The following is a 49450-nucleotide window of genomic DNA, read 5'->3' as shown; positions in this document are numbered from 1 at the left end:
TGAGCTACGAGAAGATCGGCGGCGGCTACGTGACGGCGATCGTGCGCGGCGACGTGGCGGCGGTGCGCGCGGCGACCGAGGCGGGGGCGCGGGGGGCCGAGAAGGTGGGCGAGCTCGTCTCCGTGCATATCATCCCGCGGCCGCACGTGAACGTGGACGCGGTCCTGCCGCTCGGCCGTTCCGCGGCCAAGGACTGACCGGCGGGCCCGGGATCCCCGGGCGAGGGGCGCGGAACCCGCCCCGGAGGGGCGCATGCAGCTCGGCAGGGTGGTCGGCTCGGTCGTCTCGACGCGCAAGAGCGAAAAGATCCAGGGGCTCACGCTTCTGCTCGTCAGGCAGGTCTCGCACACCGGCGCCGACCTGGACAACTACACGGTCGCGGTCGACGTGGTGCAGGCGGGCACCGGCGACCTGGTGCTGTACGCGGAGGGGAGCTCCTGCCGGCAGACCGCCCCGACCGACAAGCGCCCCGTGGACGGCGTCGTGATGGCGGTCGTCGACTCGTGGGAGGTCGGCGGCAGGGAGATCTACCGCAAGGGCGCGTCGGCCGGGGCCGCATGAATCCGGCTCCGCCCGCGGCATGCCGCATATGAAGATCGGAACAGTCATCGGCACGGTGGTCGCGAGCAGGAAGGTCGACTCGCTCAAGGGCGTCAAGCTCCTCCTCGTGCAGCCGCTCGACGAGGAACGGAAGGCGTCGGGCGAGCCGGTGGTCGCCTGCGACACGCAGCAGGCGGGCCCCGGCGAGACCGTCTTCTTCATCGGCGGCCGCGAGGCGTCGCTGCCCCTTCCGGAGCCGTTCAACCCCTCCGACGCGACCGTCACCGGGATCGTCGACGCCGTGACGAGGGATGCCTGATGAAGATCGGCACGGTCATCGGCACGGTGGTGGCGACGCTCAAGCACGAGGGGTTCGACGGGCGGAAGCTCCTGCTCGTGCGCCCCGAGGACCCGCACGGAAAGCGGACCGAGACGCCGGTGGTGGCGGTGGACACGGTCCAGGCGGGGGCGGGCGACCGGGTGCTCTTCGTGGACGAGGGGAACTCCGCGCGACAGGTGCTCGACTGGAAAGACGGCTGCGTGCGCGCCGTCATCGTGGGCTACATCGACGAGATCCACCTCGCCCCGGACGTTTCGCCGAAGACGCCCCCCGCCCGCATGTCGCCGCGCAGGAAGCGGTAACCCCGCCCCGGAACACCCGTCTCAGTCGCCGGCTTCCATCCTCGCCAGAACGAGTTTCGCGATCTCGTCGGCGGCGCCTTCCGCATCGACGAGCCGCGCCTCCGTATCGCCCCTCCACTTCAGTTCGATCTTTCGCTGCGAGAGCCCCTTCGGACCCACGACGACCCGGAGCGGGATGCCGACGAGGTCGGCGTCCTTGAACTTCACCCCGGGCCGCTCATCGCGGTCGTCGAGCACCACCTCGACCCCTTTGGCGGCGAGGAGGTCGGCGAGTGTGCAGGCGGCGCGCATCACCGCCTCGTCGGACGGCTTCATGGCGATGATCTCGACCTGGTACGGCGCGAGCGCCATCGGCCAGACGATCCCGTCCTTGTCGTGGTGCTGCTCGATCGCCGCGGCGACGGTCCTCGTGATGCCGATGCCGTAGCAGCCCATCACGAACGGCTTGGCGGCGCCGTCCTCGTCGGTAAACGTCGCCCCCATCGTTTCGCTGTACTTTGTCCCCAGCTTGAAGATCTGCCCCACCTCGATGCCGCGGTAGGCGGTGAGCGCCGCGCCGCAGCGCGGGCAGCCGTCCCCCTCGCGACTCACGGCCAGGTCGAAAAACCCCTCGACGGAGAAGTCGCGCTTCTCGCTCACGCCCGCGAGGTGGCGGTCGTTCTTGTTCGCCCCCGTGACGGCGTCCCGCATCCCCTGCACCGTTCGATCGGCGAGGATCCGGACCCCGGCGAGACCGACCGGCCCAGCGAACCCCGTCTCCGCCCCCGTGATCCCGCGGACCGTCTCCTCGCCGGCGAGCTCCACCACGGCCCGCCCGAGCGCCCGCCGGAGCTTCGGTTCGCTCACGTCCCGGTCGCCGCGCACCAGGACCGCGACCGTCTCCCCGCCGGCCCGGTAGAGCAGCGTCTTGATGAGCCGGTCCGCCGCCACGCCGAGGAACGCGGCGACCTCCTCGACCGTCCGCTTCCCCGGGGTGTCCACCTCCCGCAGCGGCGTCTCCGCGGGCTGGGCGGCGGGCGGCGCGACGCCGGCGGCGGTGTCCGTGGTGGCGGCGTAGCCGCACGATTCCGCGGGGCAGGAGATCACCACCGACTCCCCCGTCTCGGCCAGCACCATGAACTCGTGCGTCTCCCTCCCCCCCATCAGGCCGGGGTCGGCGAGCACCGCCCTGAAGGTGAGCCCGCAGCGTTTGAAGATGCGCGCGTACGCCTCGTGCATCGCCCGGTAGTAGTCGTCGAGGGACGCGGCGTTTCGATGGAACGAGTAGGCGTCCTTCATCGTGAACTCCCGCCCCCGCATCACGCCGAAGCGCGGCCGCACCTCGTCGCGGAACTTCGTCTGGATCTGGTAGAGGCAGAGCGGCAGCTCGCGGTAGGAGCGCACCTCCCCGCGCACGGTGGCGGTGATCGCCTCCTCGTGCGTCGGGCCGAGGGCGAACTCGCGGTCGTGCCGATCCCGCAGCCGCATCAGCTCCTTGCCGTACTCGTCCCAGCGCCCGCTCTCGCGCCAGAGCTCGGCGGGGCTCAGGATGGGGAGGAGGAGCTCCTGGGCACCGGCGCGGTCCATCTCCTCCCGCACGATCCGTTCGACCTTTCTGACGGTCCGCCAGCCCAGCGGGAGGTAGGTGTAGATCCCCGCGCCGAGCTTCCGAATCATCCCCGCGCGCAGCATCAGCGTGTGGCTGACGATCTCGGCATCGGCCGGGCACTCCTTGAGCGTCGGTATGAACGCCTCTGTCCAGCGCATATCCTTGAATCCTTTCCCGTTTCCTGTTGTTCCCGGTCCGCCCCGGGCGCGCCTGCGCCGGGGTACCGCCTGGAATCGGCGGCCGTCCCCGGAGATCCGCCTCGAGAATCCGCCGGTCACTCGACCGTGACCTTCTCAATCGCCACGGCGAGCGCCGTCGAGAGGCGCGCGGCCGAGTCCGGCGGCACCAGGGCGGCCACGACGGTGTAGTCGCCCGGGCGCGTCGCGGGGTGGATCGAGGCGTCGAACACGGTCCGGCAGAAGGGGATTCTGATCCCCTTAGGATCGGAGATGAACGGGGCGACCCCGCGTGCGACCCTCCCCCCCTTCGCGAGCGAGTATCGTTTCCCGTCGGGGGCGACGAAGACGACGTACCCTTTCACCGCCTCCCTGAGCGGTTGGGCGATGACGTCGAGCGAGAATCTCTCCCCGGCCTTCACCGTTCTGGCGCCGGGCACCGCGTAGAGGCGGGTTAGCGGCTTGAGGCCGAGCATCTCCCGCGCCTCCGCGGGCGTGGCGACCGGGCGGCCCATCGCGCGCGCCATCGACACCGCCCGGCGCAGGTAGTCGAGGTTGCCGGGCCGCCTTCTGTAGGGCCATCCGCGGCTCTCTCGGAGGCCGATGCGCAGGTGCCCTCCCCCGGCGATGATCTTCCGCATCTTCTCGAGCGGGGCCTCCCCTCCGGCGGGCAGGAGCCGCGCACGCGCCCCCCCCTCGTCGAGGATCTCTATCCGCCCGTTGCAGCGGGCCCACCCGGCCGCGTCCGGCGGCGCCCCCTCGAGGTCGAGATCGATGACGACGTCGGGGGCGGCCAGAAGCACCCCCGCGACGATCCTCCGGTAGTTCGCGAGGCTCCGGTCGTACCGGGGGCGGCCGGCCCCGCTGTCCGAGGCGAGCGGCTGTACCCGGACCGCCGCCGCGCCGATCCGGACGCAGTCCCGCACCTCCTCGAGGTAGTCGGTCGGGGCGGCGGGCGCCTCGGGGCAGGGCGGGCTTCCCGGCTCCGGCACGAGCGCCACCTCGATGACGAGCGGCGGGGGCAGGCGGCGCGACTCCCGTGCCGAGGCGGGAATCGCCGTCTTCGGGGGCCGTGTGCGGACCTCGGGGGCGTACCGCATGCAGCCGCCAAACACGGCGGCGGCGAGGAGGACGGCGACGGCGCGCTTCAACGCATGCCCCTCCGCGCCTCGAGGACGAGCCGGCGCATGCGCCGGTCGAACCCCGAGCGGACCCGGGAGATGGCCTGCGTCCCGCGCGGATAGGAATGGAGGAGGCACATGATCCTCGACGGGGCGCGCGCGATGCCGGCCCCGAGCATCGAGAGGGCGAACCTATCCTCCCGATCGATGTCGCGCATCCGTTCGCATGCCATGCCGGCACGATACCAGTTTCCGGCCGCCCGTTCAACCGCAAAAGCCCGGCACGGGGCGGTCTGGGGGATGCGCGCCCTTCCGCAGAACAACCTTCCCCGATGCATGGAACACGACGCCCTCCATCGCCAGCAGGGCCCGTTTCATCCCCGCCCCGCCCCCGTAGCCGCCCGGGCTCCCGTCGGAGCGGATCACCCGGTGGCAGGGGATGACGAGGGGGAACGGATTGGTCGCCAGGGCCGTCCCCGTCGCCCGGGCGCCGCCCGGAACGTCCGCGCGCGCCGCGATGAGACGGTACGTGCCGACCCTGCCGCGGCGGATCGCGTGAACGGCGCGGAGCACCCTCCGCTGGAACGGGGGGCAGAGGTCCAGTCGGACCGTATCGAGGGAAAATCGGATATCCTCGCCGCAGAGGAACGCCTCGATCCGGTCGAGCACGAGGCCGATCTCCCGGCAGGAGGACGAGGCGGAACCGGAAAACTGCGTCGCGAGGGAGCGCGGCGCGGGCAGGCCCGGTTTGGAGAGGAGGATGCGCACGATCCCGGGCGCCCGAACCTCCGCGGACCAGAGCACGGCGACGGGGCCGAACGCGGTGTCGCGCAGGCAGTGCCGCACCGCCTCAGACGTGAAGCGCGGCGCGCCTCTTCTCCCCCGCGCGGGGAGGTTGCGGTCCTCCTTCGCGGAATGTGCCCGCATCTCTTGGCGCCCTCCCGGGCCGCGAAACGCGTCTACGTCGCCTTCTCAGCGATATCCGGCCTGCGGCGCACTCCGTCGCACGGCGCCCTCCCGGTTCGCCCCCGGCGTACCAGGTAGGCGCGGCGCGTTCGCTCGGGGAACTTCTCGATGGCGTATCGGAGCATCGTGCGCGGCATCGTTCCGCAGTGCCGTGCCAGGAACGCCTCCTCCGCGGCTTGGTCGCGCTTCCCCACCTCGCGCAGCATCCACCCCGCGGCCTTGTGGATCAGATCCTCGGGGTCGTCGAGCAGCAGTTCCGCGATCGCAAAGGTGTCCGTGAAATCGCCCCTCCGGATGAAGTGGAACGTGGCCATCACGGCGATCCTCCGCTCCCAGAGGCTCTTCGACCGGGCGAGCCGACGGAGCGGTCTCCTGTCCCTCTCGAACAGGTGGGCGCCCACGATCTTGTCCGCGGAGCAGTCGACCAGGTCCCAGTTGTTGACGAGGGCGGTGTGCCGCAGGTAGGCGCGGTAGACGGCCGCGCGCGTGCCTTCGTTCCGGGCCGAGGAGTAACGCGCGACGAGCAGCAGCAGGGCGAGCAGGCGGGCCTCGTGGAACGGCGACCGCAGGAGCTTCAGCGCTTCCTCGATCGAAAGCCCCCTGCATTCCCCCGCACATCTCCTCAGGGCCGGGACCCGGATGCCGAGGAACCTGTCCCCCTCCCCGTACTCTCCGACGCCGGTCTTGAAGAAGCGTCCCGAATGGGCCGCGACGCGGGGGTCGCCCATCTTCTTCAGTCTGCGTACGATCTGTCCGGCATTCACGTGCATCCCGCCTTACATGGTCCGCGCCCGCGATGCGACCGTCCCGTCAAAACCCTGCCGTCGCGATGCGGGGCCGGGGCCAGCCCCCTCACCCGATAAGCACCAGGGCGAGGTACGGGACAAGGTTGAACATCAGGAACAACACCTTCATGAACCCGACAAAACAGTAGCGCGCGACGCTGAACGCCTCCCGGCCGAGCGGGAACCACCTCCCGTGAAGCCGATAGACGAAATCCCCCGCGCAGAGGAGGACGAGGGAGGTGAGGAGCAGCAGCCCCCCGTTCAGGATGGTGCACCACATGAAGAACGATCGAACCGCATGCAGGTCCATACCGTCCTCCTTTCCTTGACGCCTCTCCCTTGGGCCGATGCTCCGCTCTACGCCGATTTCGGGCCTGAAAAACGCCTCTAAGGCCGTTTGTTAGGCGCATGTTAGACGCACCCTGTTCTCCCGCAACACGATTCCGTGGTCCGACCCCGAACGCCAACTAGACGGTCGCCCCCTCTTCCACGAGCAGCGCCTCGATCCCGTGCCTTTCCCGGATGCGCGCCGCCAGCGCCTCGCGCGCATGATCCTCCCCGTGCGTGAGGACGAGGCGGGGCCTCGCCGGAGCGAGGGCGTCGAACCAGGCGAGCAGGTCCTCCTGGCCCGCGTGCGAGCTGAAACCGCCGAGGGTGTGGATGCGCGCCTTGACCGCGATCGGTTCCCCGAAGATCGTGACCCTTTTCGATCCCTCCACGAGGAGGCGGCCGAGCGTGCCGCGCCCCTGGTAGCCGACGATCAGCACGTGCGTCTCCGGTTTCCAGAGATTGTGCCTCAGGTGGTGCAGGATGCGGCCCCCGGTGCACATCCCGGAACCCGCCAGAACCAGGCACGGACCGGGGCGGTCGTTGATCGCCATCGACTCCTCCGTGCGCACGGTCGCCCGCAGCGTCGCCAGGTCGTCGCGCGACAGCTGCTCCCGGAGCAACCCTTTCAGTTCCTCGTCGAACAGCTCCGGGTGGCGGCGGTAGATCCGTGTCGCCTCGACGGCCATGGGACTGTCCAGGAAGACCGGGAACGGCTCCACGCGTCCGCTGCGGAAGATCCAGGCCAGGACCGCCAGCAGCGTCTGCGCGCGGCCGACGGCGAATGTCGGGACGAGAATCTTCCCCTTCCCCGCAACGGCCTCCTCCATGATCGCGATGAGCTGCTCGACCGTTTCCTCGAACGGGCGGTGATTTCGATCGCCGTAGGTGGATTCCATGACAACGAGGTCGGCATCGTGAAACGATTCGAAATCGCGCATGATCGGGGCCCCCCTGGGCCCCAGGTCCCCCGAGAAGACGATTCGCTTCTCGCGGCCGTCCTCGTCCGCGAGCAACTGGATGCTCGAGGAACCGAGGATGTGCCCGGCCTCGATGAAGCGGGCGCGGATCCCCGGCGCCACCCCGAGCGGCTCGCGGTACGGCACCGGAGCGAGATTCTCGATGATCCGTTCGGCGTCCCGGAGGGTGTAGAGAGGCGCGATCGGCGGATCGCCAACCCGCGCGCGCCGGCGGCTGAGCCGCTCGGCGTCGTGCTCCTGGAGGTGGGCCGAATCGCGCAGGATGAGGCCGGTGATCTCCCCGGTGGCGGGGGTCGCGTAGATGGGGCCGCGGAACCCCTCCCTCGCGAGCAGCGGGAGGCGGCCCGTGTGGTCAAGGTGCCCGTGCGTCAGGAGGACCGCGGCGAGGGAGGAGGCGGGGATGGAGCGCGGGAGGGAGCGATTCCTCTCGCCGAGGCCGTTCTTCCCCTGGAACATCCCGCACTCCACGAGGATTGCCGCGTGGGCCGTCTCGACGAGGTACGCCGAGCCGGTGACCTCCCCGCCTGCGGCGCCGAACACGGTGACCCTCATCGCATCCCCCCGAACAACGATCCGCGGCTGCGGCGAGGCCGGCCGCGCGGGGTCCTGGTTCCGACGGCCCGCACCCCCCCCTCACTATAGCAGATATCGCCCCGTCGCGGGGGAGGACGCCCGCCGGCCCCGCGCGGGGTAACGGCGAAGCGGGATGATCGGAGGCCCGGTATGGTACACTGGAGGCAGGCAGGAGGGCACGATTTCGATGGAGATGCGACGATTCGTACGAGACGAGCTCCCGCGCCTCTTCCCGCCCCCGGCGAACCCGGTGAGCGTATGGCTCCTGAAGACCGGCCGGCGGCTCGCGGAGGGGCGCGGCATCCGGGCGCGGGACGCGATGCAGGCGGCGAGACTGATGGTGGAGGGGGCGTGCGCGCCGTATGAGGCGGCGCTGTTCCTCTCGGCGTTCCAGGCGTCCGACTGCACCCCCCGGGCGCTCGCCGCGATGGCGTCGGTGATGCGGGAGAAGATGGTGCGCGTCCCGGTGAGCGGTTGCGGGGCGCCGCTCGGCGACGTCTGCGGCACCGGGGGCGACTCGCTGGATCTGTTCAACGTCTCCACCGCCGCGATGTTCGTCCTCGCCGCCGCGGGCGCCCGCATCGCCAAGCACGGCAACCGGGCGAGCACCTCGCGCTGCGGGAGCGCGGACGTCCTCGAGGCGCTCGGCGCGCGGATCGACCTCGGGCCGGCGGAGGTCGCGCGCTGCATCCGCGAGACGGGGATCGGCTTCATCTTCGCCCCGCGATACCACCCCGCGATGCGGCATGTGGCCGAGGTCCGGCGGGCGCTCCCGTTCCGCACCGTCTTCAATCTCCTCGGGCCGCTCTGCAATCCCGCCCCGGTCGCCTTCCAGCTGCTCGGCGTCTTCCACCATGAGATGCTCGCCCTCGCCGCGGGCGCCGCCCGGATCCTCGGGATCCCTCGCGCCCTCGTCCTCTGCGGGACCGCGGGGAGACGCGGAAGGTGGATGGACGAGGTCTCGATCTCCGGCCCCACCCGGGCGTTCCTGCTCGCCGGGGGAAGACTCCGCCCGATGGAGATCACGCCGCGCCAGCTCGGGGTCCCGCGCGTTTCCCTCGCCGCGCTCCACGGCGGGACGCCGCGCGGGAACGCGGCGACGCTGGAGAGGATACTCGGCGAACGGAACTCGGGACCCCGACGGGACGTCTGCCTGGCCAACGCCGCCGCCGGGCTCCTCGCCGCCGGCCTCGTCGGGGACCTCCGCGAGGGGATGGGGCGCGCGCGCGAGGCGATCGAGAGCGGGGGGGCGCTCGAGAGGCTCCGGCACTTCATCGCCGCGACGAGGAAGGGCGCCGGAGAGCGCTGATCTTCCGATTCCCCGCGCCCCGGTCCGGCGGCTGCTCCGTGCAGCCGCGCATCCTCCACGTCCCGCCCCGCGGGAGAGGAACGCCCGCACGATCATACGCGCGGCCGGTGTCCGCCGATGCTCTGAAACGCCGCGGATGCGGCGATAGACCCTTTGCGCGTTGTTGCCCGCCCTCGCGTTAGAGACGGTAGGCGGGATTCCGGCGGTCGAAGTCGAGGTCGGTGAAGCCGGGCTGCAGGTCGAGGTTCTCGTACAGATACTCCTCGGTGAGATCGTCGGCCCAGTCGTAGATCATGATCTTCACCGGCAGGCCGTGTCCCTCGTCGAACCATACGACGCAGCGGCGACAGTAGTATCCCCGTGACGGGTCGTCCGGCAGCACCGATTCGAGGACGCCTGCGGGCCGTCCCGAGATCTGTTCCGCGCCCCTGTCGATCAGCATGCTCGCCTTCTCCTCCCGTGCGCGCCGCGCGTTGCGCATGAACAGATCGAGGAAGTACCCTATCCCCACGCGGTCGAGCGGATGGAGGTTGTCGCGCATCACCCAGTACCCGTCGACGTCGATGGGGATCGGCGGGGTCACCGCCCCCTTCCAGCCGCCCGCCCGGGCGATCGCCCTCGTCCCGTAGCGCGCGGGCGCGTAGAGGATCTCCTGTCCCTCGTGCTGCCTGGAGAGCCACCGCATATAGACGTCCATCGGTTTCCTGAACTTCAACAGTATCCGCTGGGGCTCCTGGAGAACGCCGCGGATCCGCTGGCGCTTCTGGAACACGCACCGGTACTCGCGGACCTTCCCGTACTCCTCGACGGCGCGGTCGATGACGCCGTGGAGCCGCTCGAGCTCCTCCCCCGCCGCGGCGGATGCGGCCGCATCGGGCCGGACAACGGGTGTCCCCGGCGGGGCCGCACAGCCGCACAGCACCCCCAACGCCGCGCACGCCGCCGCCCCCGACCGCTTCCGCAAGAACGCCATCCCCCTCCTCGGCCGCTCCATCGCCCCCCTCCGCGGCGGGTCCGACCCGCCTCCGCCGGCATATCCGTTCCCCGCGTGCACGGCCCGCGGCAGGCGGTGTCCGCGCCCTCCGGGCCGCGCACAGGCACCCGGAGGCCCCGCACGAACCCCATTATACCCGGAGCCGATCTGAAGACGTACAACGCAGAATTGAACGGCGCCGAGGCGGTGTGCTATAGTGGGCCTCCATGCCGCGGGCCGCGGGTCCGCGGCGCAACAAGGAGCGCCTGCCGATGAATCGAATCGCCCGTACCCTGGCCGTTGCCGCCTTCCCGATCCTCATCGTTGCCTCCGCCGCATCCGCCGCGGGGCGCCGACCCGCGGGGTCGCCCCCCGCCGCGGCAGAAACGGGGGCGCCCGCGGATGCGCCGTCCCCCCCGGCGGCCGCCGTCGCCTCCCCGGCGGAGGCTTCCGTCCCCGTTCGGCCGGAGGCGTCCGCGACGGTCCTTTCGGAACCGGCGCCCAGGATCGTCTTCGAGTCGACCGGGCACGACTTCGGCGAGGCGGTCGGCGTGGAGAAGGTGGAGCACGTCTACCGCTTCCGCAACGAGGGGCAGGCGGACCTGCGCATCGACAAGGTCTCCACGACCTGCGGCTGCACGGCCGCCCTCGTCTCCTCCAAGGTCGTTCCGCCGGGCGGGACGGGGGAGATCGGCGCCACGTTCACCATCGGGGGGAGACAGGGGAAACAGGTCAAGCATATCTACGTCTACTCCAACGACCCCGCGGAACCGAAGGTCTCCCTCACGATCGAGGGGACCGTGATCCCCCCGCTCCTGGTGGAGCCCTCGACCGTCATCCTGCAGGACCGGCCGGAGGCCTCCGCGGGGACGGTACGCATCTCCCAGACCCTGCCCGAGGAGCTCACCCTCGGCGAGCCCGCCACGCGTCTGAATCTGGTGACCGCGGCGCTCCGGGAGGAGCCGCCGGAGAACGGGAAGAGACGCTACCTCCTCGAGGTCGCCCTGAAGACCGATGTCGAGACCGGACGCCATTTCGAGAGCGTGAGCATCCCGACGAACAGCGCCGCCAAACCGACGCTCCAGATCCCGGTGCGGATCACCGTGAGCGGCGAGATCGTCGCGCAGCCGAGCCGGATCAGTCTCGGGCAGCTCGCGCCCGGGGGGGAGATCGCCCGGTCGATCACCGTCGCCAGCACGCGGGACCGGGAGTTCGCGGTACTGAAGGCGGAGATCGACAACCCCGCGTTCCGCATCAGCCCGCAGGGCCCGCTCGAACCGGCGAAATCCCGCACCTTCACCGTGACCGGCGCGCCCCCCTCGGAGACCGGGGGCGTTCGGGCGAAGGCGGTCTTCACGCTCGACCACCCGAAGCAGAAGACGATCGAGGTCCCGATCTACGGCTGGATGCGGAGGAGCGCCCCGCGCGCCGTTCAGGCGCCGCCGCCGGAAGGACGCATTCCCTCTCCAGCGCCCGCCGCACGTCCCTGAACGTCCGGTAGCGCCGGAACGGTATCCTTTCGCGCCGGCAGTGCGCCGCCAGCACGCCCTTGGCGAAGACGAGGTCCGCGTGACGGGCGGGACAGCGGTCCGTGACCCCGTTCCCGACGAATATCGTCTGCAGGCCCGCCCGCCTGGCCCGCACAATCGACGCCGTCTTGCAGTGGTTGCAGGCGCCGCAGAGCCGGCGGCCGCGCGCCGGGACCACCCGCCACCTGCCGCGCGAGACCCTCGCCTCGTTCGCCCGCACCTCCAGCGTTTCGAGGCCGTGGCGGCCGAGCACCCGCCTGATGATCGACGCAAAGCCGCCGCTCAGCACCGTGAGCGGCACCCCCCGCCGTTTCAGCCACGCCGCGAACGGAGGGAACGCGGGATCGACCGCCACATCCCGGTCGACCACCGCCATCGCCTCGACGCGGGAGGCCCGGACGAGATCGAACTCCATCTGGAGGCTCCGCCGGTCCCCGATACGCCCCGCCTCGACCTCGTCCTCTATGCGGCGCCACGCCTCCCCGGTGAAGACGGTGAGGATGCGTTGCAGCGAGTCGACGGTCGTCACCGTCCCGTCGAAATCCGTGAACACCGCCGCTCCTGTCCGCATCCTTCCTCCCCCCGGTCGTTTCGTCATGATACGCCATCCGTTCCCTCGCCGCACGCGCGGCGTGCTTTGTCTTTCGGGAAACGGCGGGGTATACTGTCGCCATGAGAGCAGCCCGGACGGTTGCGCCTCTCCTCGCCCTCCTCGTCGCCGCCTTCGCGGCGCTCTCCTACCTCCTCTTCCTCCGCCCCGCGGCGCTCAAGGCCCGGGTCCGGGAGATCCTGGAACAGTACCTCGCCGCGGAGATCACGCTCGGCTCCGCCTCCCTCGGCCCGTTCGGCGGCCTCGTCCTCGAGGGGGTCGACGTGCGGAAGCAGCCGGGCGGGGCGCTCCTCTTCAGGGCGCAGCGGCTCCGCGTGAGGCCCCGCTGGGGCTCCCTCCTTCGGCTGCGGTTCCAGGTGAAGGAACTGGACCTCCGCGAGCCTGACCTCCGTTTCGAGCGGGACGCGGAGGGCCGTCCCAACTGGCGGGGGGTCGTCTGCCGCACCCCCGCGGTGGAGACGGACCGCCCCCCGGTCTTCACGCTCACCCGCGGCACGGTGTCGATCGGCGGCCGCCGCATCCAGGGGGTCGGCTGCGAGCTCACCCCCTTCCCCTCCCGCCGGCGCGTCGCCCTGCGCGGCACGGTGGACGACCCGTTCTGGGGCGCCTATCTCTTCTCCGGGAACGCGGACCTCGACGCCGAAACAGCGCGGATCGCCTTCGACAGCGGCGACCTGTCCGTCACCGAGGAGCGGCTCCGCGCCTTCCCGCTCGTCGGCGGCGAGATCTGGAGGCGGTATCGGCCCGCCGGCCGCTTCGGCCTCTCGGGGAACGTGACCTTGTCCTGGAACACGGCGCGCGAGGGGGACTACAGCCTCGTCTTCACCGCCAAGGACGCCTCCTGCCGGTTCCTGCAGCTCCCCGTCACGAACGCCACCGGCAGGGTGTTCGTGGACCCGCGCTCCGTGATCGTCAACGGCCTCGACGGGCGGCTCCTCGACGGGAGGGTCGAGGGGTACAGCATCGTCAACCTTGAACCGCCGTGCACCTTCTTCAATCGCTACACCTTCCAGGACGTCGACATCGCCGCCCTCCTCGGAACGGTGCAGCCGGCCGCGGAGGGGATCAGCGGCCGGGGAAGCGGCCATCTGGCGTTCCAGGGCGATCACTGCCTCGGCCGGCTGCAGGGACGCGGCGAGCTGACGGTGAGCGACGCCCGATTCTGGAAACTCCCGGTCCTGCTCCTCGTCCTCTCGAAGATACGCCTCGCCCGGCCGGCCGGCGGCGAGCCGGCGCAGGAGTGCCGGCTCAGCTGGGGGTTCGACGAGCAGGGGGTCCGCATCGAGTCGCTCAGCATCTCCAGCGACATCCTGGACCTGTACGGGACCGGGACGATGAAGCCGGGGGGGGAACTCGACCTCACCCTCTACGCGCGACCGGTCGGCAAGAGCCCGCTCCTGTTCGCGGACCTGCTGCTCCAGCCCGCCTTCAACAGCCTCTCGGAGAACCTCGCGCAGTTCAGGATCACCGGCACCCCCTCGGAGCCGACGCTCACCGTCATCCCTTTCACGCCGGTGAGCAGGAACATCATCAACGTCTTCGACGCCTTCACCCTCAGGCGCGCCGCCCCCTGAGGGTTCGACCGCTACCGCTTCAGCGCCGCCAGCATCCTCTTCAGCGGGAAGGTGTTGATCACGTCCGCGGCCTCCGCCCAGCCGCGGCGCGCGGTGTAGACGCCGTAGCGCATCAGATCGAGTTGCGAAGGGGCGTGCGCATCGGTCGAGATGGCGAGCTTCACCCCGCGCTCCACCGCCAGCCGCACATGCGTGTCCCGCAGATCCAGCCGGCTTGGGTGCGCGTTCACCTCCAGGACGACCCCGTGCTCCTTGGCCGCTTTCACGACCTCCTCCATCTCCACCTCGTAGCCGGGCCGCTCGAGGATCAGGCGCCCGGTGGGGTGTCCGAGGATCTGCACCCGCCGGTTGCCGATCGCGCGGACGATGCGCCGCGTCATCTCCTTCTCGGGGAGGTTGAACCGGTAGTGGACCGACGCGACGACCAGATCGCACTCGGCGAGGATGCCGTCGTCGAGATCGAGGCTCCCGTCGGGCAGTATGTCGACCTCGACCCCCTTGAGGATGCGCAGGCCCGGATACGCCCCCGCCGCCTTCTCGATCGCCCTGAGGTGCGCGGCGAGCTTTTTCGCGTCGAGTCCGCCGGCGACCCGGACCGCCTTGGAATGCTCCGTGATCGCGATGTACTCGTAGCCGAGCTTCTTCGCCTTCTCCGCCATCTCGGCGATCGTCCCGCGGCCGTCGGTGGCCGTGGTGTGCATCTGGAGGTCCCCGCGGATGTCCCGCAGCTCGACGAGGTCGGGGAGCGCCCCCTGCTCGGCGGCCGACAACTCCCCCCGGTTCTCGCGCAGTTCCGGCGGGATGACCGGGAGCCCGAGGGCCGCGTAGACCTCCTCCTCGCTCCGCCCCGCGACGCGCCGTTCCCCCCGGAAAACCCCGTACTCGCTGAGCTTGAGCCCCCGGGCGGCGGCGCGGCCGCGCAGGGCGATGTTGTGCTCCTTGGAGCCGGTGAAGTACTGGAGGGCGGCGCCGTACTCCCCCTCCTCGAGTACGCGCAGGTCCACGTTCAACCCGCAGGCGAGCCGCGCGCTCGACTTCGTCCCCCCCCGCGCCGTCCTCTCCTCGATCCCGTCGTAGCGGAAGAACCGCTCCATCAGCCCCGGCCCGTCGGACGAGATGGCGAGGATGTCGAGGTCCCCGACGGTCTCCCTGCGCCTCCGGACGCTCCCGGCCGCCTCGATCGCCGCGGTCCCTCTCGCTTCCCGGAGGAAGCGGGCGAGCGACTCCGCGTACTCGATCCCGGTCGAGAGCGTGAACCTCCCCCGCCCCGCCCGATACCGGCCGATCGCCCCGAGGAGGTTCTCCTCGCTCTTCCCCCCCATCCCGGGAAGCTTCTTGAGCGCCCCGCTCCGGGCGGCCTCTTCGAGCCGGTCGACGGAATCGATCCCCAGGCGCTCGTGGAAGAGCTTGACCTTTTTCGGCCCCAGCCCCTCGATCCTCAGAAGCTCCGGGAGGCCGCGCGGGATCTTCCCGCGCAGATCGGCGAGGAAGGCGCATCTCCCCGTCGCCGCGATCTCCCGCACCTTCTCCGCGATGGAGACGCCGATGCCGGGGACGGCGGTGAGATCGCGCCCCTCCCGCGCCATCGCCGTCACGCTCTCCGGCATATCGGCGATGCGCCGCGCGGCGGCGCGGTACGAGCGGATCCGGAACGGGTTCTCCCCGAGTATGTCGAGTATGTTCGCGATCTCGTCGAAGACGCCGGCGACAACGGAGTTTTCCACGCAACGCCCTCCCTCTCGTCAACGATACCATCCGCCGCGGCGCTTGGCCACCGGGAACAGGACGCACGCGGCCCCCGACAGCCGCGCCTAAATCTGTTGCGCCCCCTCCGGCCGCTGTGGCATACTGTCGTCGGCGCCGCGGGCCGATGCCCGCGGAAGGCGCGGCATTTTCCAACCTTCGGAGGGGATCCATCATGCCGCTGGTCACCACGAAAAAGCTTTTCGCCGACGCGCTCGCGGGGCGCTACGCGCTCGGGGCGTTCAACGTCAACAATATGGAGATCATCCAGGGGATCGTCGAGGCCGGCGTGGCCGAGCGCGCCCCGTTGATCCTCCAATTCTCCGCCGGCGCCCGGAAGTACGCCCGGCACGAGTACCTCAAGAAACTCGTCGAGGCCGCCCTCGAGACCTGCGACCTCCCGATCGTCCTGCACCTGGACCACGGGGAGGATTTCGAGATCTGCAAGGCGTGCGTGGACGGCGGGTTCACCTCCGTGATGATCGACGGGTCCAAGCACCCGTTCGAGGAGAACATCGCCCTCACCAGGAAGGTCGCGGAGTACGCCCACGCGCGCGGCGTCTCGGTCGAGGCGGAACTCGGCAAGCTCGCGGGGGTCGAGGACAACATCTCCGTGAGCGAGAAGGACGCCATCTTCACCAACCCGGACCAGGCGCAGGAGTTCGTCGAGCGGAGCGGCTGCGACTCGCTCGCGGTCGCGATCGGGACCAGCCACGGCGCCTACAAGTTCAAAGGCGAGCCGAAACTCGACTTCGAGCGGCTCGAGGAGATCCAGGCGCGCCTCCCGGGATTCCCGCTCGTGCTGCATGGCGCCTCGAGCGTGCCGCAGGATCTGGTCGAGTTCTGCAACCGCTACGGGGGCCGGATCGAGGGGTCGCGCGGCGTCCCCGAGGAGATGATCGGCCGCGCGGCGAAAATGAACGTCTGCAAGGTCAACATCGACACCGACATCCGTCTCGCCATCACCGGGACGATCCGCAAATGCTTCGCGGAGAACCCCGCGAACTTCGACCCGCGCCACTACCTCGGCCCCGCGCGGGACGCCATCAGGGAGGTGGTGCGGAGGAAGATTCTGGCGCTCGGCTGCGGCGGCAAGGCCGCCTGAGCGCACCCCGTCCCGGCGGGACGCGGCGCGCCGCGGGCGGGGCGGGTACCGATCGGCCGACGCCGCAGAGGAGTGCCGCAATGCCGCCCCAGCTTGCCTGGATCCTCGAATGGATCACCCCCGTATCGCTCGTGCTGCTCGCTGCGGCCGTCTTCCTGCACGCACGCCAGGTGCGCCGCCGCCTCGACCGTTTGAATATCGAGGAGCTGTCGCGCCGCGTCGCCGCGCTCTCCGCCCAGTCGGAGGAGCACGGGCGGGACCTGGCGGTCTGCGGCCGCGACTGCGCCGAGCTGAAGATGCGCCTCGCGGCGGCCGAGGGGGAGCTCGCGCAGGTGAAGGAGGAGAGCGCCCGTTTCCTCGGCATCTTCAAGACGGTGCTCTACGGCTTCGACTACATCGTCCAGGGGTGCAAGAGCGCCCTCGAGGTGGGCCCCGGCGGACAGCCGCCCGGGGAGAAACGAATCGCGGCGGAATGATCCGCGCCGCCCGCAGGAGAGTTCCGCGCCCTTGAATCGCGCCACCGCCTACTACCTCGCCGCGATCCTGGCCCTGCTCTGCTGCTCGTTCTTCTTCTCCTGCACGGAGACCACCCTCTTCTCCCTTTCCCCGTTCCAGGTGAAGAAGCTCTCGCGCACCCGGCGCGGCCCCCTCATCGCCTGGCTCCTCGCCAACCCGCGCTGGCTCCTGACCTCGATCCTCGTCGGCAACATGTTCGTCAACATGCTCTCCTCGACGCTCGGCGAGTCGCTCCTGCGCTCGGCGTTCGGCAACCAGGGGACGGCGCTGGCGATTCTGGTGATGACGTTCGCCATCCTGGTGATGGGCGAGGTCACGCCGAAGACGATCGCCATCCAGCTCAACACCCGGCTCGCCCCGCTGGTCGCTCCCGTGATCCATTTCATCGGCTGGGCCCTCAGCCCGGTCCGGGTGGCGGTCATGTACGCCTCCGACCGGCTGGGGGGGCTCCTCGCCCCGCCCCGCTCCCAGGCGGAATACGCCGTCACCGAGGCCGAGATCAAGACCGCGATCACCATCGGTTCGCGCGAGGGCGTCGTGGACACGAGGGAGCGGCGGATGATCCATGCGGTCCTCGACTTCTCCAGCCGCCGGGTCACGACGCTGATGCGCCCCCGGCGGGAGATCGTCGCCTTCGAGGTCAACCGCCCCCTCGCCGAGATCAGGGACGAGATCCGCCGGAGCGGCTACTCCCGCATCCCCGTCTACGAGAAGACGCTCGACAACATCCTCGGGGTGCTCTACGCGAAGGATCTGCTCAGCCGGCGCGGGAGGGCCCCGGAGGCCGAGCTCAGGGGGATCCTGCGCCCGGCCACCTTCGTCCCCGAGACGAAGACCGCTTCGTCGCTGCTGCGGGAGTTCAAGCGCAGGAAGGTCCATATCGCCCTCGTCGTGGACGAGTACGGCGGCGTCGCGGGGCTCGTCACGCTCGAGGATCTGATCGAGCAGATCATCGGCGAGATCCGCGACAAGGGCGAGTCGGCGGCGCCGCTCCACGAGGAGATCGAGCCGGGCCGCTTCAGGGTGCGGGCGCGGATGGAGATCGCCGAATTCAACCGGCTCTTCGGCGCCGACCTCAGGGACGAGGGGAACACCACGATCGGCGGCTTCCTCACCGCCCGCGCCGGACGGATCCCCCCCGAGGGGTACCGCGTCCGGCACGGGGGGCTCGTCTTCACCGTCTCGGCCGCGCAGAAGAGCAGGGTACGCGAGATCATCGTGTGCCGGGAGGAGCCGCGATGATCCTCGGCGGAATCGCCGTCATCCTGCTCTGCCTGCTCCTCCAGGCGTTCTTCGCCGGCTCCGAGATGGCGCTGATCTCCTGCAACCGGCTGCGGATCCGCCACCGCGCCGAGCTCGGCCAGCGGATGGCGCGCATCGTCCAGCGGTTCCTCGACGAGCCGAGGAACCTGCTCGCCACCACCCTCGTGGGCTACAACGTCACCGTGGTCATCGGTTCCTGCATCCTCAACAACATGGTCTCGCACGTCGTGCCGAGGAATCTGGAGAACCTCGTCTCCATCGCCATCTACTGGCCGTTCGTGCTCATCGTCGGGCAGATCATCCCGATGGCCTACGGGCGCCAGTACGCCAACACGCTCTGCATCCTCTGCGCGGCCCCGCTCCGCGCCGCCTACTACGCCCTCTTCCCCCTCGTCTGGACCGCCTCGACGATGGGCAAGGGGATCTCGATGCTCTTCACCCGCGGGCGGTCGAAAAAGAACCCGTTCGTGACCAAGGAGGAGATCGAGCTCCTGCTCAAGGAGAGCCACGCCTCGGGGGTCCTGCGGCGGGAGGAGAAGGAGATGATCGAGGAGATCTTCCGCTTCGGCAAGACCACGGTCCGGGAGGCGATGGTCCCGCTCATCGAGGTCACGGCCGCCCCGGAGTCGGCGACCGTCGGGGACCTCCTCGCGCTCCTCGACGAGGACGGCCACTCGCGCATCCCGATCTATCGGGACCGGATCGACCGGATCACGGGCGTCATCAACGCCACCGACCTCGCGGGGGTGCCCGAGGAGGCGCGCGCCGGGGAGATCGCACGCCCGCCCCACGTCATACCCGAGTCCGCCTCGATCGAAACCGCGCTCGCCGATCTGCAGGCCGCGGGGAGGCACATCGCGATCGTGGTGAACGAATACGGGGGCGCCGCGGGGGTCCTCACGATGGAGGACATCGTCGAGGAGATCGTCGGGGAGATCGACGACGAGTACGACACCGAGGAGCCCGCCGGCTGGCGCAAGGGCGCGGACTCGATCGTCGTGGACGCGCGGATGCGGGTCGAGAGGTTCAACGCCCTCTTCCAGGACCGGATGCCGGTCGGGGTCGCGGAGACGGTGGCGGGGTTCGTGACGCACCTGTTCGGCCGGGTCCCCTCCCCCGGCGACGAGGTCGCCTACGAGAATCTGCGGTTCCGCGTCACCGAGGCGGACCGGTACCGGGTGAAGACCGTCGAGGTCCGCGGGGCGCGGGTGGCGCGCTGAGCTCCCCCTCCCCGAGCCCGAGCCGCTCGAGCTCCTCCGGGGCGACGTCGTAGATCAGATACGCGTGCGCCACGTGCCCCGTCGGCGAGAAGTTCTCCCGCAGCCACCGGTAGCGCTCCGGGAGGAAGACCCCCGTGAGCAGGTTGACCCCGACCACCACCCTCCCCGCCACCGGCCTCTCGGGGTTCACGACCGCCTCCGGGTGCGTTCTCCGCCATCGCCGCAGATACCATTCGGCCTGCCCCCAGTCGATGTTGGAGTCCGCCAGGATCTCGTGGCAGCGGGTGCGGTCAGGGACGAGTTCGTTGAAGTACGGGATGAAGTGGGGGTGCCAGGAGAGGGTCGATGAGAGGAGCAGCACGGGGGCCGCGAGGAGCGCCGCCCTCCGCGCGGGGCCGAATCGCTCCCACCCCGCGACGAGGCCTCCGCAGAGAATCTGGATGAGCGGGTAGACGAACAGGATGTAGCGCACCCCCACCTGGGTGCGGAAGAAGAACGCGAACCAGACGGCGGCGGCGGCCAGCGGCGCCAGCAGGAACAGCTCGTCGTCCATGAACCGCGCCCTGCGCCGCCGCCCCGGGAGGGCGACGAGCGCCGCCGCGAGGCACGCCTGGAGCGCGAGCGGCGTCTTGAAGACGAAGGCGGCGAGATAGTAGCCGGGGAATCCGGTCCCCCGCGGCCTGAGTTCCTTGAACAGGTACAGATTCCCCGAGACCCCCCCGGTCTCGTCGTAGTGACGCGACCAGTCGAGCCCCTCGAGGTACGGCGCCGGCAGCGGGAGCGGGAGGCGGGCGAGGGGTCCCGCGCGCGCCCGCGCCGCGGCGAAGAACCGGCTCTTGAACGCGTACGACTCGAGCGGGGCGCCGACCCCCTCGAAGAGGAATCCCGCGCTGATCACGGCCGCGCTCGCCCCGGCGAAGAGGATCGCCCACCCCGCGGCGGCCGCCGCGCGCCCGACGAGCCCGCGGAGATCCCGCGCGGCGATCCGCCGCCGCAGCCCCCCCGCATGGCGCGCGCACGCGATGACCAGAAAGACCGGGTAGAGGAGGAAGGCGGCGTGCTTGGCGAGTTGGGCGAGGCCGAGCGCGAAGGCGCACGCCGCCCCCCGCGCCGGGCCGGGGCGCGCCTCGAACCGCCAGAAACAGTACAGGGCGGCCGTCATCAGGAGGGCGGCGTAGAGGTCGGTGGTGACGAGCATGCCGTGCGCGATGATGTTGGGGTCGAACGCGTACAGGGAGAGGGAGAAGAGGCCCGCGGCCGGCCCGTAGAGCTCCCGGGCCCAGCGGCAGACCAGGGCGCCGAGGAGCAGGGCGGCGAGGATCGTCGCCCAGCGCCCGCTCTTCGGGTCGTGCAGACGTCGCGCCGCGGCCCGTGCGCCGGGGAACGGGGCACAGAGCGCCCCCGCGGCGCGCGGGAGGGCGTTCAGCGCGGAGACGGGCATCGTCGAGTCCGCGAAACGCCGGGCGGTGCGCTCGACGAGCAGCTGGTACCCGTACCGAAAATGGCACGGCTCGTCGTAGGTGATCGAGAGGCGCCGGACGCTCAGGGCCGAGAGGACGAGCGGCACGGAGAGGATGACCGCCGCGCCGAGCGGATAGAGGCGGGGGCGCGACATCCTCACCTCGGGGCCCCAGTTCGCCTTTGACGGGACGGCCCGCATCGTGGATAATGAGGGGTGCACGTCAAGGGGGGGGTGCGTATGGAAATCTTCCTAAAACTCCTCATCGGGTTCGCGATCTTCTTCACCGGCGTCGTGCTGAACGTCTCCATCATGCGGAAGACCGGCGGCAAGGCGACCGGTCTCATGCCGCTCGTCTCCTTCGTCATCATCTGCGCCGGCATGGCCGCCCTCGTCTGGCTCGCCAGCACGATCAAGGTGGCCGTCTGACCGTTCCGCCCCGTGCGGCGCGCGGCGGCCCTCAGCGCGCCCGCGCCCGGATGACGTTCAGCCGTTCCTCGAGTTCCCTGTCGTAGGCGGCCCAGTCCGCGATCGGCGCCTGCGCCACGCCGCTCTCCATCGCCGCCCGCGCCACCTGCGGGGCCACCCGCAGGAGCGCGCGCGGGTCGAACGGTTTGGGGATGATGTAGTCGGGCCCGAAGGAGAACGTTTCCCCCCCGTACGCCTCCCGCACCTCGTCGACGACCTCCTCGCGCGCAAGCGCCGCGAGCGCCCGGGTGGCGGCATGCTTCATCGCCTCGTTGATGTGCGTGGCCCGGACGTCGAGCGCGCCGCGGAAGATGAACGGGAACCCGAGGACGTTGTTGACCTGATTCGGGAAGTCCGACCGCCCGGTCGCGACGATGACGTCGGGCCTCGCCGATTTGGCGTCCTGGTAGGTGATCTCGGGGTCCGGGTTCGCCATGGCGAAGACGACCGGGGCGCGGTTCATCGACCGCACCATCTCCGGGGTGACGAGGTTCTTGGCGGAGACCCCCATGAAGACGTCGGCGCCCCGCATCGCCTCGGCGAGGGTGCGCGCCTTCGTCTTGGCCAAGAACGGCTGTAGGTACCGGTTCACCCCCTCCGTGCGCCCCTCGTGCAGGATCCCCCCGATGTCGGAGAGGACGAGGTTCTCCTTCTTCACCCCCAGGCTGAGGTAGTACCGCGCGCAGGCGAGGCCGGCCGCGCCCGCGCCGCTGAAGACCACCCGGCACTCCTCGATCCTCTTGCCCGCGATCTCGAGCGCGTTGAGGAGCGCGGCGCCCGAGATGATCGCCGTGCCGTGCTGGTCGTCGTGGAAGACCGGTATCCGCATGTCGCGCTCGCACGCCTCCTCGATCGGGAAGCAGTCGGGGGCCTTGATATCCTCCAGATTGATCCCCCCGAACGTCGGCTCCAGGAGCTTGATGAAGCCGATGAGCTCATCGACGTCCCTGGAGTTCACCTCGATGTCGAAGGCGTCGATGTCGGCGAACCGCTTGAAGAGGACCGCCTTCCCCTCCATCACCGGCTTGCTCGCGAGCGCCCCGATGTCGCCGAGACCGAGCACCGCCGTTCCGTTCGAGACGACCGCGACGAGGTTCCCCCGCGCGGTCAGGGAGAAGGCCTCGTCGGGGGAGGCGGCGATGGCGAGGCTCGGAACCGCCACGCCCGGGGTGTAGGCGAGCGAAAGATCCTTCTGCGTCCGGCACGGTTTGGTGGGAACGACCTCGATCTTGCCCCTCCGGCCGAGGCGGTGGTAGTCGAGCGCTTCACGCTCTTTTTCCGTGGTCATCCGTCCCTCCTCCCGCGGGGGCGGGCAGGCGGCTGCCCCCAGCCCCTCCGGGCCAGTATAGCAGTTCCTCCCGGGGCCACAATCGCTTTCTGCCGCGGACCGCATCGGGTATACTCGTCTTCGAGATGAGCGACGACGGCCCGGTCGACCTGTTCGTGTACGGCACGCTGGCCTACGACCGCACGATGCGCGCCCTCACCGGGAGGATCTTCCCGAAGAGGCCGTGCGTCCTCCGCGGCTACCGGCGCGTCACGCCGCCGTACGGCTACGCCTACATCGTCCCGCAGGAGGGGGAGACGGTGAGGGGGTGGCTCGTGGAGGGGATCCCCCGCGCGCAGCTCGCGGCGCTCGACGCGTACGAGGCGGAGGGGGACATGTACCGCCGCCTGCCGGTGACCTGCGTGCGGGGCGGGGAGACCCGTCGCGCGCACGCCTACGTGGCAAATCCGGATCGGATCGGGCGCTACCTCGGCGACGGGGAGCCCGCCGCCGCGGACGCCGCGGTCCTCGTCGACGAGATCCTCGAGGAGGAGGCCGCGCGTTTGACGGGGAGACGCCCCGGCCCCGAGGAGATGGTCGTCCTGCGGGAACTGCTCGGAGGGACGATCGAGGAGCTGTGCGCCGCCGCGCGCGGCGGAAGGCCGCCGGGCCGCGAGGAGATACGCCGCGCCCTGCGCCATCCCGGCATCCCCACGCTCGCCCCGCTGTGGAGGCCCGACCACCCGGCCCGCCCGTACGCGGCCGCGTACCTGCGCCTGACGGCCCGGCAGATCGTCTTCAGCCACACGGAGGCGCGGATCCTGTCGCGCTTCGGCGATCTGGTCGCCGCCCCGGAGGGGTTCTACGCGCACGCGTCGAGCGCCCATGCCGCCCTCGACTGTCTGAATCGAAGCGGCGGCGAGCTCGACCGGCTCATCGAGCGGGACGGCTGCGGGACGCTGCGGGAAGGACGGGAGTACCTCGACTACGCCGTCCGGGCCATCGCCGTCGCGGCGCGCCTCTTCGACGCAAACGATGCGGCGGCGACCTGCCGGCTCGCCGTGCGCGAGGCGCAGCCGGGGAGCGCGCCGCTCGGCGCGGAGCTCGAGTTCAGCCCGCTCGGCGCCGCGGCGATCGGCGCCGCGCCGGGGATGGATCCCCTGTTCGACGGCTTTTACTGGACCGCCGACTTCGACCTGCTCAGGCGCGGCTGGAAGCTCGGGATGCACGTGGACACGCATCGGGCGGCCTGCCCCCCCGGGGAGCGGTGCCGCGGATTCCTCGAGTACGCGCTCGGGCGCCTGAAGATCGCCGGCGACCTGTCCATGCCGGTGACGAACGACCCGCGCCTCCTCGCCTCCCTCATCCGTGAGGCGGCTGCGTTCTGCGGGGTGCGGCCCCACAGCCTCCACCTCTCGATCGAGATCCCCCCGGGGCTTCGCAGCGGGCCTCCGCCGCGTCGCGCCGACCTGCTCTGCCTGCTGCTCCTCGGCGGGGATCTCCGGCGGGACCGGAGCGGCGCCGTGCGGGAGACGCGCATCCACAACCGGGAGATCGAGGACCCCCGGGGCGGGCTCTACTTCTCGCGCGAGAATCTCCACTCGCCGGACGGGGAGATACAGTCCAAGGTCATCGAGTACCAGTTCCCCCGGCTCAGGACCGGGCGCGACTTCACGCCGCTCATCGTCGCGCTGAAGGGGTTCCAGTTCGCCGGCAACCCGCCGCCCGTCAACCCGTTCATGGAGGGGGGCGACTATCGCCCCGACCAGCCGCTGCTCCGGGATCTGAAGCGGTGGGCCGCCTCCCCCTCCCCGCTCCCGGACGAGGCGCTCTCCGGTTTCCTCGGCCGCGTCGAGGAGGGGCTTCAGGTCGAGGCGTCCGGCGCCCCCGCGCACACCCCGGCGTTCATCCGGAACGCGCTCGTTTCGATAGCACACGAACTCCGCGAGGCGAACAGCGCGCTGCGCTGACGCATCCCGGCGCGGCGGAAGCCCCTACATCGACGGCCGCGGCGCGGGCTTCTCGCTCTTCCAGACGGGGACCCCCAACACCTTGATCCGGCGTTTCTCCCCCTTCTCGTCGCGCTTCTTCTTGTCGCTGACCAGCGCGCACCCCGCCAGAGACGCCAGAAGCGCGCATGCCGTCACCGCCGCCGTGACCTTCCTCATGGTGCCTCCCATTGAAGACGCCGCCGAAACTCCATGCCGCCCACACGCGCCCCCCGGCCGGTCTCCTCCTGGCTACGGCTGTCCGTGCACCATGGTGCGCCGGCCGATGATGCGCGCGGCATCCGCTAGATGCCGATGGCGCTGAGGGCGTCGATCAGCCTGCCGACGGCCATCGTCAGCGGCAGGTGCGACTCCTCGAACTGCCGAGCGGATTCCCGAAGACGCTCGACAAGCTGCCGGTGCTGCTGCGCCGCGATCTCCCCGCCGCCCTCGAGCAGCCCCTCGATCTCGTCCAGCATCCCCCGGATGCGTTCGCGGAGATCGGCGTCGACCGGCGCGGCGTTCGCGAGTTCGGCGCGGAGCTCTCGGATCATGGCGCGAAGATGCTGGTGGTGCATACGAGGCCCCTTTCCGGGCGCCTCCCAAGGGTACCATATCCTCCGCGCGGCGGCCCGCCGCGCAGAAATGATTACCCACGGGGCGCGCAAGCCATTATAATACCGCCCATGCTGAAAATCCCCATCGCAATTCTCGCGTTCGGCGCGGCGGCGGAGGGGGCGGACACGACGGCGCCCGCCGCCGCCCCGGCGCAGACGACAGGAGGGGGGATGCGCTTCGTCATCGCCGACATGCGCCTCGAGGCGGAGGCGCTGATCCTCGAGCAGGGACTCCGCGCCTGGGAGAACCGCGTCTACGGCGACCCGGTGGATATCGCGCAGACCTACGCGGGGCACGAGAGGCTGTTCAGCCCGGAGGCGATCGCGGCGGTCGGGAAGGCGGCCGACGATGCCGCGGACCCGCGCGAGAAGAAGGCGCTGCGGTACCTGCGCCGCTACCTGCTCGCCGAGCATGTCGACAAGGCGGTGGCGCCCCTCAGCGACGCGATCCGCAACACCGAGTCCGGAGCGGAGATTGAGCTGGACGGCGCGAAGGTCCCGTTCCCGCAGCTCCCCGTTCTCCTCGCTGTGGAGGCGGATCGGGCGAAGCGCCAGCGGATCTCCGACGCCGCCCTCCCGGTCCTCGAAACGATCGAGCCGATCCAGCTCGAGAAGGGGGAACAAAGCCGCCGGCTCGCCCGCCGGCTCGGTTTCGACTCGTACAACGCCCTGAGCGAGGAGCTTCGCGGCTTCTCGCTCGCGGCGCTCTCCCTGCAGTGCGAACAGATCCTCTCGGCAACCGAAACGGCGTACGCCGCCCTCCTGGGCGCGGTGACGCGGGAGTTCATGGGCGTCCCGCCGGAGCGGTTCCGGCGCTGCGACGTCGCGCGCCTCTTCCATCTGGACCGGTACCGCGCCTGCTTCCCCGCGGAGGGGCTGGTGCCCTCCGTCTCCGCCACGCTCGCGGGGCTGGGGATCGACCTGAAGGGCCAGCGCAACATCCTGATCCACGACGAACCGTTGCCGAAGAAGAACCCGCGCGCCGCCTGCTTCGGCCTCAAGGTCCCGGAGGATATCCGTCTCACCGTCAAGCCCTCCGGGGGGGTCCCGGACTACGAGACGCTCCTCCACGAGATGGGGCACGCCCAGCATTTCGCCAATACCAACACCGACCATTTCGAATTCGCGCAGCTCGGCGACAACACGGTGACAGAGGCGTACGCCTTCCTGTTCGAGGAGCTGATGGACGATCCGGCGTGGGTCGGGGAGCGGACCGCCTTCCCGCCGAAAGAGCTCGAGTCGTACCTGCGGTTCCGGCGCTTCTCGCGGATCTATTTCGCGCGGCGCTACGCGGCCAAGATCCTCTACGAGCGGGAGCTTCACGCGGGGGTTCCGAACCCGAAGCAGCGCTACCGGACGATCCTCTCCCGCGCCTACGGCTTCCCCCTCGACGACAACGACGCCGCGCGCTACCTGAGCGACGTGGACGACTACTACTACGCGGCGGACTACCTCCGCGCCTGGTTCCTGAAGGCGCAGCTCTTGGAGACGCTCCGGGCGAGATTCGGCGCGCGGTGGTTCGCCTCCCCCGCTGCGGGCGCGTTCCTGAAGTCGCTCTGGGCGTACGGCCAGGAGCGCAACGGCGACGAGCTGGCGCGAGACCTCGGCTATCGCGGCCTCGACCCGGGTCCGTTCCTTCGGACGATGGCGGAGACGCGATGAGTTCGTTCCTGGAGACGGCGGCCGCCGCGGCGCGGGCGGCGGCGGCGGTCATCAAACGGGACTTCGGCAGGCCCGCCGGGGTGCGCTTCAAGGCCAGGATGAACCCGGTCACGGAGACGGACCTCGCCGCCGAGCACGCCGCCCTCCAGGTCCTCGAACGGGCGTTCCCCTCCCACGACATCCTCACCGAGGAGTCGGCGCAGGCGCCGCGCCGCTCCGACTATCTCTGGGTCGTCGACCCGATGGACGGCACCGTCAACTTCACGCACGCATACCCGTGCGTCTGCGCCTCCGTGGGGCTGCTGGGCGGCGGGGAGCTCCTCGCGGGGGCGGTCTGCGACCCGATCCGCGACGAGCTCTTCACCGCCGAGAAGGGCAAGGGCGCCGCCCTGAACGGCTCACCGATCCGCGTCTCCCCCGTTTCCGCGCTCGAGGGAAGCCTCCTCTGCACCGGTTTCCCGTACCGCCTCGTGGAGAACCCCGGGGAAACCTTTCGGGTATTCGAGCGCGTCTCGCTGCTCGCGCAGGGGGTGCGGCGCGACGGTTCCGCCGCGCTCGACATCTGCTACGTCGCGGCGGGGCGGTTCGACGGGTTCTGGGAACGGGAACTCAAGCCATGGGACACCGCGGCAGGCGTTTTGATCCTGCGCGAGGCGGGGGGGCTCGCCACGGACTTCTCGGGGCGGCAGTTCGACCCGTTTGTGCCGGAGATCGCCGCCACGAACTCCCGCATCCACGACGAGCTGATCCGCGCCCTCTCCCCCGCGGGGCCGGCGGCCGATCGGGCGTAGCCTCCCGCCGAGCCTCTTGCCGCTTGTCGCCGGGCCCGCGGGGGGATATACTGGGCGCCGGACCCGAGCAGACGGCCGAACCATGTACCTCTCCTTCTACGGATTCCGGAAGCACCCGTTCAACCTCACGGCCGACCCCGGCTTCCTGTTCCCGAGCCCCCAGCACCGGGAGGCGCTGAGCTTCCTCCAGTACGGGATCGCGGAACGGAAAGGGTTCCTCTCCATCACCGGGGAGGTCGGCACCGGGAAAACGACCCTCTGCCGCGCCCTCCTCTCCCGGCTCGACGACCGCGTGAAGACCGCCTTCATCCTCAACTCGAACCTGACCGAGTCCCAGCTCATCCACGCCGTCATCGAGGATTTCGGGATCCCGCTCCCGGGAAGGGGCCGGATGAATCTGATGCGCGCCTTGAACGCCTTCCTCATCGCCCAGGTGCGCGAGGGGAATAACGCGGTGCTGATCATCGACGAGGCGCAGAACCTGAGCGCGGGGCAGCTCGAGCAGATCCGGATGCTCTCCAACCTCGAGACCGCCGAGGAGAAGCTGCTCCAGATCGTCCTCGTCGGCCAGCCGGAGCTCAGGAAGAAGCTCGACTCGAAGTCGCTCCTCCAGCTCCGGCAGCGGATCTCCATCCGGTTCCACCTCTCCCCGCTGCAGCGCGGCGAGGTCTCGGCGTATATCGAGCACCGTTTGCGGGTCGCCGGCGGCGGGGGGCGGGTCGTCTTCGACCGGCGGGCGGTCGATCTCGTCTACGACTACTCCGGCGGGGTGCCGCGCCTCATCAATACGGTCTGCGACAAGGCGCTGCTCGCCGGCTTCGTGCTCGGCACCGCCACGATCAAGGCCAAGATCGTCCGGACCAGCATCAGGGAGATCGAGGGGGAGCCGGAGCTCACGGCGGCGGCCGCGCCGTAGGGCGCCGGGAACGGTGCGATGAGCATCATCTTCGAAGCGCTTCGGAAGATCGAGACGGAGAAGAGGGAAGGCGCTTCGCCGGCCCTCGATCCCCCCGGCGGGCAGCAGCCGCCTGCGGGGCGGCGGCGCCTCCCCGCGCCTCTCGCCGTTTCTGCCGCCGTTGTGTTCGCCGCCGCCGTCCTGTTCCGCCTCCTGCATCTCGTCCCTCCCCCCCCCGCGGAGCCCCCCCCCGCCCGGGACGCCGCCGCGCCGGGTCCGATGGCCGAGGTGACGCTGGAGCCCAGGAGCATCCTCCCCGCCGCCTCCCTCCCCCCGGAGCCGGCCGAGCCCGCCCCCCCCTCCGCCGCGCCGGAGGCGGAGGCGCATCTCCCCGCGCTGCGTCTGCGGGGATTGAGCCGCAGCGGCAGCCGGTCGTGGGCGATCATCAACGACCGGATGCTGAAGGTGGGGGACCGGATCGAGGACGCGGAGGTCGTGGAGATCCTGAGCGACCGCGTGAAGCTCAGACGCGGGGATACGCTCTTCACCCTCGTCTACTGAGCCTCGCCCCTCCCGTTCCCGCCGCGAGAAGCGCCGCGCCGGCGGCGTTCATGACGGCGAGCAGCAGGCAGGTCGAGACGAGGCCGAGGAGAGGGACGAAGACGACGCCGGCGAGGAAGGCGCCGAGGCAGGCGCCGAGATTGTCGAAACCGTTCACGCGCGCCGCCGCCCTCCCGGTATCGGCGGCGCGGCGCACACAGACCGCCGCCGCGAGCGGGAACGCAGCCCCGGTCAGGGCGCCGCTGCCCCAGACGAGGGCGAAGAAGACCCACTCCGAGCCCGCGGGGAGCGGCGACACGAGGCGCACGATCCAGGGGACCGCCGCCGCGTGGACGGCGAGGGCCGCCGCCACCCCCGCGAGCGCCCGCACGCATTGCTTCCCCGGACGCACCGCCAGGCGCGTCGCGGCGCCTGCCCCGCAGGCGAGCCCCGCCATGAACAGGGCGACGATCAGGCCGATCATCCGGTAGACGTGGCCGTAGACGCTCTGGAATGTGAAGATGAGCACGAGTTCCAGCGCCATCGCGCTGAACCCGACGGCGCCGACGGCGAGGAGGGCGTGGAACCCGTCCTGCCGCGGCCCTCTTCTCCCCGACGCGGCGAGCCAGGCAAGCCGCAGCCCCAGGAGGGCCAGGATCGGGCCGAGATACCAGGCCGGCCCGCCCCTCTCGAGCGCCCGGAGCGCCGAGACGATCGGGGAGCCGGAGAAACGGGCCCAGAGGATCAGGTTGAGGTAGTAGGTCACCGGCCTGAGGTCGGTGTTGATGCGCGCGTCCGCACGGCCCTCGAGCGCATCCTTCGTGAACAGGACGCGCTCGGGGAGCCACCAGGCGAGGAGGTGGCGCGCGCTGAAGAGAGGCGTCTCGATGCCGCGCGCCTCCCATCGAGGCCGCAGGATGTCGAGGTCGCCGCTGACCGCCCCGGGGTCGGCGGAGGCGAAGAACCAGTTCTCCTCGCCGGGCGCCACCGCCAGATACGGGAAGACCGAGCGCAGCGTGGCGTAGACCGAACCCGCGTAGTCGCCCGTCTCCCCCCCGTAGTAGTCCGCGGGGGCGCTCAGTCGCGCCGCGAGGACGCCGCCCGGGGCGAGGATCCGGCGCGCCTCCCGGTAGAAGTCGCGGGTGTAGAAGCGGTTCAGCATCGCGGTGGAGGGGTCGGGGACGTTCACGATGCAAAGGTCGTAGCGCACGCCGGTCTGCTTGACGTAGCGCCTGCCGTCGCCGAATCGGAGGCGGACGACGGGGTCGCGCAGGGCCCGCGCGGCCGCGGCGTCGAGGCGCGGCCCGACGACATCCAGGAGCGCCGGGTCGAGCTCGACGAGGTCCACGCGCGACGGCCGGTGCGCGAGGATGGAGGCGAGCATCCCCCCCGCGCCGCCGCCGATCAGCAGCACCCGCCGCGGGGCGGGGTGCGCGAGCATGATCGCGTGGCCCGCGGCCGCCGCGCCGTACGGGTCCGGGAAGGAGAAGTAGTACTGCCCGCTCCCGAAGACGTCGTACTGCCCGGCGCGCGCGCCCACGGCGATATTCTCGTACCGCGAATCCGCCGAAACGACGAGCCGGGCCCCCGGGTTCAGGCTCCGCCACCGGCGGCCGACGGTCCACGACTCGAGCCGCCCGGCCGCGCCGGCGGCAAGAAAGAGGACCCACGCCGCGGCGAGGGACCCCGCCGCCCGCGCGGCCCCCGGTCTCCCCCCGTGCGCCCACGCGACGAGAGCGATGGCGCCGTACATCGCCGCGGCGCAGCCGGAGACGATCTGGACGGCGGGCACGCGCCCCACCAGGATGAAGCTGAACGCCGCGCCGCCCGCGATGGCCCCGAGCGACTCGAGCACGTACGCCCGCCCCACGCCGCGCACCCCCTCCCGTTCCCCGAGCCCGAGCAGGCAGGCAAAGGGGAAGACGAACCCGACCAGGAAGCTGAACGGGGAGATCAGGGCGACGGCGGCGCCGAGGAGGGAACCGAACGGGACGTAGGCGCCGGGCGACACGCCGAGGATGCCGCGCGCGAGCCGGATCAGGACGAGGAGCACGGGGGCCGCCGCCATGAGGAGGGCGCAGAGGAGGATGAACGGCCCCTCCCCGGTGACGGACCGCCTGGCCGTGCGGGCGCTCGCCGCCGCGCCGAGGCCGACGCCGAGGAACCATGCGAAGAAGACGACGCCCGCGCAGAGCTCGTTGCCGAGGAAGACGACGAGGAATTCGCGGAAGAAGACCACCTGGACCGTGATCGCGCAGAAGCCCAGGACGAACACGGCGGCGCGCTTGGGGAACAGGGACACGGGGCTCGCGCCTCCCGGACGGGACGCCGGCCGCGCCGCGGCGCGCGCCTGCGTCTATCCGCAAGTATAGCGCAAACGGCCGGGCGTCCGCACGCGCAACCTCTCCTCGCCGCCCGCCCCCCCTCCTACGCCCGCCCCCGTGTCCCGGCGCGCGCCTCCCCGGCGAGGATGCGCGCGACGAGGATCCCTCCGTTCCCGTTCTCTTGCGGGCTGTTCACGGCGCCGGGGACCCTCGTCATCCCCGCGCCTCCCGCCGGCGCCGGACCCCCCCGCCGATCCTCAGGAACGCATAGGCGAGGAGCAGGATGACGGCGAGGCCCGCGACGACAGGCACGGCGACGGCGAGAACGGAGACGAACACCGATCCGCCCGCCTCCGCGGTCGAGACGGCCGGATTACCGGCGCCGCCGGTGGTCGCGCTCGACGCCCCGCGCGCGACGACGGTCATCCCCTGCACGATCCCCGCCGCGCCCCCGCCCGCCACGACCGCGAGCGTCCAGGTGAGAAGCGGGCTCGCCCCCGATACGCATGCGGCCATCGCCACAGTGCCGGCGATCACCGCGGCCGGGGTCGCGACCGAATCGAGGGCGTTGTCAAGCCACGGGACGAGGTAGGCGGCGAGCTCGACCACCGCGGCGACCGCGAACATGACGAGGGCCGGGACGCTCCCGATCCACTCGAAGCCGCTCCCCAACGCAAGGTGCCCCGTGCGCGAGGCGATACTCATGACGAGCAGGGGCACGAACACCCTGAAGCCGCACGCCGCGGCCAGGCCGATCCCGAGGCAGATGCCGAGCAGAATCTCCACGTCCCCCCCCTCCCCTGTCTTTCTCCGCATCGGTGCGGCGCAGGCGTCGCGGAGATCCCCTCTCCCGGAATCGGCCGGCCCCGGTTCGTTCCGGAACGATCAGAGGCCCGACCTCCCGCCGCACCGCATGCCGCATGCCGCGGCTGCGGACTCAACCCCCGGCCAGATACCAGAACCCCTTGAACGACTGGATCCAGAGGCGCAGAAACTCCTCCGGCTGCGAAACGGCCCAGCGGATCCCCGCCGCGGCCCCGCGGCGCGGCCCCGCCCCGGCCGTCTTCTCCTTCCCCGACGGATAGCCGCGGTACGACACCGGCGCGTCGCTGGGGAGGGCGGCGGATCCGTGCGGACCCGCCCAGACCAGGTACTCGAGGTTCTGGAGGGAGTAGACGTTGAACGGGCGCCCCGCCGGCCGGACGGCGTCCGAGGGTATCTGCGGATAGTGCGTCAGGTACGCCCCGTCGCGGCGGAGGAAGGCGCCGTTGGGCGCCCGTGCGCAGGGGGGGGCCCAGAGGAGTCTCCTGACGAAGTAGGTCCAGGCGTTGTACGGGGCGAGCCCGCGGATGAAGAAGTCGCGGCGATCGAGCCCCGCGCGGTTCATCGCCCTGATGACCGTGGTGACGCAGTTGTTGGTCATCGGAACGAAGGTGTCGTGACGCTGCTCCCGCCACTGCTCGATGATGGCCGCCTCCTCGCGGCGCGTCGTGGGGTAGACGAACCCCCGGATGCCCCGGACGAACAGCGTGCCGTAGTCCTGGCCGAGGCCGGAGACGCCGGGCCCCCGGTTGTACAGATGCCCATAGTTCCGGTTGAACTCCTCGAGCGCCTTCTCGATATCCCCGCGCGACAGGGCGGCCGGGAGGTTCTCGGGGTCGAGGGGGCCGTAGAAGAACTCCTCCCGCGTATAGGCGGTGAAGAAGGAGTCGCGGAGCTCCTTGTCCACCGTGAGGACGAGCCCCCCGCGCTCCCCGGGGCGGGCCTGGCGCAGCACCCCCTCCGCGTCGCGCGCCGCGCTCTCGACGTAGAGCGCCATGTGTCCGAACGGGGTGCCCCGGAACCGTATCTCGGGCTCCAGCGGCGGCGGTCGCAGTCCGCGGGCCTGCTCCATCAGGAGCAGCTCGATGCGCGCGGGCGCATCGGGCGGACAGAGCGCCGCGGGCAGGAAGACAAGCGCCGCGATGCACCGCCTCATGACGCGCCCCCCGCGCCGTTCAACAGGCTGTTGACGCCGAAGACGGGGGCGGAAAGCACGTACAGGAGCGTGTAGTACCCCGCCTGTCCCCAGTTGAGCACGGCATGCTCCCTGACGACGTACTCCCGCTCCCCTCCCCCCTCCGAGACGATCGCGAGCGTCGTGTTGAAGCGCATGCGGCCCACGTAACGCGTGTACAGGAGCTCGGCCGTTCCGTCGGGCGAGACCGCTTTCTCATCCCGCATGGCCCGCCAGACCGCGCGGGGAACGGCGTGGGCGGGGCAGGGCGACGCGTCGGCGACCGCGCCGTCCTTCCGCGCGGGATCCACGACGACCCTCCAGAGCTCGCGGCGCCAGTCGTGCCTCGGGCGTCCGCACCGGCGCCAGGGCGAGGGGCGCGCGCCCGGCAGGTAGTAGAACTGGACCCACGCCGTCGCGGGCCCCTCCCGGCTCCAGACGACGTGCGCGAAGGCGTACGCAAGGTAGCCGTCGTCGAACCCCTCCGGCATCGAGAAACCGCGCCGCGTGCCGCGCGCCGCGTCGATGATCTGAAAATCCGGGACCGTTGCCCGGTTGTCGAACCTCCTCCCCCATTCAGGCGCGCAGAGGACGAAGGGGGCATGCGGGGAGACGGAGAAGGCGCCGGTCTCGGCGAGGAAACGGTGCCGCCGGCTCTCCCGGTCGTAGCGGTACAGGAAACGGTCCTCCCGCGCGGCGAGAAGAAACGGGTAGAAGCGGAAACGGTCCTCGAGGTAAAAGACGCTCGCACCGTCAGCGCTGAACGCGTAGTCGTCCACATTCACCCGGTAGCGGGCCCCCGGGACGACCGTCCCGCAGCCGCAGAGCAGGGCGAGGAGGCAGGGCAGCAACAACACCGTTCTCTTCACGGCGCGGAGATCTCCTCCAGAAACGACACCCCGTCCAACCCGTCCCGCCTCGCCCGGTCCCCGTGCCCGAGGTAGTCCAGGATCGTGGGGACGAGGTCCACCAGGCGCACCGGGCCGAACGTCCCCTTCCGGATCCGCGGCCCCGCGACGAGGAGGGGGATGCGCATCTCGTCGCGCTGGAATCCGCCGTGGCTCGAGATGTTCGTCTCTTCGAAATCCCACCCGTCCGCGGCGACGAGGTACAGATCGCCGCGGCTCCGGTCCTCGAATAAGGAGGGGAGCTGGGCGACGATGTCGGGGAAGTCGAGGCCGCAGGTCGCCTCCAGCCACTCGCGCGAGGAACGAAACCTTCCGTCGCAGAGCGAGGCGGCCGCCCCCGTCCCCCCGTACCCGAGCGGGTCGTCGCCCTCGACCACGGCATAGGAGAACCGCGTCTCCCCGCCTTCCACGACGGTCCGGATGCGGCTTTCCCCGCCGGGCGAGAAGAGCGCGATCTCCCCGTTTCGGGGGCGGCCGGCCACGAACCCCACGCCGGGCGCCCTCCGGAGGGCTTCGATCAGGTCCACGGGGCCGCGGGGCGCGGGGTAGTGCCTGAGCTCCTCCCACGAGGGGCGTTCGTTCCAGGGGGCCATCCGCTCCGGGGGGATCCAGGTTTCGGCGGGGTTGCGCCGGAGGTGCAGATCGGCGTTTCGTCCGTTGTTCGCGACGATCACGGCGAAACGGTCGTACAGACGCCTCCTCTTCCGCGCATCGTGTGAACGGTCGATGCGGGTGTACCGGTCGAGCGCGGGGAGGCCGGTGCGGGCGGGAAACCACTCCTCGAGAAGGAGGCAGTTCTTTTTCTCCATCACGACGTGCCCATGGTCGGCCGTCAGCATCAGGCAGACCCGGTCGAGGGCGCCGTTGCGCTCCAGGGCCTCCGCGATCCTGCCCAGCCCGCGGTCGACATTCCTCAGGAGCGCCTTCGCCTCCGCGGAAAACGGCCCCGCACGGTGCGCGACGGAGTCGTACCCGGTCAGGTGGAAGAACGCGAAGCGCGGGAAGACCCCGTCCCGGTTCGCGCAGTCGACCAGGTCGTCGAACTCCCCGAGAAACGCCTCGTCGACTTTCGCCCAGTTCCCGGCGAGGTAGTACTTCATCGCGATCAGGTTGTAGTAGAACGGGATATGGTACGTGCTCCCCCGGGGGCAGCGGGTGAAGAGCGCCACCGTGGGCTCGTCGGAAAGGATCTCGTAGATCGTCGGTCTCGACAGGTACTCCTCGATGCGGTAGTAGTCGTGGAGCCCGAAGACGGAGATCCGCTCGGACTTGTCGCGGTCGTACCACCGGTTTCCGGGCGCGCCGAGGCGCCCCGGGTAGACGCCGCAGGTCGCCGCAGCGATGCAGGCGTTCGTCACGGACGGGACGGTGGAGACGGCGCATTCCGCGGAGGCGCCGCGCGCGACAAGGTAGCGCCGGATGGCCGGCAGTTCGCCCCGCGCAACCATCTCCCGCAGGAGATCCTCCCTGCAGCCGTCGACGAGGAAGAGCAGCACGTGGCGGTCGTCGAGGATGCAGTCGAGGCGCGGGTCTGACGGATAGTCGCCCGGCCGGATGCGGCGCGAGCCCATGCTGCACCCGGCGACGAGGGCGCCGAGGACGAGGACGGCGGCGGCAAGGAACGGCGCGGGGCGGGGCGGGGTCACGGTTTCAACATCTGTTTGAGGAGTTGCTTGGAACCGCCCTTGAGGAGTTCCCTCCCGACCTCCTCGAGACCGGAGGACGGTTTCGCCTTCCCCTCTCCCGTTTCGATCTTCGGGGCGAACGCCTTGTCGATCTTCTTCTCCAGCTCCTTGCGCACGCGCGCCTTCCCGATCCCCGCCGCGCTCCGCGCGACGCTCCCGGCGGCGGCGTCGGCGTCCACGCGCGGCTCCCCGAGCGTGCCCCCTATCGGCACCGGGAACGGGAGCGCGATCCAGCCGCCGTCGTCGGGGAAGTACGGGGCGAGCTGCGCGTAGTACGCGGAGCCGCGCGGGAAGGAGGCGGTGCCGAGGAACCCCAGCACGCCGTCGAGTCCCATCTCGCCCTCGATCGCCAGACGAAGCGGGTTCTTCGGGTCGGCGCTCTCGATGACCATATCGCCGGTGCCCCACCCGTCGGCGTCGAGGGCGAAGGTCCCCTCGCAGCGCGAAAGGCGCATCTCCGAGGGGGAGGCGCGGAGGAGATTTCCCATCGCGACGAACTCCTTGCAGTCGGCCTGGGTGCCGAGCATCAGCATCAGCGGCGCCAGCCCCTTCAAGAGACTGTTGGAATGGAGCACGCAGTTTTTCACGGAGAAGCGGCCGTTCCCGGCGAATCCGGTTCGGATCTCCTCCCACCCCGCGCCGGCGCCGCGGGCAACGCACTCCGCGGAGAGCGTGCCGGAGAGGCGGCGCGGGTACGCGTAGATGTCGGCGAGGAGCGGCTCGAGGTCGACGTTCTTGAGGGCGGCGGTGAGGGAGTGGCGCGGGGGCTCATCGAGGATCGCCGAGGAAACCGTCCCGTTCGCCTCCCCCCCGTAGAACGGGAGGACGATCTCCTCGAGCGCCGCGACGCCGTTCGAGAGACGCACCCGCGCACGCCCGTTTCGAACGACGAGCCGCCCGAGTTTGAGCTCGCCCACGGACACCTTGCCGCGGCCCTCCAGCCGCTCCAGGAAGCCGGGCGGCCGGGCGTCGGGGCGGGCGGGGAGGGGCGGAGCGGCCGCCTCCGCCGCGCCGGGGCGGGCTTGTCCGCCGGGGCGGGCCCGCCCGTCGGTTCCGCCTCGCGAGGTTCCGGCGGCGGCGAAGTCGGAACCGTCGAGGCGGGGGCAGTTGAGCTCGCAGTCGAACGCCGGCCGGTCCGCCAGATCGAGGCGCACGTACCCCTCGGCGAGGCTCGATCCGGTTTTCAGGGTGTTCAGGCCCAGGCGGACGCTCCCCGGCTCGCAGGAGACGACGGCGTCGAAGCGGAGCGGGTGCGGGAGGGAGGGCGCGGAGAATTCCCCGTCCGGCACCCTCACCGTCCCCGAGACCTCCGCGGACAGGAGCGGGGCCCCGCGCGCGCAGGCGACACGGAGATCCATATCGCCGCGTCCCGACAGGCCCGCGCCTCCCGCGATGAAGCCGCCGATCTCCCGGAGGTCGAGGCCGCTCGATCTGATCCTCGCCTTCAGGGCCCCGGTCGCGACCTCTCCGTCGGAGAGGAATTCCGCCGTCCCGAGCCGCGCCGAGGCGTCCTTCCACGAGACGCCGGTTTCCCCGAACAGGAGCGGGAGCTTCAGCGTCGCGACGGCCCCGGCGGCCTTGTCGAGCACCCCGCCGTACGCGATGCGGCTCTTCGAGAGGTCCAGCTCGATCTCTGCCGAATGCCTCCCCGCTTCCCTCCTCACCGCGCCGGCGAACGACGCCTCCCCCCCGAGCGCGCGCCCGTCGCCGATCGGCTCGCCCAGCGCGTCCCACGGCAGCGACCTGGCCGCGAAATCGACCGCCGTCGGGCCGCCGCCCGCCGCGGGATCGAACGATGCCTCACCCGTCAGCCGTTTGCCGAGTCCGTCCGCGGCGATGCGCGAGAAACGCCAGCCGTCTTCCGACACCGCCCCCTCCCCGCGCAGCCGAAGATCGAAATCGGCGCCCCCGGGGGGGGATCGCCAGATCCCCGGGATCTCGTATCCGAGGCCTGAGAGACGGAGGTCGCCGCTGAAGAGGAGTTTTTTCCCCGTCCACCCGTCGACCGTGAAGCGTCCCGAGAGGAGCCCCTCCCGCACCCCCAGCGCCCTGCTCTCTTCGATTTCGTCCAGGAGAACGGCAAGCGGAACGCCCGAGAACGATCCCCCCCCGCGCAGGTGCGGGAGCCCGCCCTCCGCGATGCGGGAGACGACGAGGTCGAGATCGCGCACCGCCGCCTCGCGCCCGGTCGCCTCGTCGCGCGCCGTGACGAGGCCGCCGCGCACCCGGAGCGCGGCGATCGTCACGCGGGGCCGCGCCGAGGGCCCGGGGGGGCGACCCGCGGCCGCCCCGGCGGCGGGGGCCTTCTTCCCCTCGATCAGGTCCTCGATGTTCCATCTGCCGTCCCGGTCCCGCACCAGGGAGAGGCGGGGCCGGTCCACCCGCACCGTCTTGATGCGCAGCGTTCTCCAGAGGAGCGGCAGGAGGCGGACGCGGAGGGCGATCCTCTCCGCGTCGAGGCAGGCGGTTTGCCCGTCCTTCTCGTAGAGGCGGAAGTCGAAGGCGCGCACCCCGATCCCCGGGAAGAGGGACGGCGCCAGGGAGGAGAAGGAGACCTTGCGCCCGACCCCCCGCTCGATCTGCGTCCGCGCCTGCTCCAGGAACCAGGGGGCGCGCGCGGCGAAACCGAAGGCGACGAACAGGGCGCCGGCGGCGACGGCGCATGCCGCGACGACGAGGCAGATTCTTCGGACAATCTGGGGTCTCATGGCGATTCCCGGGGGACGTAACGGTATGATACCATACAGACGCCCGCACCACCCGCCGCGGTGGCGGAATTGGCAGACGCGCACGACTCAAAATCGTGTGAGCTCGCGCTCATGAGGGTTCGATTCCCTCCCGCGGCACCACAATTGCCGTCGCTCGTCTCCGGGAAAGGAACAAAGAAGACGTCCGCACGCGGTCAGATGCCGATGCGGATCAGCCGGAGGGCTGCGGGGGCGGGGCGTCTGACGCGACGCGTCATCTCCTCCCCCCCCGCCGCCACGACGACCAGCACCTCGTCCTCCTCCCGCGCGTCGCTGTAACGCGCGCAGGCGCGCGCGGCCTCCTCCAGGTCGGCCGCGCCGGCCCCGCCGGGAACGAGCACGACCGGTCCGGGGACATTCTTCGGCCGGAGCAGCGCGTCCCCCTTTCGGGCGAGCTCCTCCAGCCGCGCGTTCTCCCGCTCATTCCGCCCGACGACGGCCTTGCCCCCTCCCGGGAGGCGGAAGTGCCTTCCGATTTTGAGCAGGTGCAGCCCCCGGACGTCGTCGAGCCCCTCCCGGTCGCGAAGCTCCTTCAGGCGGGAGGCGAAGCCGGGATCGGTCAGCAGACATCCGCCGGCGGGCTGGGGATAGGCGGCGATCGCGAACTTCTCGGCGAGCGCCATCTGCGGCTTCCGGGAGCGGCCGGAGATGCCGAGGAGGCGCGCCCGGTCCACCTTCCCCTCCTTCTCGGGGATCGTCTCGTCGAGGAGTTGCGCGCTCAGGGGCCTCAGGAGGCGGCCCGCGCACCCCGACTGCGTCTCGACGATCTTCAGCGACCTCCTGTTCTGCGACATCGGCCGCTCGTTCAGCACCTCGCCGGTGAAGACGAAATCGAACCCCTCCTCCCGCATCAGCTCGCCGGCCCGGGAGACCATCAGGGTGTGGCAGTCGATGCACGGGTTCATCCCCGAGCCGAAGCCGTGCCGCGGGCGCTTCAGCACGAGGAGATGGGGGGCGGTGATATCCTCCACGCGGAGGGGGATCCCGAGTTTCCGCGCCGCCTCGCGGGCGCGGCCGGCGCCGAAGAACGGCGTCTCGAAACAGATCCCCGTCAGTTCGATCCCCTGTTCCGCGAGCACGCAGGCGGCGAGGATGCTGTCGAGGCCTCCGGAAAAGAGGCCGATGGCTCTGGTCATGGGGGCGCCGCCAAAATCAGGCGCGCGGGAGGATCGTCTCGGAGACGAACCGCTCCCCGAGCGCCGCGCAGTTGTTCATGTTGCGGTCGTACGGGTAGATCTGGCTGGTGTTGACCAGGTAGAGCCCCTTCACCGGTGTGGCGAACGGGGGCATCGCCTTCCGGTAGCCGAGCGTGTAGACGACGGTGGCGTGCGGGGCCCGGAAGAGGCGCATCCCCTTCACCTGTTCCCGCCGGAACGAGGGGTTCACACGCTTCAACGACTCCTCGTGGAAGGCGTAGTACTCCTCCGCCGGCATCCTGAACAGCGGATCGTCCTCCCGCACGTAGTTGAACAGGTACACGATCCTGCTCCCGCCGTACCGCGCCGGGGAGACGAAGTTGGTGTGCTCGATGAGCCCCCCGAAGGTGACGGCGGGATCGCTGATATTGAGCCAGTAGACCGGGCTCACCCCTTCGGCGCACTCGAGCACCAGGCAGACCGCCGCCTGGTAGCGTATCCCGGCCAGGGCATCGGCGTAGTCCCGCGGGAGCGGGGGGGCGATCGCGAGGAACGCCGGGATCGGGGCGGTGCAGACGACCGAGTCGCAGAACAGCTCGCGGCCGCCGGCGACCACACCGCGGGCGCGGTCCCGCTCGCTGATGATGTACTCGGCGGCCGTTCCCTCGAGCAGCCGCACCCCCCGCCTCGCGAGGGCCTCCTTCAGCCGCTCCAGCATCAGCTCGAATCCCCCCTCGAGGTAGCCGAGCTCCTCCCGCATCCCCCCCCTGCTCCTCGACCGGGCCCGCGGATGTATCCTCCCCCAGATCCACGACGCGGGGATCCGGCCGGCGGCGTCGCCGAACTTGAGGCGCAGCAGCGGCTCCCAGACCGTCCGGTAGGCCGCGGGGCTCACCTGCGCCGAAAACCAGTCCGCGCACGTCACGCCGTCGAGCTCCTCCCACTCCTCCATCCGCTGGAACCGCCGGACCGCGAGGCCGAGCCACACCCGATCGGCGAAGCGGAGCGGGGAGAACCGGAGGAGGTCCCACGGCGTGGTGAACGGGTGCACGGCCCCCCGGTGGAAGAATCCGATCGACGACGGCCGCCAGAGAAGCCGTTTGGAGAGGCCCAGCTCGTCGATGAGGCCGAGGATCGCGGTGTCGGTCTTGAATATGTGGTGGTAGAACCGCTCCAGCCAGACCCCCCCGACGCGGAACGACCCCGCGAGCCCCCCCGCCCGCCCCTCCCGCTCGAGCAGCGTGACCTCGTCGCCCCGCTTCGCGAGGGCGTACGCGGCGCTCAGGCCGGTGATCCCGCCGCCGATGACGACCGCCTTCATTCCTTCCCGGCCTCCTCGATCTCCCGCAAACTCCATCCGCTCGCGTTCATGAACCAGAGCCCCAGGACGGTGACGGAGACGTACTGGAGGAGGTGGACCACGAGGATGTAGCTGACCGCCGCGCTGTCGGGGACGCGGAACGGGGCGAGCGCGACGACCGCCGCCGCCTCGAACGTGCCCAGGTAGCCCGGCCCCGCGGGCACCATGATCGCGATATTGACGATCACCAGGGTGAAGAAGGCGGCGTGGAACGGGGCCTCCATCGCGAAGCCGCGCATCACGATCCAGAAGACGCACCCCTCCATCAGCCAGGTCGCGAGGGAGAGGGCGACGACGGTCGCCTGGCTCCGCCACGAGGAGAGGAACCGCAGGCCGGGGATGAACGCGTCGACGAGCGCCTCCAGGCGGGCGCGGGCCGCCCGCGGGGCGAGACCGGACAGCCGCTTGAGGAACCGCGACGCCCGCTCCTCATGGAACGCCGCGTAGAGGAGCATGCCGTAGGCGGCGAGGAAGACGGGCGCGCTCAACGCGGCGTAGCGTTTCACCTCGGGCGAGGCGGCGCTGAAGATGAGGACGAAGACGAAGAGCCCCACCAGCGTCAGGCCGTCGTAGACCCGCTCGACGACGATGGTCGCGAACGCGGCGCTGCCGCTCACGCCCTCCCTGCGCTTCAGGGCCCAGGCGCGCACGAACTCGCCGATGCGGAGCGGGAGGATGTTGTTGGCCATGAACCCGATCATCACCACGACGAAGGAGCTGTTGAAGCCGATCCGCTTCAGCGGGGCGAGCATGCACTGCCAGCGCACGGCCCGGAGGGCGAAACCGCACAGGTACAGGAGCACGGCGGGGCCGAGGACGCGGGGGTCGAAACCGCGGAGGCTCTCGCCGACCTTGCCCCACTCGCCGCGCAGGGTGAAGGCGATGACGACGATGATGACGGCGCTGACGGCGCAGCCGAGGTACCTGCCCCATCTCATCCCTAGTCCCCCAGCTCCGTGATGCGGAGTTCGTCACGGCTCCTGACGACGTCGAAGTTGTGGCGGATGAAGAAGACGATCCCGAGGAGCGTGACGGGGATATACTGCGTCGCGTGGAGGGCGAGCGAGTAGCCGGCGGCCCGGGCGGGATCCACGGCGTAGGCCGCGAACTGGAGGAGGGCCGCCTTGCAGAACCATTCGAACGTCCCGACGTAGCCGATCGACGGGACGATCAGGCCGAGGTTGACGATGCAGAGCACGAAGAGGGGGGCCCAGGCAGGCAGGACGAGGTCGAAGGCGCGGATGAAACAGGCGTACATCCCCGCCTCGGCGAACCAGACCAGGAGCGACACGCCGAAGGCGGCGAGCATCAGCCGCTCCTGGAGGAGCGCCTCGAGTCCCCGTATGAAGTTCGAGATCACGAACTGCCCCTCCGTCTTCAGGTACCGCCGGCCGAGGTTGTCGACGGCGCGGTAGATCCCGGTCTCCCTGCCGGGGCTCTTGCCCGCGACGAGGTAGAAGAGGACGATGAAGAGCGAGAAGAAGGTGAGGAGCCCGAGGACGAAGATCCTGTTCACGATCGGCTGGAAGCTCGCGAACATCAGGATCGCCGCGAGGCAGGCGATGAGCGTCAGGCCGTCCATCATCCTGTCCACGACGACCGTGGCGAAGCAGAGGCTCTTCGACACGCGCTGCCTGCGGCCGAAGTCGTAGGCCCGCACCAGTTCCCCCATCCGCACCGGGAGGACGTTGTTGGCCATGAAGCCGATGACGATCCCGGAGAAGAGCGCGCCGATCCGGAATCTCCCCTCGGGGAGGAGGAGGAGTTTCCACCGGACGCTCCTGAACCAGAAGGAGAGCCCGTACGCGGCGAGGCCGAGAAGGATCAGGCCCTTGTCCGCCCTCCCGATCTCGCGGGTGAAGAGACGGTAGTCGAGGTGCCGCACGAAGAGCCCGATGAAGCCGAGACTCACCAGCGAGCTGAGGATCAGCTTCTTCCAGTTCACCATGAAGATATGGAGCCAGAGGTGCGAGAGTTCGCGGAGCGTGCGGAAGACGTCGCGGGGGGAGACGCTGGAGGCGCCGCGCGTGCGGGGCAGGTGCGTCACCGGGGTCTCGACGATGGTGAGCCCCGCCCGCTTCGCCTTGACCAGGATCTCGGTGTCCACGAGGAACCGCTCGGAGCGGATCTCGACCTTGTCGAAGACCGACCTCCTGAAGAGCTTGAAGGCGCAGTCGATGTCGCGGACCCGCAGCCCGAAGATCAGGCGGATGATGGCGTTGTAGACCCGCGACACGATCTTCCTGAGCGGCCGGTCCTGCCGGTTTTCACGGTAGCCGACCACCAGGTCCACCCCCTCGCGCATCAGGGGGAGGAGCTTGCGGAGATCGCGGATGTCGAACTGGCAGTCGCCGTCGGTGTAGAGGACGAGCTCCTTCCGGGCGCCGGCGAAGCCGGTCCGGAGGGCGGTGCCGTAGCCGAGGTTGCGCGGGTGGTGGATGACCCTGACGTGCGGCCGCTCCCGCGCGATCCGGTCCGCAATCCCGCCGGTGCGGTCGGTGGAGCCGTCGTCCACGATGATCACCTCGTAGTCGTCGGCGATCTCCCCGACGACCCGGTCCACCTCGACGGCGAGCGCCTCGACGTTCTCCTCCTCGTTGTAGCAGGGGAAGAAGACCGTGAGCGACGGCGTTCCCGCGTTGTTCATCGTCCGCCGCCTCCCGAACCGCGCCGCCCCGACGCCTGCTCCTCCTCCAGCACCGTCCGGAAGTAGGCGATCGTTTCGCGCAGCCCGTCCTCGAGCGGCACCCGCGGCTCCCACCCGAGCAGCTGCCGGGCCTTGCCGATATCGGGCTGCCGCACCTTCGGATCGTCCACCGGGAGCTCGCGGTACACGATCGGGCCCGGGCTCCCGGTGAGGCGCAATATCTCGCGGGCGAAGTCGTTCACCGTCATCTCGCGCGGGTTGCCGATGTTGACCGGATCGTTGAGGTGCGACATCGCGAGCCGGAAGATCCCCTCGATCAGATCGGAGACGTAGCAGAAACTGCGGGTCTGGGAGCCGTCGCCGAAGACGGTGAGCGGATCGCCGCGGAGGGCCTGCCAGATGAAGGCGGGGACCACCCGCCCGTCCCGGATCCGCATCCGCGGCCCGTAGGTGTTGAAGATGCGCACGATCTTCGTGTCGAGGCGGTGGTACCGGTGGTACGCCATCGTCATCGCCTCGGCGAAGCGTTTCGCCTCGTCGTAGACGCCGCGCGGACCGATCGGATTGACGTTCCCCCAGTACGTCTCCGGCTGCGGGTGGACGAGCGGGTCGCCGTAGACCTCGGAGGTCGAGGCGAGGATGAAGGTGGCCCCCTTGGACTTGGCGAGGCCGAGGGTCTTGTGCGTGCCGAGCGCGCCGACCTTGAGCGTCGGGATCGGGTACTCGAGGTAGTCGATCGGGCTCGCGGGGGAGGCGAAGTGAAAGATGTAATGGACGTCGCCGGCGATGTAGAGGTAGTCCGCGACGTTCTGCTTGATGAAGGTGAACGCCTCGTTCCCCGCCAAATGCTCGATGTTCCTCACGCTCCCGGTGAGGAGGTTGTCGATGCAGATGACCGCGAACCCCTCCCGCAACAGGCGGTCGCAGAGGTGGGAGCCGAGAAACCCGGCGCCCCCCGTCACCACGCATGTCTTCTTCATCCGGTCGGATCCTTCGTCGTTCGGTTGTTCGGCGCCCCCGCCGCGGTTCACTCCATCCAGAGCAGCGCCCCCACCGCCGCAGCCCACAACACGATGTCGGCGAGCAGCGGACGGTCCGACAGGAGCGTCGTCTCCGGGCTCCCCCCCTCCTCCTTCTGGTGCACCAGCCACAGGTAGCGGAAGATGCCGTAGAGGACGAACGGGATCGTCAGATAGAGCCGGGCGCTCACCTCGCGGTGCGTGCGCGGCGAGAGGCTGTAGAGGACGTAGGCCATCAGCGTCGAGGACGTCACCACCGCGATCATCTGGTCGAGGAGGCCTGTCGAGTACTCCTCGAGGATCGGGCGGTGGAGCGGCGCGTTCCCTTCCAGCAGCACGATCTCGTGGCGGCGCTTGCTGAGGGCGAGGAAGAGGGCGAGCAGGATCGTGCAGATGAGGAGCCACGGGGATATCTCGACCGCGATCGCCTCGCCCCCCGCCGCGGCGCGCAGCACGAACCCGACCGCGATCGCGAGGACGTCGACGATCACCACGTGCTTCAGGAAGAGCGAGTAGGCGAGCATCAAGACGAGGTAGCCGAGCGCCGTGGCCGCGAACCCCGGGCCGATGCCGCGGGCGGCGATAAGCGACAGCGCCGCGATGAGCGCCGCGAAGACCGCCGCCAGGCCCCGCGGCAGTCTCCCGGAGGCGACCGGGCGGAGCCTCTTGAGGGCGTGTTGCCGGTCCTCGGCGGCGTCCGCGATATCGTTGACCAGGTAGACGACGCCGGAGAGGAGGCAGAAGACGGCGAACGCCGCGCAGGCGGTAACAAGATCCCCCGCATGGAGGAACCGTTTCGAGAAGAGGAGCCCCGCGAAGACGATCAGGTTCTTGACCCACTGCCGGGGTCGCATCGCCTCGATCAGCACGCGCAGCATACGGAGCTCCCGGGACGGGGCCCGCCCGAGGATAGGGCGCGCCGCCCGTGCAGAAGAAATGGTGGAGCAGAAGGGATTCGAACCCTCGACCCCCACGTTGCGAACGTGGTGCTCTCCCAACTGAGCTACTGCCCCACACGCGCTGTAACAACCCGCGGCCGGCCGCTCATCCCGCTCTCCGCTCGATCAGCCGGGCGCCCCAGATGCACGCCTCGTAGAGCAGCAGCAGCGGCGCCGCCATCAGGCACTGCGTCACGGCGTCCGGGCCGGGGGTCAAAACGGCCGCCAGCACGAAGATGATTACTATAGCATAGCCCCGTTTCCCGCTCAAGGATTGTCGGCTCAGGATGCCCGCCTTCACCAGGATGAGCACGACCAGGGGGAACTCGAAGACGAGCCCGAAGGCGAGCAGCAGGCGGCTCGCGAAGGCGACGTACTCGTTGATCGTCCAGAGATTCTCTATCCCCATCATCCGGTTGAAACCCCAGAAGAAGCCCAGCGCCCACGGGAGCGTCGTGAAGTAGCCGAAGAGGATCCCGGCGTAGAAGAGCGCCGCGCCGCACGCAAGGGCGGGGGCGAAGAGGCCGCGTTCGCGGCGCGTGAGGGCGGGGAGGACAAAGCCGCCCACGATCAGCAGCAGCAGGGGGAGCGACAGGACCAGCGCGCTCTCGAGGGAGATCTTCATCGCCACGGAGAAGCCGCCGGCCGGGGCGAGCGTCGGGAGCGTCGCGGCGGCGCCCCCCGCGGTCGCCGCGGCGAGGGGGCGTTTCAGGATTCGCATCGTCCACCCGCGCAGGGTCAGGGGGACGCAGAGGAGGAAGACGGCGAAGAACGCGCACAGGGCCCTGATCAGCGTCCTCCGCAAATCCTCGAGGTGGTCGAGGAACGGCTTCTCCCCGGCGGCCGCGTCAGGAAGCGGGGGGGCGCTTCTCATCCGCGCCGTCCTCCCCTCCCCCCTCGGCATCCCGCATCCCCTTCTTGAACTCCTTGACCCCCTTCCCGAGGCTGCGCATCGTCTCGGGGAGGCGCCGGGCGCCAAAGAGGAGCAGTATGATGAAGAGGATGACGATCAGTTCCGGGAGCCCCGGGGTCCAGAGGGCGAAAGGAATCGTCTTCATGCCGCAGTCTCCTCCCTTGGGTTCCGCACCAGTGTAGCAGATACGGACGGCGAACGGCCCGGGAATCCTCCGTCGCCGGCCGCGGACCCGCGGCGCCGGGTGCGCCCCGCTCAGACGCGACCGGTTCCCGCGGCGCGTTCCACGAAATCGATCCACGGCCCGAATCCGTCCCCGGTCACGCTGTCCAGGGGGATGATCGGGGCGTTCCGGTTGACCCTGCGGAAGCAGCGCTCCGCCTCCGCCATCCTGAAGTTCGTGTGCGGCAGCATGCCGAGCTTCGTGATCACGAGCGCCCGCGAGAGGGAGAAGAGGAGCGGGTACTTCTCGACCTTGTCGTCCCCTTCCGCCACGCTCAACACCGCGATCTTGCCCCACTCCCCGAGGTCGAACTCCGCGGGGCAGATGAGGTTGCCGACGTTCTCGACGAAGACGAGCCGCGGGGCATGCGTCGCGCAGAGTTCCCTCAGCGCCTCGTGCACCGCGCTGGCGCCGAGGTGGCACCCGTCCCCGGTGTTGATCTGGACGACGGGGGCGCCCCTCCTCCCGATCCGCTCCGCGTCGCGGCTCGTCGCGACGTCCCCCTCGATCACGGCGACCGGGAGCCGCCCCGCCAACGATTCGATCGTCTTCTCCAGGAGCGCCGTCTTCCCCGCCCCCGGGGAGCCGATCAGGTTGAGCATCGCCGCGCCGCGCGGGGCGAGGAACCTCCGGTTCTCCCGGGCCCAGGCGTCGTTGGCCTCCAGGACGCGGTCCATCAACCTGATCTTCATCGGTCCACCTCCAGCGACCGCACCAGGATCTCCGACACGATCCGCGGCGACGGATTGGGAGCGCCGCAAGCGGGACACCTCTCCGGCTCGGTCTTCGAGGCGTCGAACTCCGCCTCGCACGCCGGGCATTCGAACCGCGCGGGCAGCCTCACGAGACTGAGCGAGGCCCCCCGCAGATGCGGTTCGACCGCCGCCGCCTCGAAGCAGAAACGGAGCGACTCCTCCGTGATGCACGAGTAGTGCCCGCACTGCACCTCGACGGATCTCACCCTCGAGAAGCCGCGCGCCTTCCGCTCGCGTTCGATGATCCCGAGGATCCCCCGCACGACGGAAAGCTCGTGCATCCGTTCCCCCCCTCGCGCCACCCGGGACGTTTCACGGCGTTCAGCATATCCGGGGGATCGGCTCGCCGTCGAGAAGGGGAAGGAAACGTTTCGTGCCGATCCCGGTCTCCACGGCCACGGGCGGGAGCCCCGGCTCCAGGCGCCGCCCCGTCACCTCGCCGATCAGGGCGGCGCCCCTCCCCCCGGGCGTTTTCGCGACGAGCCGGAGGATCTCCCCCGCGCGGGCGGGGTCGGCGACAATGACCGCCCGCCCCTCGCACGCCATGTAGAGCGGATCGAGCCCGAGGACCCCGCAGCAGGCGCGCACGCCGGGGGCGACCGGCACCCGGTCCTCGAATATCCGCACCGACACCCCGGACGCCGCCGCGATCTCGTTCAGCGCGCTGGCGAGTCCGCCCCGCGTCGGATCGCGCATGGCGTGCACGGCGGCGGCCGCCGGCTCGAGCGCCTCGACGATCCCGCGCACGGGGGCGACGTCGCTCACGATCGCCGGCGTGAAACCGAGTTTCTCCCGTGCGTTCAATATCGACGCGCCGTGGCACCCCACCGCGCCGGAGACGATGATCGCATCGCCGGGGCGCGCCGCCCCGCAGGAGATATCCATCCCCTCGATCAGCTCCCCCACCCCCGCGGTGACGATGAAGATCCCGTCCGCCTCGCCCCTCCGCACCACCTTGGTGTCCCCGGCGACGATCTCGACGCCCGCCTCCGTCGCCGACGCGCGCATCGAGCCGACGATTCGGCGCAACTCGTCGAGGAGGAACCCCTCCTCGATGATGAACGCGGCGGAGAGATGGCGCGGGCGCGCACCTTTCACGGAGAGATCGTTCGACGTGCCGCAGACGGCAAGCCGGCCGATGTCGCCGCCGGGGAAGAAGAGGGGCTTGACGGTGAAGGCGTCGGTCGTGAAGGCGAGGCGCGCGGGGCCGAACTCGACCTCCGCAGCGTCGTCGAGCCGGTTCAGAAGCTCGTTGCCGTAGCCGGCGAGAAACACCTCTTCGATCAGCTCGGCGGCGAGCCTCCCGCCCCCCCCCATCCCGATCGCAACCCGTTGCGCATTCAAGACGTTCTACATAACCGTTGCCGGATCAATACGTTGCAGCACGACCGCGCACGGGGAGCATATCACAGATCAGGCGGCCTCGCCATCCCCGAGAGGCCGCCTGTAATAGCAAAGTTAAAATGTCCTATTTCTAGCAAAGTTAAAATGTCCGGTTTTGAGATTCACTCCGTGGAGAGTGCATCTTCCCTTGGCCCCCTAGGGGGCCGAACCGAAAACTTGTCAGTATAT

Annotated in this window: 47 protein-coding genes and 2 tRNA genes; 18 read left to right on the top strand and 31 right to left on the bottom strand. The window is 70.4% G+C overall.

Translation table 11 applies throughout. The annotated features are described in order from the left end of the window. From GXY35_06340 to GXY35_06325, 4 genes are all read left to right on the top strand, one after another. Positions 1-197: BMC domain-containing protein (locus GXY35_06340; GenBank protein ID NLW94194.1), on the top strand; the 197-nt coding region annotated here is incomplete at its 5' end. Between the two features lie 55 nt (positions 198-252). After that, a complete protein-coding gene (locus tag GXY35_06335) occupies positions 253-561 on the top strand; it encodes a EutN/CcmL family microcompartment protein (GenBank protein ID NLW94193.1) in 309 nt (102 codons plus the stop codon). 28 nt (positions 562-589) lie between these two features. Continuing rightward, complete coding sequence (locus GXY35_06330) at positions 590-859, top strand: EutN/CcmL family microcompartment protein (protein NLW94192.1); 270 nt, start codon at positions 590-592, stop codon at positions 857-859. Next, the gene (locus GXY35_06325) at positions 859-1182 is read left to right on the top strand and encodes a EutN/CcmL family microcompartment protein (GenBank protein ID NLW94191.1); all 324 of its coding nucleotides are present in this window, start codon (positions 859-861) and stop codon (positions 1180-1182) included. Before GXY35_06330 ends, GXY35_06325 begins: the two co-directional genes overlap by 1 nt. A gap of 21 nt (positions 1183-1203) precedes the next feature. On the opposite strand, the gene GXY35_06320 is transcribed toward GXY35_06325, so the two are convergent. The 7 genes from GXY35_06320 to GXY35_06290 form a co-directional block, all read right to left on the bottom strand. Continuing rightward, positions 1204-2928 (bottom strand): proline--tRNA ligase, encoded by a 1725-nt coding sequence (locus tag GXY35_06320; protein NLW94190.1) that lies wholly within the window; start codon positions 2926-2928, stop codon positions 1204-1206. A gap of 116 nt (positions 2929-3044) precedes the next feature. Then, positions 3045-4097, bottom strand: a complete 1053-nt coding sequence (locus GXY35_06315; GenBank protein ID NLW94189.1) for a 3-keto-5-aminohexanoate cleavage protein — start codon at positions 4095-4097, stop codon at positions 3045-3047. Further along, the gene (locus tag GXY35_06310; GenBank protein ID NLW94188.1) at positions 4094-4285 is read right to left on the bottom strand and encodes a hypothetical protein; all 192 of its coding nucleotides are present in this window, start codon (positions 4283-4285) and stop codon (positions 4094-4096) included. Before GXY35_06310 ends, GXY35_06315 begins: the two co-directional genes overlap by 4 nt. A 46-nt stretch (positions 4286-4331) precedes the next feature. Next, on the bottom strand, positions 4332-4994 hold the full coding sequence (locus GXY35_06305) for a methylated-DNA--[protein]-cysteine S-methyltransferase (protein NLW94187.1): 663 nt from the start codon (positions 4992-4994) through the stop codon (positions 4332-4334). Between the two features lie 32 nt (positions 4995-5026). Beyond that, positions 5027-5803, bottom strand: coding sequence for a DNA alkylation repair protein (locus tag GXY35_06300; GenBank protein NLW94186.1), 777 nt, complete (start codon positions 5801-5803; stop codon positions 5027-5029). An 82-nt stretch (positions 5804-5885) separates the two neighbouring features. Then, complete coding sequence (locus GXY35_06295) at positions 5886-6128, bottom strand: hypothetical protein (protein NLW94185.1); 243 nt, start codon at positions 6126-6128, stop codon at positions 5886-5888. A gap of 157 nt (positions 6129-6285) precedes the next feature. Further along, positions 6286-7677, bottom strand: a complete 1392-nt coding sequence (locus GXY35_06290) for an MBL fold metallo-hydrolase (GenBank protein ID NLW94184.1) — start codon at positions 7675-7677, stop codon at positions 6286-6288. Positions 7678-7885: 208 nt separating this feature from the next. Here GXY35_06290 and trpD point away from each other — a divergent pair, with 208 nt between their 5' ends. Beyond that, positions 7886-9007: an anthranilate phosphoribosyltransferase gene (gene trpD / locus GXY35_06285; GenBank protein ID NLW94183.1), complete on the top strand. Its 1122-nt coding sequence runs from the start codon at positions 7886-7888 to the stop codon at positions 9005-9007. A 178-nt stretch (positions 9008-9185) separates the two neighbouring features. Here the strand turns inward: trpD and GXY35_06280 are convergent, their stop codons facing one another. After that, positions 9186-10001 carry a DUF1571 domain-containing protein gene (locus GXY35_06280; protein NLW94182.1) on the bottom strand — a complete coding sequence of 272 codons (816 nt, stop codon included), beginning with the start codon at positions 9999-10001 and terminating at the stop codon, positions 9186-9188. A gap of 251 nt (positions 10002-10252) precedes the next feature. Between GXY35_06280 and GXY35_06275 the strand changes: the two genes are divergently transcribed. Both GXY35_06275 and GXY35_06270 read left to right on the top strand, forming a co-directional pair. Next, complete coding sequence (locus GXY35_06275; GenBank protein ID NLW94181.1) at positions 10253-11470, top strand: DUF1573 domain-containing protein; 1218 nt, start codon at positions 10253-10255, stop codon at positions 11468-11470. 711 nt (positions 11471-12181) lie between these two features. Further along, positions 12182-13693, top strand: a complete 1512-nt coding sequence (locus GXY35_06270; protein ID NLW94180.1) for a hypothetical protein — start codon at positions 12182-12184, stop codon at positions 13691-13693. Positions 13694-13704: 11 nt separating this feature from the next. On the opposite strand, the gene polX is transcribed toward GXY35_06270, so the two are convergent. Next, entirely contained in the window at positions 13705-15417 is a 1713-nt protein-coding gene (gene polX, locus GXY35_06265) for a DNA polymerase/3'-5' exonuclease PolX (protein ID NLW94179.1), read from the bottom strand. A 194-nt stretch (positions 15418-15611) separates the two neighbouring features. On the opposite strand from polX, the gene fba reads away from it, so the two are divergent. The 4 genes from fba to GXY35_06245 all read left to right on the top strand — a co-directional run bounded on the left by fba (position 15612) and on the right by GXY35_06245 (position 19540). Next, positions 15612-16541: a class II fructose-1,6-bisphosphate aldolase gene (fba, locus tag GXY35_06260; protein NLW94178.1), complete on the top strand. Its 930-nt coding sequence runs from the start codon at positions 15612-15614 to the stop codon at positions 16539-16541. A gap of 80 nt (positions 16542-16621) precedes the next feature. Then, a complete protein-coding gene (locus tag GXY35_06255) occupies positions 16622-17017 on the top strand; it encodes a hypothetical protein (GenBank protein NLW94177.1) in 396 nt (131 codons plus the stop codon). Positions 17018-17048: 31 nt separating this feature from the next. Then, a complete protein-coding gene (locus tag GXY35_06250) occupies positions 17049-18299 on the top strand; it encodes an HlyC/CorC family transporter (protein NLW94176.1) in 1251 nt (416 codons plus the stop codon). Beyond that, entirely contained in the window at positions 18296-19540 is a 1245-nt protein-coding gene (locus tag GXY35_06245; GenBank protein NLW94175.1) for an HlyC/CorC family transporter, read from the top strand. The genes GXY35_06250 and GXY35_06245 overlap by 4 nt, the downstream gene beginning before the upstream one ends. Here the strand turns inward: GXY35_06245 and GXY35_06240 are convergent. Further along, positions 19476-21155: a glycosyltransferase family 39 protein gene (locus GXY35_06240; GenBank protein NLW94174.1), complete on the bottom strand. Its 1680-nt coding sequence runs from the start codon at positions 21153-21155 to the stop codon at positions 19476-19478. The genes GXY35_06245 and GXY35_06240 overlap by 65 nt on opposite strands. 84 nt (positions 21156-21239) lie before the next feature. Between GXY35_06240 and GXY35_06235 the strand changes: the two genes are divergently transcribed. Then, a complete protein-coding gene (locus GXY35_06235) occupies positions 21240-21428 on the top strand; it encodes a hypothetical protein (protein ID NLW94173.1) in 189 nt (62 codons plus the stop codon). A 31-nt stretch (positions 21429-21459) separates the two neighbouring features. Here the strand turns inward: GXY35_06235 and GXY35_06230 are convergent, their stop codons facing one another. Next, entirely contained in the window at positions 21460-22755 is a 1296-nt protein-coding gene (locus tag GXY35_06230; GenBank protein ID NLW94172.1) for a hypothetical protein, read from the bottom strand. A 125-nt stretch (positions 22756-22880) separates the two neighbouring features. On the opposite strand from GXY35_06230, the gene GXY35_06225 reads away from it, so the two are divergent. Next, positions 22881-24704 carry a gamma-glutamylcyclotransferase gene (locus GXY35_06225; GenBank protein NLW94171.1) on the top strand — a complete coding sequence of 608 codons (1824 nt, stop codon included), beginning with the start codon at positions 22881-22883 and terminating at the stop codon, positions 24702-24704. 24 nt (positions 24705-24728) lie between these two features. Here the strand turns inward: GXY35_06225 and GXY35_06220 are convergent, their stop codons facing one another. Continuing rightward, a complete protein-coding gene (locus GXY35_06220) occupies positions 24729-24902 on the bottom strand; it encodes a hypothetical protein (protein NLW94170.1) in 174 nt (57 codons plus the stop codon). Positions 24903-25027: 125 nt separating this feature from the next. Next, complete coding sequence (locus GXY35_06215) at positions 25028-25300, bottom strand: DUF4404 family protein (protein ID NLW94169.1); 273 nt, start codon at positions 25298-25300, stop codon at positions 25028-25030. Positions 25301-25408: 108 nt separating this feature from the next. On the opposite strand from GXY35_06215, the gene GXY35_06210 reads away from it, so the two are divergent. The 4 genes from GXY35_06210 to GXY35_06195 all read left to right on the top strand — a co-directional run bounded on the left by GXY35_06210 (position 25409) and on the right by GXY35_06195 (position 29248). Next, positions 25409-27001, top strand: coding sequence for a hypothetical protein (locus GXY35_06210; protein NLW94168.1), 1593 nt, complete (start codon positions 25409-25411; stop codon positions 26999-27001). Beyond that, complete coding sequence (locus tag GXY35_06205) at positions 26998-27792, top strand: inositol monophosphatase (GenBank protein ID NLW94167.1); 795 nt, start codon at positions 26998-27000, stop codon at positions 27790-27792. Before GXY35_06210 ends, GXY35_06205 begins: the two co-directional genes overlap by 4 nt. Positions 27793-27874: 82 nt before the next feature. Then, a complete protein-coding gene (locus GXY35_06200; GenBank protein ID NLW94166.1) occupies positions 27875-28708 on the top strand; it encodes an AAA family ATPase in 834 nt (277 codons plus the stop codon). A gap of 18 nt (positions 28709-28726) precedes the next feature. Beyond that, positions 28727-29248: a general secretion pathway protein GspB gene (locus GXY35_06195; GenBank protein NLW94165.1), complete on the top strand. Its 522-nt coding sequence runs from the start codon at positions 28727-28729 to the stop codon at positions 29246-29248. Here the strand turns inward: GXY35_06195 and GXY35_06190 are convergent. From GXY35_06190 to GXY35_06165, 6 genes are all read right to left on the bottom strand, one after another. Then, on the bottom strand, positions 29232-31529 hold the full coding sequence (locus tag GXY35_06190; protein NLW94164.1) for a hypothetical protein: 2298 nt from the start codon (positions 31527-31529) through the stop codon (positions 29232-29234). The genes GXY35_06195 and GXY35_06190 overlap by 17 nt on opposite strands. Before the next feature lie 235 nt (positions 31530-31764). Next, positions 31765-32337 carry a DUF4126 domain-containing protein gene (locus GXY35_06185; protein ID NLW94163.1) on the bottom strand — a complete coding sequence of 191 codons (573 nt, stop codon included), beginning with the start codon at positions 32335-32337 and terminating at the stop codon, positions 31765-31767. A 151-nt stretch (positions 32338-32488) separates the two neighbouring features. Then, positions 32489-33529 carry a hypothetical protein gene (locus GXY35_06180; protein NLW94162.1) on the bottom strand — a complete coding sequence of 347 codons (1041 nt, stop codon included), beginning with the start codon at positions 33527-33529 and terminating at the stop codon, positions 32489-32491. Next, complete coding sequence (locus GXY35_06175; protein NLW94161.1) at positions 33526-34416, bottom strand: hypothetical protein; 891 nt, start codon at positions 34414-34416, stop codon at positions 33526-33528. The genes GXY35_06180 and GXY35_06175 overlap by 4 nt, the downstream gene beginning before the upstream one ends. Next, positions 34413-36101 (bottom strand): hypothetical protein, encoded by a 1689-nt coding sequence (locus GXY35_06170; GenBank protein ID NLW94160.1) that lies wholly within the window; start codon positions 36099-36101, stop codon positions 34413-34415. The genes GXY35_06175 and GXY35_06170 overlap by 4 nt, the downstream gene beginning before the upstream one ends. Then, positions 36098-38848 (bottom strand): AsmA family protein, encoded by a 2751-nt coding sequence (locus GXY35_06165; GenBank protein ID NLW94159.1) that lies wholly within the window; start codon positions 38846-38848, stop codon positions 36098-36100. Before GXY35_06165 ends, GXY35_06170 begins: the two co-directional genes overlap by 4 nt. A 54-nt stretch (positions 38849-38902) precedes the next feature. On the opposite strand from GXY35_06165, the gene GXY35_06160 reads away from it, so the two are divergent. Continuing rightward, positions 38903-38989: transfer RNA gene (locus GXY35_06160), tRNA-Leu, on the top strand. Between the two features lie 53 nt (positions 38990-39042). Here GXY35_06160 and GXY35_06155 read toward each other — a convergent pair. The 12 genes from GXY35_06155 to hypE all read right to left on the bottom strand — a co-directional run bounded on the left by GXY35_06155 (position 39043) and on the right by hypE (position 49195). Beyond that, positions 39043-40023, bottom strand: coding sequence for a tRNA 4-thiouridine(8) synthase ThiI (locus GXY35_06155; protein ID NLW94158.1), 981 nt, complete (start codon positions 40021-40023; stop codon positions 39043-39045). 16 nt (positions 40024-40039) lie between these two features. Continuing rightward, positions 40040-41344 carry an NAD(P)/FAD-dependent oxidoreductase gene (locus tag GXY35_06150; protein ID NLW94157.1) on the bottom strand — a complete coding sequence of 435 codons (1305 nt, stop codon included), beginning with the start codon at positions 41342-41344 and terminating at the stop codon, positions 40040-40042. Next, entirely contained in the window at positions 41341-42321 is a 981-nt protein-coding gene (locus GXY35_06145; GenBank protein NLW94156.1) for a flippase-like domain-containing protein, read from the bottom strand. Before GXY35_06145 ends, GXY35_06150 begins: the two co-directional genes overlap by 4 nt. A 2-nt stretch (positions 42322-42323) precedes the next feature. Then, the gene (locus GXY35_06140; protein NLW94155.1) at positions 42324-44030 is read right to left on the bottom strand and encodes a flippase-like domain-containing protein; all 1707 of its coding nucleotides are present in this window, start codon (positions 44028-44030) and stop codon (positions 42324-42326) included. Next, entirely contained in the window at positions 44027-45010 is a 984-nt protein-coding gene (locus GXY35_06135) for an SDR family oxidoreductase (GenBank protein ID NLW94154.1), read from the bottom strand. The genes GXY35_06140 and GXY35_06135 overlap by 4 nt, the downstream gene beginning before the upstream one ends. Positions 45011-45057: 47 nt before the next feature. Continuing rightward, positions 45058-45927, bottom strand: a complete 870-nt coding sequence (locus GXY35_06130; protein ID NLW94153.1) for a decaprenyl-phosphate phosphoribosyltransferase — start codon at positions 45925-45927, stop codon at positions 45058-45060. 59 nt (positions 45928-45986) lie between these two features. Then, a tRNA-Ala gene (locus tag GXY35_06125) sits at positions 45987-46062 on the bottom strand. 31 nt (positions 46063-46093) lie between these two features. Next, positions 46094-46861, bottom strand: coding sequence for a twin-arginine translocase subunit TatC (gene tatC, locus GXY35_06120; GenBank protein NLW94152.1), 768 nt, complete (start codon positions 46859-46861; stop codon positions 46094-46096). After that, entirely contained in the window at positions 46836-47045 is a 210-nt protein-coding gene (locus GXY35_06115; protein ID NLW94151.1) for a twin-arginine translocase TatA/TatE family subunit, read from the bottom strand. The genes tatC and GXY35_06115 overlap by 26 nt, the downstream gene beginning before the upstream one ends. 110 nt (positions 47046-47155) lie before the next feature. Continuing rightward, the gene (hypB, locus tag GXY35_06110) at positions 47156-47815 is read right to left on the bottom strand and encodes a hydrogenase nickel incorporation protein HypB (GenBank protein NLW94150.1); all 660 of its coding nucleotides are present in this window, start codon (positions 47813-47815) and stop codon (positions 47156-47158) included. Continuing rightward, entirely contained in the window at positions 47812-48159 is a 348-nt protein-coding gene (locus GXY35_06105; protein ID NLW94149.1) for a hydrogenase maturation nickel metallochaperone HypA, read from the bottom strand. The genes hypB and GXY35_06105 overlap by 4 nt, the downstream gene beginning before the upstream one ends. A 40-nt stretch (positions 48160-48199) precedes the next feature. Next, entirely contained in the window at positions 48200-49195 is a 996-nt protein-coding gene (hypE, locus tag GXY35_06100; GenBank protein ID NLW94148.1) for a hydrogenase expression/formation protein HypE, read from the bottom strand. Between the last annotated feature and the right edge of the window lie 255 nt (positions 49196-49450).

The organism is Chlamydiota bacterium (genome assembly GCA_012729785.1).
Taxonomy (GTDB): domain Bacteria; phylum Auribacterota; class Tritonobacteria; order UBA1439; family UBA1439; genus UBA1439.
This window is presented reverse-complemented; position numbering and strand designations above follow the sequence as displayed.

Coding starts and splice junctions, on each gene's coding strand:
- GXY35_06295 (NLW94185.1), bottom strand. CDS start 6,128: ATGGACCTGCATGCGGTTCGATCGTTCTTCATGTGGTGCACCATCCTG.
- GXY35_06255 (NLW94177.1), top strand. CDS start 16,622: ATGCCGCCCCAGCTTGCCTGGATCCTCGAATGGATCACCCCCGTATCG.
- GXY35_06115 (NLW94151.1), bottom strand. CDS start 47,045: ATGAAGACGATTCCTTTCGCCCTCTGGACCCCGGGGCTCCCGGAACTG.
- GXY35_06230 (NLW94172.1), bottom strand. CDS start 22,755: ATGACCACGGAAAAAGAGCGTGAAGCGCTCGACTACCACCGCCTCGGC.
- GXY35_06275 (NLW94181.1), top strand. CDS start 10,253: ATGAATCGAATCGCCCGTACCCTGGCCGTTGCCGCCTTCCCGATCCTC.
- GXY35_06140 (NLW94155.1), bottom strand. CDS start 44,030: ATGAACAACGCGGGAACGCCGTCGCTCACGGTCTTCTTCCCCTGCTAC.
- GXY35_06220 (NLW94170.1), bottom strand. CDS start 24,902: ATGAGGAAGGTCACGGCGGCGGTGACGGCATGCGCGCTTCTGGCGTCT.
- GXY35_06335 (NLW94193.1), top strand. CDS start 253: ATGCAGCTCGGCAGGGTGGTCGGCTCGGTCGTCTCGACGCGCAAGAGC.
- trpD (NLW94183.1), top strand. CDS start 7,886: ATGGAGATGCGACGATTCGTACGAGACGAGCTCCCGCGCCTCTTCCCG.
- GXY35_06310 (NLW94188.1), bottom strand. CDS start 4,285: ATGCGCGACATCGATCGGGAGGATAGGTTCGCCCTCTCGATGCTCGGG.
- GXY35_06130 (NLW94153.1), bottom strand. CDS start 45,927: ATGCTGCGCGTGCTGATCGAGGCGATGCGACCCCGGCAGTGGGTCAAG.
- GXY35_06245 (NLW94175.1), top strand. CDS start 18,296: ATGATCCTCGGCGGAATCGCCGTCATCCTGCTCTGCCTGCTCCTCCAG.
- GXY35_06280 (NLW94182.1), bottom strand. CDS start 10,001: ATGGAGCGGCCGAGGAGGGGGATGGCGTTCTTGCGGAAGCGGTCGGGG.
- GXY35_06240 (NLW94174.1), bottom strand. CDS start 21,155: ATGTCGCGCCCCCGCCTCTATCCGCTCGGCGCGGCGGTCATCCTCTCC.
- GXY35_06145 (NLW94156.1), bottom strand. CDS start 42,321: ATGAGATGGGGCAGGTACCTCGGCTGCGCCGTCAGCGCCGTCATCATC.
- GXY35_06215 (NLW94169.1), bottom strand. CDS start 25,300: ATGCACCACCAGCATCTTCGCGCCATGATCCGAGAGCTCCGCGCCGAA.
- GXY35_06150 (NLW94157.1), bottom strand. CDS start 41,344: ATGAAGGCGGTCGTCATCGGCGGCGGGATCACCGGCCTGAGCGCCGCG.
- GXY35_06325 (NLW94191.1), top strand. CDS start 859: ATGAAGATCGGCACGGTCATCGGCACGGTGGTGGCGACGCTCAAGCAC.
- GXY35_06195 (NLW94165.1), top strand. CDS start 28,727: ATGAGCATCATCTTCGAAGCGCTTCGGAAGATCGAGACGGAGAAGAGG.
- tatC (NLW94152.1), bottom strand. CDS start 46,861: ATGAGAAGCGCCCCCCCGCTTCCTGACGCGGCCGCCGGGGAGAAGCCG.
- GXY35_06270 (NLW94180.1), top strand. CDS start 12,182: ATGAGAGCAGCCCGGACGGTTGCGCCTCTCCTCGCCCTCCTCGTCGCC.
- hypE (NLW94148.1), bottom strand. CDS start 49,195: ATGGGGGGGGGCGGGAGGCTCGCCGCCGAGCTGATCGAAGAGGTGTTT.
- GXY35_06290 (NLW94184.1), bottom strand. CDS start 7,677: ATGAGGGTCACCGTGTTCGGCGCCGCAGGCGGGGAGGTCACCGGCTCG.
- GXY35_06330 (NLW94192.1), top strand. CDS start 590: ATGAAGATCGGAACAGTCATCGGCACGGTGGTCGCGAGCAGGAAGGTC.
- fba (NLW94178.1), top strand. CDS start 15,612: ATGCCGCTGGTCACCACGAAAAAGCTTTTCGCCGACGCGCTCGCGGGG.
- GXY35_06135 (NLW94154.1), bottom strand. CDS start 45,010: ATGAAGAAGACATGCGTGGTGACGGGGGGCGCCGGGTTTCTCGGCTCC.
- GXY35_06235 (NLW94173.1), top strand. CDS start 21,240: ATGGAAATCTTCCTAAAACTCCTCATCGGGTTCGCGATCTTCTTCACC.
- GXY35_06165 (NLW94159.1), bottom strand. CDS start 38,848: ATGAGACCCCAGATTGTCCGAAGAATCTGCCTCGTCGTCGCGGCATGC.
- GXY35_06320 (NLW94190.1), bottom strand. CDS start 2,928: ATGCGCTGGACAGAGGCGTTCATACCGACGCTCAAGGAGTGCCCGGCC.
- GXY35_06300 (NLW94186.1), bottom strand. CDS start 5,803: ATGCACGTGAATGCCGGACAGATCGTACGCAGACTGAAGAAGATGGGC.
- GXY35_06105 (NLW94149.1), bottom strand. CDS start 48,159: ATGCACGAGCTTTCCGTCGTGCGGGGGATCCTCGGGATCATCGAACGC.
- GXY35_06210 (NLW94168.1), top strand. CDS start 25,409: ATGCTGAAAATCCCCATCGCAATTCTCGCGTTCGGCGCGGCGGCGGAG.
- GXY35_06225 (NLW94171.1), top strand. CDS start 22,881: ATGAGCGACGACGGCCCGGTCGACCTGTTCGTGTACGGCACGCTGGCC.
- GXY35_06305 (NLW94187.1), bottom strand. CDS start 4,994: ATGCGGGCACATTCCGCGAAGGAGGACCGCAACCTCCCCGCGCGGGGG.
- GXY35_06200 (NLW94166.1), top strand. CDS start 27,875: ATGTACCTCTCCTTCTACGGATTCCGGAAGCACCCGTTCAACCTCACG.
- hypB (NLW94150.1), bottom strand. CDS start 47,815: ATGAAGATCAGGTTGATGGACCGCGTCCTGGAGGCCAACGACGCCTGG.
- GXY35_06180 (NLW94162.1), bottom strand. CDS start 33,529: ATGAGGCGGTGCATCGCGGCGCTTGTCTTCCTGCCCGCGGCGCTCTGT.
- GXY35_06205 (NLW94167.1), top strand. CDS start 26,998: ATGAGTTCGTTCCTGGAGACGGCGGCCGCCGCGGCGCGGGCGGCGGCG.
- GXY35_06155 (NLW94158.1), bottom strand. CDS start 40,023: ATGACCAGAGCCATCGGCCTCTTTTCCGGAGGCCTCGACAGCATCCTC.